Origin of the sequence: Caballeronia arvi (assembly GCF_001544695.2) — a bacterium.
GTDB classification, from domain to species: domain Bacteria; phylum Pseudomonadota; class Gammaproteobacteria; order Burkholderiales; family Burkholderiaceae; genus Caballeronia; species Caballeronia arvi.
In genome coordinates this window covers 1-41,424 of the sequence record NZ_FCOM02000060.1, presented here as the reverse complement: position 1 = coordinate 41,424, position 41,424 = coordinate 1, and the positions used below count along the sequence as shown (strand labels likewise).

The 41,424-nt window shown below is 58.3% G+C and carries 39 protein-coding genes and 3 pseudogenes; 20 read left to right on the top strand and 22 right to left on the bottom strand.

From position 1 onward, the window contains the following. The 3 genes from AWB74_RS36550 to AWB74_RS36540 form a co-directional block, all read right to left on the bottom strand. Positions 1–619 (bottom strand): DUF3223 domain-containing protein (locus AWB74_RS36550; RefSeq protein WP_061151479.1); only part of this gene is annotated, 619 nt, incomplete at its 3' end. 847 nt (positions 620–1,466) lie between these two features. Further along, positions 1,467–1,730, bottom strand: coding sequence for an RNA chaperone Hfq (gene hfq, locus AWB74_RS36545; protein WP_160110352.1), 264 nt, complete (start codon positions 1,728–1,730; stop codon positions 1,467–1,469). A 1,072-nt stretch (positions 1,731–2,802) separates the two neighbouring features. Next, entirely contained in the window at positions 2,803–3,279 is a 477-nt protein-coding gene (locus AWB74_RS36540; protein WP_061151478.1) for a low affinity iron permease family protein, read from the bottom strand. A 450-nt stretch (positions 3,280–3,729) separates the two neighbouring features. On the opposite strand from AWB74_RS36540, the gene AWB74_RS48750 reads away from it, so the two are divergent. Then, positions 3,730–4,104, top strand: a complete 375-nt coding sequence (locus tag AWB74_RS48750; protein WP_061151477.1) for a response regulator — start codon at positions 3,730–3,732, stop codon at positions 4,102–4,104. On the opposite strand, the gene AWB74_RS36530 is transcribed toward AWB74_RS48750, so the two are convergent. Beyond that, a complete protein-coding gene (locus AWB74_RS36530) occupies positions 4,101–4,439 on the bottom strand; it encodes a response regulator transcription factor (RefSeq protein ID WP_061151476.1) in 339 nt (112 codons plus the stop codon). The genes AWB74_RS48750 and AWB74_RS36530 overlap by 4 nt on opposite strands. A 272-nt stretch (positions 4,440–4,711) precedes the next feature. Here AWB74_RS36530 and AWB74_RS36525 point away from each other — a divergent pair, with 272 nt between their 5' ends. Beyond that, the gene (locus AWB74_RS36525) at positions 4,712–5,227 is read left to right on the top strand and encodes a GNAT family N-acetyltransferase (RefSeq protein ID WP_160110351.1); all 516 of its coding nucleotides are present in this window, start codon (positions 4,712–4,714) and stop codon (positions 5,225–5,227) included. A 12-nt stretch (positions 5,228–5,239) separates the two neighbouring features. On the opposite strand, the gene AWB74_RS36520 is transcribed toward AWB74_RS36525, so the two are convergent. The 10 genes and pseudogenes from AWB74_RS36520 to AWB74_RS36470 form a co-directional block, all read right to left on the bottom strand. Next, entirely contained in the window at positions 5,240–5,863 is a 624-nt protein-coding gene (locus AWB74_RS36520) for a glutathione S-transferase family protein (protein WP_061151487.1), read from the bottom strand. Positions 5,864–6,278: 415 nt separating this feature from the next. Continuing rightward, positions 6,279–6,550, bottom strand: a pseudogene (locus AWB74_RS36515) (hypothetical protein). 59 nt (positions 6,551–6,609) lie between these two features. Beyond that, the gene (locus AWB74_RS36510; protein ID WP_061151474.1) at positions 6,610–7,569 is read right to left on the bottom strand and encodes an SOS response-associated peptidase family protein; all 960 of its coding nucleotides are present in this window, start codon (positions 7,567–7,569) and stop codon (positions 6,610–6,612) included. Positions 7,570–7,606: 37 nt separating this feature from the next. Beyond that, positions 7,607–7,951, bottom strand: a complete 345-nt coding sequence (locus tag AWB74_RS36505; RefSeq protein WP_061151473.1) for a hypothetical protein — start codon at positions 7,949–7,951, stop codon at positions 7,607–7,609. 853 nt (positions 7,952–8,804) lie between these two features. Next, a complete protein-coding gene (gene arsN2, locus AWB74_RS48745) occupies positions 8,805–9,197 on the bottom strand; it encodes an arsenic resistance N-acetyltransferase ArsN2 (RefSeq protein ID WP_160110350.1) in 393 nt (130 codons plus the stop codon). Positions 9,198–9,370: 173 nt separating this feature from the next. Then, entirely contained in the window at positions 9,371–10,132 is a 762-nt protein-coding gene (gene arsH / locus AWB74_RS36490; RefSeq protein ID WP_061151471.1) for an arsenical resistance protein ArsH, read from the bottom strand. A gap of 15 nt (positions 10,133–10,147) precedes the next feature. After that, a complete protein-coding gene (arsB, locus tag AWB74_RS36485) occupies positions 10,148–11,209 on the bottom strand; it encodes an ACR3 family arsenite efflux transporter (RefSeq protein WP_061151470.1) in 1,062 nt (353 codons plus the stop codon). Further along, positions 11,199–11,717, bottom strand: a complete 519-nt coding sequence (locus AWB74_RS36480; RefSeq protein ID WP_061151469.1) for an arsenate reductase ArsC — start codon at positions 11,715–11,717, stop codon at positions 11,199–11,201. Before AWB74_RS36480 ends, arsB begins: the two co-directional genes overlap by 11 nt. After that, positions 11,714–12,172 (bottom strand): ArsI/CadI family heavy metal resistance metalloenzyme, encoded by a 459-nt coding sequence (locus AWB74_RS36475; RefSeq protein WP_061151468.1) that lies wholly within the window; start codon positions 12,170–12,172, stop codon positions 11,714–11,716. The genes AWB74_RS36480 and AWB74_RS36475 overlap by 4 nt, the downstream gene beginning before the upstream one ends. Further along, a complete protein-coding gene (locus AWB74_RS36470) occupies positions 12,169–12,501 on the bottom strand; it encodes an ArsR/SmtB family transcription factor (RefSeq protein ID WP_061151467.1) in 333 nt (110 codons plus the stop codon). The genes AWB74_RS36475 and AWB74_RS36470 overlap by 4 nt, the downstream gene beginning before the upstream one ends. A 251-nt stretch (positions 12,502–12,752) precedes the next feature. Here AWB74_RS36470 and imuA point away from each other — a divergent pair, with 251 nt between their 5' ends. From imuA to AWB74_RS36440, 6 genes and pseudogenes are all read left to right on the top strand, one after another. Next, on the top strand, positions 12,753–13,451 hold the full coding sequence (gene imuA / locus AWB74_RS36465) for a translesion DNA synthesis-associated protein ImuA (protein ID WP_061151486.1): 699 nt from the start codon (positions 12,753–12,755) through the stop codon (positions 13,449–13,451). Next, a pseudogene (locus AWB74_RS36460) lies at positions 13,375–14,837 on the top strand (Y-family DNA polymerase). The gene imuA and the pseudogene AWB74_RS36460 overlap by 77 nt, the downstream one beginning before the upstream one ends. A gap of 12 nt (positions 14,838–14,849) precedes the next feature. Then, positions 14,850–17,996: an error-prone DNA polymerase gene (locus AWB74_RS36455; RefSeq protein ID WP_061151466.1), complete on the top strand. Its 3,147-nt coding sequence runs from the start codon at positions 14,850–14,852 to the stop codon at positions 17,994–17,996. Between the two features lie 110 nt (positions 17,997–18,106). Continuing rightward, a complete protein-coding gene (locus tag AWB74_RS36450) occupies positions 18,107–18,328 on the top strand; it encodes a hypothetical protein (protein WP_061151465.1) in 222 nt (73 codons plus the stop codon). 134 nt (positions 18,329–18,462) lie between these two features. After that, positions 18,463–18,672: a dodecin gene (locus AWB74_RS36445; RefSeq protein ID WP_061151464.1), complete on the top strand. Its 210-nt coding sequence runs from the start codon at positions 18,463–18,465 to the stop codon at positions 18,670–18,672. A 26-nt stretch (positions 18,673–18,698) separates the two neighbouring features. Then, entirely contained in the window at positions 18,699–18,917 is a 219-nt protein-coding gene (locus tag AWB74_RS36440) for a hypothetical protein (protein ID WP_061151463.1), read from the top strand. 42 nt (positions 18,918–18,959) lie between these two features. Here the strand turns inward: AWB74_RS36440 and ligD are convergent, their stop codons facing one another. Together ligD and AWB74_RS36430 are read right to left on the bottom strand one after the other, a co-directional pair. After that, entirely contained in the window at positions 18,960–21,470 is a 2,511-nt protein-coding gene (gene ligD, locus AWB74_RS36435; RefSeq protein WP_061151462.1) for a DNA ligase D, read from the bottom strand. A gap of 82 nt (positions 21,471–21,552) precedes the next feature. Further along, the gene (locus AWB74_RS36430; protein WP_061132774.1) at positions 21,553–21,732 is read right to left on the bottom strand and encodes a hypothetical protein; all 180 of its coding nucleotides are present in this window, start codon (positions 21,730–21,732) and stop codon (positions 21,553–21,555) included. 197 nt (positions 21,733–21,929) lie between these two features. Here AWB74_RS36430 and ku point away from each other — a divergent pair, with 197 nt between their 5' ends. Then, the gene (ku, locus tag AWB74_RS36425; RefSeq protein ID WP_061151461.1) at positions 21,930–22,847 is read left to right on the top strand and encodes a non-homologous end joining protein Ku; all 918 of its coding nucleotides are present in this window, start codon (positions 21,930–21,932) and stop codon (positions 22,845–22,847) included. Next, a complete protein-coding gene (locus tag AWB74_RS36420; protein WP_061151460.1) occupies positions 22,844–23,686 on the top strand; it encodes a tetratricopeptide repeat protein in 843 nt (280 codons plus the stop codon). The genes ku and AWB74_RS36420 overlap by 4 nt, the downstream gene beginning before the upstream one ends. 145 nt (positions 23,687–23,831) lie before the next feature. Here AWB74_RS36420 and AWB74_RS36415 read toward each other — a convergent pair whose 3' ends face one another. Further along, positions 23,832–24,545: a FadR/GntR family transcriptional regulator gene (locus AWB74_RS36415; RefSeq protein ID WP_061151485.1), complete on the bottom strand. Its 714-nt coding sequence runs from the start codon at positions 24,543–24,545 to the stop codon at positions 23,832–23,834. Between the two features lie 147 nt (positions 24,546–24,692). On the opposite strand from AWB74_RS36415, the gene AWB74_RS36410 reads away from it, so the two are divergent. The 4 genes from AWB74_RS36410 (at position 24,693) to AWB74_RS36395 (ending at position 29,063) form a co-directional block, all read left to right on the top strand. Continuing rightward, positions 24,693–25,574: a fumarylacetoacetate hydrolase family protein gene (locus AWB74_RS36410; RefSeq protein ID WP_061151459.1), complete on the top strand. Its 882-nt coding sequence runs from the start codon at positions 24,693–24,695 to the stop codon at positions 25,572–25,574. Next, entirely contained in the window at positions 25,571–26,356 is a 786-nt protein-coding gene (locus tag AWB74_RS36405; RefSeq protein ID WP_061151458.1) for an alpha/beta fold hydrolase, read from the top strand. Before AWB74_RS36410 ends, AWB74_RS36405 begins: the two co-directional genes overlap by 4 nt. Before the next feature lie 23 nt (positions 26,357–26,379). Next, complete coding sequence (locus AWB74_RS36400; protein WP_061151457.1) at positions 26,380–27,723, top strand: metal-dependent hydrolase family protein; 1,344 nt, start codon at positions 26,380–26,382, stop codon at positions 27,721–27,723. Positions 27,724–27,872: 149 nt separating this feature from the next. Continuing rightward, positions 27,873–29,063 carry an MBL fold metallo-hydrolase gene (locus tag AWB74_RS36395; RefSeq protein WP_235024809.1) on the top strand — a complete coding sequence of 397 codons (1,191 nt, stop codon included), beginning with the start codon at positions 27,873–27,875 and terminating at the stop codon, positions 29,061–29,063. Between the two features lie 1,090 nt (positions 29,064–30,153). On the opposite strand, the gene AWB74_RS36385 is transcribed toward AWB74_RS36395, so the two are convergent. Both AWB74_RS36385 and AWB74_RS36380 read right to left on the bottom strand, forming a co-directional pair. After that, entirely contained in the window at positions 30,154–30,576 is a 423-nt protein-coding gene (locus AWB74_RS36385) for an HU family DNA-binding protein (RefSeq protein WP_061151483.1), read from the bottom strand. Between the two features lie 1,025 nt (positions 30,577–31,601). Then, positions 31,602–32,165: a hypothetical protein gene (locus AWB74_RS36380; RefSeq protein WP_235024808.1), complete on the bottom strand. Its 564-nt coding sequence runs from the start codon at positions 32,163–32,165 to the stop codon at positions 31,602–31,604. Positions 32,166–33,031: 866 nt separating this feature from the next. On the opposite strand from AWB74_RS36380, the gene AWB74_RS36370 reads away from it, so the two are divergent. After that, a complete protein-coding gene (locus AWB74_RS36370; protein WP_143749387.1) occupies positions 33,032–33,250 on the top strand; it encodes an H-NS histone family protein in 219 nt (72 codons plus the stop codon). Between the two features lie 48 nt (positions 33,251–33,298). Here the strand turns inward: AWB74_RS36370 and chrA are convergent, their stop codons facing one another. Further along, positions 33,299–34,660 carry a chromate efflux transporter gene (chrA, locus tag AWB74_RS36365; protein ID WP_061151481.1) on the bottom strand — a complete coding sequence of 454 codons (1,362 nt, stop codon included), beginning with the start codon at positions 34,658–34,660 and terminating at the stop codon, positions 33,299–33,301. Positions 34,661–36,278: 1,618 nt separating this feature from the next. On the opposite strand from chrA, the gene AWB74_RS36355 reads away from it, so the two are divergent. The 3 genes from AWB74_RS36355 (at position 36,279) to AWB74_RS36345 (ending at position 37,278) form a co-directional block, all read left to right on the top strand. Further along, a complete protein-coding gene (locus AWB74_RS36355; protein ID WP_087039392.1) occupies positions 36,279–36,602 on the top strand; it encodes a hypothetical protein in 324 nt (107 codons plus the stop codon). A gap of 180 nt (positions 36,603–36,782) precedes the next feature. Further along, entirely contained in the window at positions 36,783–37,019 is a 237-nt protein-coding gene (locus tag AWB74_RS47555; RefSeq protein WP_235024807.1) for a hypothetical protein, read from the top strand. Positions 37,020–37,023: 4 nt separating this feature from the next. Next, positions 37,024–37,278 carry a hypothetical protein gene (locus AWB74_RS36345; RefSeq protein ID WP_087039387.1) on the top strand — a complete coding sequence of 85 codons (255 nt, stop codon included), beginning with the start codon at positions 37,024–37,026 and terminating at the stop codon, positions 37,276–37,278. An 814-nt stretch (positions 37,279–38,092) separates the two neighbouring features. On the opposite strand, the pseudogene AWB74_RS48740 reads toward AWB74_RS36345, so the two are convergent. Then, positions 38,093–38,362: pseudogene (locus tag AWB74_RS48740) on the bottom strand (hypothetical protein); the annotation flags it as partial. Between the two features lie 70 nt (positions 38,363–38,432). After that, positions 38,433–39,335: a LysR family transcriptional regulator gene (locus AWB74_RS36340; RefSeq protein WP_061151480.1), complete on the bottom strand. Its 903-nt coding sequence runs from the start codon at positions 39,333–39,335 to the stop codon at positions 38,433–38,435. A 201-nt stretch (positions 39,336–39,536) separates the two neighbouring features. On the opposite strand from AWB74_RS36340, the gene AWB74_RS36335 reads away from it, so the two are divergent. Then, positions 39,537–40,853: a serine hydroxymethyltransferase gene (locus AWB74_RS36335; RefSeq protein WP_061151452.1), complete on the top strand. Its 1,317-nt coding sequence runs from the start codon at positions 39,537–39,539 to the stop codon at positions 40,851–40,853. Between the two features lie 143 nt (positions 40,854–40,996). Then, positions 40,997–41,419 carry an ABC transporter substrate-binding protein gene (locus tag AWB74_RS36330; protein WP_061151451.1) on the top strand — a complete coding sequence of 141 codons (423 nt, stop codon included), beginning with the start codon at positions 40,997–40,999 and terminating at the stop codon, positions 41,417–41,419. Positions 41,420–41,424: the final 5 nt, after the last annotated feature.

Here is a 41,424-nt window from a genome sequence, read left to right as displayed (position 1 = left end):
CCCAGCTTCTAGGATCACGATGAGTGTCCTGACTGGAAGCTTCATCCGCCTTGCACACAAAAATTTGGACAGTCCCCGACCAGCCGCGCAACGTCCGGAAACTGACGACCATCTGGGCGAACGACATACCGACATAGTCCATATCTGCTTCTTCGAATGTGAGCAGCTTGCCGGTCAATTCGCACCGCACGCGCTGTAAGTCGTCTCCGTACAGCTCAAAAGCCCTTCTTTTTGCGTCCAACAAGGTTGGCTGCACGGCAGCCCTGCATGCGCACGCGAACTGGTAAGCATCGCTCTTGGGTTGCGCCCGCACAGCAACGGCGTAGCTGAAGTCAGACGCGTCGCCGTGCGTATGTACGACCCAGAAACCCGCCGTCGAGCGGGTAAGGGACCCACAGCGGCGTCGCTCGAAGTGGTCGATGCCGCTTCCTGCCTTCGGCCGCCCAGCAGCAATAGCGAGGTCGTAGCGTTCAACCAACGCCGTCAGGTCATCGTGGTCCTGAGCGTCGTCAACGGCTTGGTCGTCGGAGTATCGCAGGAGCATCTGCTCAAAATGAGCGACCGCCGCTTTGTGCGAAGGCCAAGCACGGCCGTTCGACAATTGCACCGCTATCGTCATGCCAGCTCCGCTCGCGGGATGCGTACCGACTCATGGAAGGAATGTGCGCAAGTAGCCATTGACCGAAGTCAGCCTGAGCGTGGCTTCCCTAGGTGCTCAATGCATAAGCAGAATCTCGCAGGCTTCGGTAGTGTCGCCACAGACCGATGCCCACCGACTGCGGACCCCAAGATACGGTCTTTTCGGGCCGCGTCTCAATGGGCCGGCCCGACTGTTGCCGATTTTGTCCGTGTTGGGCCTGTCTCGGGGCTCGCGACGCGGAGCTGGAACGCGCGACAATCGTGTACCACGCCGCAAATTGCGCGCCCGCTCAGCTTTGTTTGCCGAAGCCTAGTCTGAAGACTCGTGCTATGGCATCCTATGCCCACAGTGTTACATCCATTGCAACCAGGCGTATGTGAGCGGATGAACTCGGCCATGAGTGCAGTTGTCAACTGTCGGTCCGGCCCGCGCTTCGCTTGATGACAATCCCATAGCTCAATCACTAATGACGGTGAACGTTCAGCTAGAAGACCCGACGTTGACGGACGGCCGAGATATGTTTGACAAGGCAAGCACATCTGTGTCGGTGTTCGCCGGAACTTCGAAGCAATGGCGGACGCTTGCCATGCGATTTCGCACCTTCGAACGCCGCTATTCGCCTGGGTTCCTGCCAGAGTCGCGGTGCGGAGCCTATCGGAATCCGCTCGAAGCACTGTGCCTCGATGACCTCTTGCGAACTCCGGGTGGCGGCCAGTCGATGACTGCCCGCGAAGGCCGTCGATAGCGGGCGGACCACCTAAAGATGAACGCTGTGGTCGGGTTGGACACAATCAAAAATCGAGTTGTGCCGCCGCTTTGCTGATGGTCAGTGCGCTGTTCGCCGCGGCCGGTCGGTCGGGACCCGTGCCGCCCTTACGGGGGAATCATTCTGTTCGATAACGGTAGAAACAGCGTTCTTGTAGACAATTTGATTCCCTGACGGTGATTGCAATGCGAGGACGTACTTGTCGAAAGAGGCGATGACGCCACTCAGTTTGATGCCGTTGACAAGGAAAATCCAAGCGGGGGTTCGCTTTGCGACCAGCGCAGCGAGAAAATCAGATTGGACGTCTATAGTGGCTTGCTTCACGATGCTCCCCGTCGCAGACGAATCGAGAATGTGTCCGTGAATCCGTTGAGAAAGTTCGAATCAAATTCGTAAATCACAGTATCGGAACAGTCCAACGCGCCTCATTGCTGTCATCGCCCGACGGTGGGCGCGGCAACCTCACTGTGCAACTCCTGTCCAATCCGAGCCCTCGTTCGTCGCTGTCAGCGAGTCGGACGGCGTCTTATTGTCAACGGGGCGCGACAACTCGACGTTCGCTAGGGCATGCTCCGAACGTCAGTGGGGCGATTCGGGTCATATGGATTTATAGCTCGTCCTGTCATGCGGCGACAATCGGCATGTGAGGTGGCAAGTGCAGTGCGGCCTTCGCCTGACGACTTGCCGCCGAAGCGACGCCGCGCAGTAGTACTCTCTATCATTTTTAGCGCGACAGCGCGAGGAACTGTGCGGGAGCACACTAAGGAGGGGCTCGCCTCTTGGACAAAATGTGAGCAACGTAAAAGGTTTGCTGCTTGCTTGACCGCCCTCCGGTCGGTTCGCACTGGGAGAGCGGCCACGTCCTGGGAGCCGCGCCAGGCAGCCAAGTCAGGGGGAGCCTTGAAAAGTCCATCCGGACGCAGCTCGCGTGCTGCTGTTCACAGTGTAGGGTGGGCTTTGGGTGACTAAAAAGCTCATCAAGCTCCGCTTTGAAGTGGCTGTTGGCACTCCGAAAAGATAGTCAACGTCTAAGCACGCTGGCACTGCGCTTCCGTTCGCTTTCAGCCTAAATACCCGCCCGCGCACAGCTTTCGAACGGTAGCGGACGGGCTGCGCTCGGCAGCGCCGCCCACTCCTCGGCGGAGCATCGATGCGGCCCGCTCATAAATTCGCACGCGCTCCGCCTCTGCATTATGCCTGCGGTCCTTCTTGTGCCCCGGGAGAGGCGAACCCATCAATGCGGCATATCGGCTGGACGCAAGCGCTTGAACCTGAGAAAAAAGTCGTCGCCTGGCAGCCCGTTCGCCAGAGCCATCAAACAGCCATGGTCGAGCAGGTCCGGGTCGCTGAGGTTCGTGCCGCCTCCTCCGTTCTCTCGCGATTGAGAGAGCCGCAATCACGGCTTGCTCGTGCCTACCATTTCCTCTGTCTGGGCGGTCGATAAACGGAGGTAGGCGGCCGCGAGTCGTCGGAGCTCGTCCTCCGAAGCGTCCTCTATTCCTATCAGTTGATTACTCGCGGCACGATGCGAAGCGAGCAATTCGTTTAATTTGAGGTGAAGCGCGACGCTGTCCTTGTTCTGGCTCTGCTGAATCAGGAAGACCATCAGAAACGTGACGATGGTGGTCCCAGTGTTGATGACAAGCTGCCAGCCATCCGAGTAGTGAAATATTGGACCGGTCACAATCCACGAGACGACTGTCAAAACGGCTAAACAGAACGCAGCCGGCGAGCCTGCCCATCGCGTGACCAGGCTAGCAAACTTGTCGAAAGCGCGTGTGAGCGGGTGCCTGCCCGCGTAAGCCGGACTCGACGTGTCAGGCACCGTGTTGAGCTCATCGGTCGAGGAAGGTGGCAACTCGGACATGTTCATCGTAGGCTCCGGATAGACGTTAACTGGACAGACGCAACTGCCATGCCAGCGGCTCGTCGTAAGCCGAGCGGTTGCGCGTACGAACTCAGCGTCACGTCGCAAGAATCGACGACGAATCGAGCATCGTCTGCTAACTACCCTTTCATCCTTCCCAACCCAGCGTTGCTTCTAGCGTGGCGCCCGGCAGGGTGTGCAATCCACATGTACGCGTTCAACCGCTTGGGTGCCATGCAATCGATTCTCCGCCAGCCAACGCCGCATCATCATCGTCGCGGACGATTAAGAAGTTTCCTGAACGGATGCATGTATCCGCCCTCATCGCGAGTAACCGGATAAGTGTCGTTGCGGTCATGCCGAAGCGCATTGTTTCGGAGGTGCAAACCCGCGGCGTTCCACCTTGGATGGAATGTCCGTTGCTCTCGTAGTGGTGGAATATCGCAGGTAAGTCGTATGGCAATCGTTCTAGTAGTCGATGATGAACCGGCAATCTCGTCGTCCCTAAGCTTCCTGTTGCACGATGTTGGGCACGAAGTCTTAACAGCGTCTAACGGCGCGGAAGCACTCGAGCTGGCGGAGCAACGCAACCCCGCAGTGGTTGTGTCGGACTGGCTCATGCCCGTAATGGGTGGGGCGGAGTTGCGTCGGGCCTTTGCTAGAAACTCAGTGCTGTGCTCTGTTCCTTTCATCTTCATGTCGGGCACCGCGCATTCCGGCGAAACCCAAGGAACTGCTTTCCTGCAAAAGCCTTTCGACGTAGCCGAGTTGCTCGAAGCACTCGCGGAGTGTCTAAGGAACCGCGCGCACGCTGACCCTTATCCACGCTAGGAAAGGAGTCGTTCGAGCTGGTCCATATACAGCGGCTTCAAGACCCATTCGTCAATGCATTGCTGAGACTTGTCTATAAGCTCATTACTTCCTGTGAGCGCGACGATGCGCGCAGACTTTGAGCGGCCTTTTCGAATCTCCAAGCAAACGGTAACGCCATCAGCGTCCGGCAACATCAAGTCCAAGAAGATGACGTCGAACGTTTCAGAGGCGGCAGCGTCGACAGCCGACGCGCCGTTGTAAGCCACTGCGCCGACATGCCCCAACTCGGAAGCGATATCCCTCAGCGCATCGGCCGTGTCGCGCGAGTCGTCTACGAATAAAATCTTCTTCATCGAGTGTCCCGTACGTTCACGGCGGACGCAGCGCATCAAGTTGCGGTCGAGCAGCTATCGAGTCAGTATAGGGTCTCGCTCCACCGGCTGGTCTCAGGGAAGACCTGCACTGGCGGTGTTGGAGCGCTGAGAAATTCCACCACCGTATGGAATTCAAGCCCCCGACAGAACGGGAATTCGGCGGCACAGGGCGACCTGACTCTCCCCGGACACCTTGCCGTCAATGTGGCCAAATCCTTGCTTGCACTGCAGCAATACAGGTGGAGGCAGCCATGGAAGACGTAGGAACACTCGTGGTCGTACGAAACGAAGACCCTTGCACCCTAGATGCCGAAGCGCTTCTAGACGAAATGGACGCTAGCTGGGCTCTGTTCTACGGCGAATCAGGACGAACTCGAGACTTTCACGAAGAAATTCGTTCTCCGCGAAGCACTTTTTTGGTGGTCCGGACATTGGCCGGCTTCGCGGTGGGGTGCGCCGCACTGCGCCGGTGCGATTACTGCGTAGGCGAGGTGAAATATCTTTATAGTCGCGCGGCGAGGGCCGGCATCGGGCATGCGCTCATGTCGCGGCTCCAGTCAGACGCATCGGCTCTTGGCTATCGCAGTCTCGCGTTAAGGTTGCATCTTTCGGACCGTCGCACCATCGCGTTCTGCCAGCGGAACGGGTTTGCTGCGACCAATCGGTTTGCAGGAGCGCGCGGTGCACCGGAGCGCAAATGGTTCGAAAAGGCGTTGATACCGCGCGAAGACCAACCTAAGGCACTCCAACTTGCCGCGCAAGCGTAGGCGAGGGAGAGATTACGGAAGTCCGTTGCGACAGTGCTCGTCGAAGCCGAGCCGGTCGCCCAGGCCGTCGAAGTATGTCGCCACGCCTGGAAACGGAGGGTGGTCAAACGGTGTCGAAAACCAACGATTCACGGATAGGCCGATGGGGATGTCTGCGAGAGAAAAGGTCGGACCTGCGACATAAGCCCCTGTGACGGACAACTGATTCTTCAAAATGGTCATTTGCTGCGTCCAAGAGGCAATCGACCGCGCAGTCTCCTCCGCCGATTGATGAGCTTCAGAGTGTCGAACGAGCGCGAGGAACGCATAGCTCCACGACCGGTTTAGCTCAGTCGCCTGCCAATCCATCCACTGGTCGACTCGCGCGCGAGCGACCGGTTCAACTGGGTATAGATGTTCGCCGCCGTAGCTGGACGCCAAGTAGCGAATGATGGAGTTCGATTCCCAGAGAATGAAATCCCCATCTCTCAGCACTGGAACCAAGCCGTTGGGATTGAGCGCCAAAAACTCCGGCGCATGGGTCGACTTGAATCCAGTTCCCCAATCTTCTCGAACGAAGTCTAGGCTGAGTACAGCGCAAGCCCAGAGCACTTTTCGGACATTGATTGAGGATGCCTTTCCTAAGATTGTCAGCATCGGAACTCGTCGTGTTAAGGATGTTGCTGAACGGTACATGGCGTCTCTGCCCAACTCCATATACAGCTCTGGCGCTCGGCGCCGTTCCAGTTGAGCCAGCGGTGCTCGGCCCGGCGAGGAGGCTATGTAGAGAAAACAATGATGCCGCATCATGATGATGCTCGTCGCCTTGTCGAGAGCTCGCTCCAGGTATTGCGCTAGGGTTTTAAGCGACTCCGGTTCGCTCTCGGGACCGTTCGCGTTCGATTCTTCTTTTCCCGCCACTGCGACCTCCTAACCCTGAAGAGCAAGATGAAACACACCGGCTGAGATAGGCTGTTAGCACCTGAAGGTCGACGCTCATTCTGCTGCCTCTGCGAAGCAGAATCGTAACTCCTGCCTGACTGTATGTTAGCAGCGCTCGGTTGTTTTTCCCTTAGTCACCGAATGGGTCGGTAGCGAATTTTGATTCGGTGCTAAGGTGTACTCAGCGCGTAAGGCCTTAAGTACAGCATCTATGTCGCGCTCGAAGCCGACCACATTTCCAAAGTGCGTCATGTTCCAGTTACATCCCGTTTTATCGGGCTCCTGTAATTGGGGCCGCGGCACTCGAATCTTTACGCCGTCTTCAACGATTTCCTGTAACCGATGGATTCGTCGGTCAACTTCTTGCTGCAGCCGAGAGGCGTTAATTGTCTTGCGTAGCATTCGACGCTCCTTCTGTCGCGATGCTCCGTTCCACCAAGCTGTGCTCAAGCAGCTGACCGTTACGCCGCAAGTCGATGCTCATAGTAGGGTCGGTCTCTGTCATCGAGGATGGCATACATAGTTTCCAAGTCTGACGGGCTCGGTTTGAGCCACGCTTCGATGTTTTCGAATTTGATGGGCACGATGCATCGGTCATGGCCGGCGGCCTCGACTTCCGGCGGTGGCTCGTCAGTGATTGCTGCGAAGGACAGCAAGTCGGGCTGCCCTGGGCCGGTCCATTTGGACCAGAGACATGCGACGTGCATCAACTGGCCGTTGTTTGGGCGAAATTCGAGGACGATGTTCTCGTCTCGGTCGTGCGTTTCAAGGAGCGTATTCTCGTACTTGGCCTTTTTGACGTTTTCGTAGAAGACGTCCACTAGCATCACGCCATGTGTGTGGCCGAAGCAGGGCATCAAGAAACCTTCAAGATTATCGCGCCGCGCGTTGTAAGTCCCCGGGTACTTCACGTCGTAGTTCGCCGGCTTACCTGCAATTCGGCATTGGTAGCGCATCGGCTTGACCACGTACATTCCGTTCTCCATCACAAGCACGGGCGCGTAAGTGCCGGGGAAGATGCGTGAGTCGCGCGGTTCTGGCTCCGTCCGGTGGATGTCCTCGAGTCGGCGTAGCGAGGCCCCGATTTTGGCGGTCGCAATGCGCATGCTCTCGGTGGCCGCCTTCGTAACCTTCGACTGCAATGTGCGCTCGGCATCCGCAAGGCGCGTTCGCTGCTTGAATAGCTCCTGTTCAAGCTTCGTCGTCTGGTCTTGGTTGTACCGGTCGATTAACGCTTTTATCTCGCTCTCGGCATTAGTCTGCGGTTCGCGAAACGCGTCGTCGACGGCTTTGGGAATCTTCGCCTTGCTGCCCTCGGCCCTCTCGAAGTACAGGCGCGCGAATTCCTCGATGTCCATGTGTGCACCGAATGTCTTCACATACTTGCGATAGTCCGCCTGAATATGGGCCGAGTAGCACATGCGTGGTCTTCCTTGGTCGATTGATTGGCCGGCCTGCTCAGAGCGATTGCTTGCACAACTTCATCATCTTCTGAACGACCGCGCTCGCGTGGTTGAGCCTCATTTCGCCGGTGAACAGCACCTGCACGTCGCTCTGCCGTACCGCGATGCCAGCGGCCTTCAACTCGCGCTTGGCAATCTTCATCGCAAGCTGGCCAAGCACCACTCGATTTAACCAATGCATCGATACGCCGCTTCTCGCGAGCCAAAGTCGACTGCTCTCAACGACATGGTCAATGCGCCATTCGCGCGTCAGCGTGTGCGAGGCAGTGACGGTTGCAACCAGGAAGCAAAGCAAATCGGCGCGCGTGCCCGGCACTTCGTCTATATCAAGTTTATCCATTCTCTGAGACCCGTCTGTTCTCCTTGCTCGAACTTCGGTGCAGTAGGTCAAGCTTCGGTCGAGAGGCGTCGTTCAACGGGTTCGGCGCCGTCAATCTTCTGCGCTGACTACAAACGCAGACTCGTTCCGAAGCAAGAACCGTCGCACCCCTCGCAGTGATGGCGCCCCCTGATGCTGCCATCGACCCTCCACCGGGTGTAGTCGTCAATCGACCTCGTACCAACGGTGCGCCCGTTCTCTTGCGCGAAGAATGTCGGCACCAGCCTTGCCGCGTGCCACAGTTTCGTCTAGGTCCCGTCGCCGAAGCCGTTGAGCAACCGTGGACGCGTTCGGCGACCTCGTGCACAGGGTACATCCGCACGAGCATATCCATTCGACTCCTCAGAAGCGACTAAAAAGGGGCAATTCACTGCTTCACTTTTTGCGTTACGATACTGTACATCCATACAGTATTTCGGCAAATTGGCCGCTCTTCCCAACACATCGAGTCGATTCACCCCCGCCTTTGAACCTGTACCGTGGGGATAGATAGTTCGAAGGCGATGACCGCGAGACGTTGACCGGTGAGGGTCTTGGGAAGGTCGTGATTCGATGTACGGCTACATCGTTTGACATACTTTTTGTCGCCGCCGACGGCGTCGAGGTTTTGGGGCCCCAGTTGAGGGTGACCGATTCTGAACGCAAGGCTCGCGAGAAGGCTGGCTCCGCTTCATGTTGCAAGGTGAAGGGTTGTCCGAAGGTTCTCATGGCGAGATTCGCAATGCTCACGGTCGCAATGTCTTCGCTATGGGGTTTCAACCGCCGTTCGGAAGATACTTTCCAGCTTGACAGGAAGCCGTTGACGCAGATTTCGTCAGGAAGGGCCAAGGCGTTTCATCAAGCATCGGGCGCTCGCCGGACAGATGGAGGCGAACTGCTCCGTGAATTGCAGGGCAGCGGGAGCCGCATCTTTGTCAGTAGGTGCGTATCCCGCTGCGGTGAAAAAGCCGGCTGCGTTCATTGTGAGGAGCCAAAGCTCACAGACGCCCTGCGCGAAACACGACTTCTCCAGAGTGAGCAGAAGCAGGCGTCCGAGCCCAAGTTTCTCGTTCGAGGGGCTTACGGCGAGAGAGCGTACGAGTGCCGATTTCCCAAAGCGTTGAACGCCCACGCAGCCGACGACCTCTTCGGCATCGTTGACGGCGACAAGAAATCCCTCCATCAGATTCGATTGCAAATCTGACGTTGGCAACCCTCGTTGCGCCACCAGGTCTCGGATGGCGTGTAGGTCACCGGGCTCCGCGGGCCTTAGATTCACGATGCATCTCCGATGAGCGCGTCTTCGACCGACTAGCCCTCGTTTGCCGAGGAGCGGACGGCATGCCTCAACCGTGAAAGGTAAGCGCTTATGACGTCACCGCCTGTGAAAGCGCCAAGAAACTACTCGACTTCACTTTCGTCGGTGTCAGCGTTTCCGTCTCGCTCATGACTCATTGCGGCTTGGGCGAGCTCAGCGACTGCCGCCGGCACCATCTCTTTCCGCTCGCTATAACGGTCGGTCAGGTAATCGGAGCGGTCGCGGATGAGAAGAGTGAACTTGTAAAGCTCCTCCATCACATCTACGACTCGGTCATAGTAGGCCGACGGCTTCATTCGCCCGTTCTCGTCGAACTCCTGAAACGCTTTAGCGACGGAGCTCTGGTTCGGGATAGTCACCATTCGCATCCATCGTCCGAGAACACGCAGCGCGTTGACGGCGTTGAATGATTGGCTACCGCCGCAGACTTGCATCACCGCGAGTGTGCGCCCTTGGGTCGGTCTAATGCTGCCCGTCTCGAGCGGAAGCCAGTCAATCTGGTTCTTGAACACGCCAGTAAGTGCGCCGTGCCGTTCTGGACTGCACCAGACCTGACCTTCCGACCAAAATGAGAGTTGCCGGAGTTCCTCGACCTTCGGATGGTCAGGCGGGACGCTGTCTGCCAGGGGGAGGCCGTGCGGGTCGAAGACCTTCGTGTCAGCGCCGAAACGCTGGAGGATGCGTTCCGCCTCGAGCGTGAGGAGCTTGCTGTACGAGGTGGGTCGAAGCGAGCCGTAGAGTAGAAGAATTCGCGGCGCATGCGTCGATACAGCGCGCGGCTCGAGCTTCGTCGTGTCTGGCGTATCGAGGACCGACGGGACAATATTTGGAAGAGTGGACATCATTCGTTCTTAATGCGTTTAAGCTTCGTACCAGTGTCGCGACCTGTTCACCACGCCGACGACAAGGAGCATCACCGGCACTTCAATGAGCACGCCCACGACCGTCGCAAGCGCGGCACCCGACTGGAATCCGAACAGACTAATGGCCGTGGCGACTGCCAACTCAAAAAAATTGCTTGCGCCGATGAGGCTGGACGGCCCGGCTACGCAGTGGGCGACGCCAAGTCGACGGTTCAGGACGTAGGCGAGACCGGAGTTCAGGAAGACTTGGATGAGAATGGGCACGGTTAACATTGCGATGACCAACGGCTCCTTGACGATGGCCTCCCCCTGGAAGGCGAACAGGAGCACGAGTGTCGCAAGCAGTGCGCTGATGGAATAGGGCCCCATTCGAGCGACCACGCGCTTAAAGTCAGATTCGCCGCGCGCCAGAAGTTGGCGGCGTAAGCCTTGAGCGAGTACGACGGGAATGACGATATAGAGACCGACTGACGTTATAAGCGTATCCCACGGCACCGTAATCGCAGACAAGCCGAGCAGCAGCGCCACTATGGGAGCGAAGGCGACAATCATAATGGCGTCGTTCAGGGCCACTTGGGAGAGCGTGAAGTAAGGGTCTCCCTTGCAGAGCTGGGACCACACGAAAACCATGGCCGTGCATGGCGCGGCAGCCAGCAGGATGAGCCCTGCGACGTAGCTGTCCAGTTGGCTCGACGGCAGGTACGGCGCGAACACGTGGCGGACGAATATCCACCCAAGCAAAGCCATGGAAAACGGCTTAACGAGCCAGTTCACGAAGAGCGTCACACCGATGCCGCGCCAGTGACCTCGAACCTGCGCCATGGCCGCGAAGTCGATTTTGACGAGCATAGGGATAATCATCACCCAGATAAGCACGCCAACCGGGATGTTGACGTGCGCAACCTCCATGCGACCGACGGCTTCGAACATCGCCGGCAGCCAGTGGCCTAGAGCGATACCCGCGACAATGCAAAGTGCTACCCACACCGTGAGATAGCGCTCAAAAAAGCCTATCCGGGCAGCGCCGTGCGCGGCGCCGGTTGCATTGCTACTGCTCATGAGATTCCTCTGCTGGACGAGAACCGATGGTTCGCATTTCCTGTTGACTTGCGGCTCTGTCCAACACTTCCAGCGGCAAGTTCACGAATTGAATCACGCGATTCATGATTTGCCGAAAGACCTTGTTGAAGTGCTCTCGCTTCTCCTGCTCGGACCCTTCGAATGCAGCCGGGTCCTCGAAGCCCCAATGGGCCGTCATCGGTGTGCCCGGCCAAAACGGGCAGGCTTCGCCAGCCGCTTGGTCACACACTGTGATGACCAAGTCCATCTGGGGTGCATTGGGTTGGGCGAATTCATCCCAGCTCTTACTGCGTAGTTGAGTGGTGTCGTAGCCCGCCGCAGCACAAAGCTCAACGGCCAGAAGATTTACTCGCCCAGTGGGATGGCTGCCTGCGCTGTATGCCTTGAAACGCCCCTTTCCCATCACGGTGAAGAGCGCTTCCGCCATGACGCTTCGAGCGCTATTGCCGGTGCACAGGATAAGAACGTTGTATGGTCTTTGACTCACGCTCGGCTCCTGAGCTGAGCAGTAGTTGAGCTTGGCGCGCAGCAGGCAGCGGATTGGGATTGTTCATCGTGCCGCGACTGTCCATATGTCGGAGCAGCCTCAAGCGTTAGGAACGTTTCCCACGCAACCCCTTGTGGGTCTATGGTCCACGACTTGTCTGATTTCGCATAACAGCAAGTCGTTGCCGTCTGGTCCATGGTCGGCAATTCGGCACTTGCGAAACGTTCCCGCATCTCGGCAAGCTCTTCGTCCGTTTCGACCTGAATACCCAAGTGGTCGACGCCGGGCTTCGCACCTCGTTTCGAAATGGCGAAGTTGACTCTAGGGTCGCTGAGTTCCCACTTGCGATAGTCGTCTTTCTCGACAGTCGGGGCGACGCCACCGAACATCGCAGAGTAGAACTGAGTGCTCGCGTCGAGGTCCTCGACGGCGATATGGATATGCATGCGCTTCATTTCTGGTCTCCACAGCATTGATTGGCCGGCGCGACGCCACATGCGTCGCCAGCGCAGCAGTTTTCTGTCAGAAAGCTAATCAGGCCATTCATTGATTCGAAGTTGGCTGAGTAGTAGATGAAGCGGCCCTCTTGGCGGCCGCTGACTAGCTCCGCATGGGTTAGGTCTTTAAGGTGAAACGAAAGGCTCGACGGCGAGATACCGAGTCGCTGAGCAATATCGCGAGCAGCCATTCCGCTCGGCCCTGCCACGACCAGAGCGCGGAATATGGCGAGTCGTGAATCGTGAGCGAGCGCGCCGAGCGCGCGTACAACAAGGTTCGTGTCCATGCAGAAATCTTAGCTGCAACATTTTTATATTTCAAGAAATATTGAATCATTAGCGATGACTATGGCATACCGCAATGCTGGAAATCGCTAGCACTGGCCGTTTGCGAGCGGTTATGGTACCTTGGTGGCACTGTATATTTATACAGTGCTTTTGCCGAGCGCCCTTGATGAACCGCACTGCCGCCCAACCCTTACCAATCCGGAACCCAGAGGAGCGCACGCGCTCCGTTGAGGCTCTGCTGGACGGAACTATGCATCCAAGCTCGGGGGGAATAAGCCTTTGGCGCGGGTCTCAGCTCGCCCGTGCGTATGGCAAGACGGTCGACACCGGATACGCCGCGCTGTCGGCCGAGTTGCCGGGCGGGGGCTGGCCGCTGGGCGCGTTGGTGGAGCTGCTTGTCCAGCAGCCAGGGAGTGGCGAGATGCGGCTACTGAAGCCGGCTCTCCTGGAACGTAGTACACGCCCCATCGTGCTTCTGCAGTCGCCGCACGTTCCGAACGCGTTAGCGTTCTCGTATCTCGGTTTGCCGTTGAACAAGGTGTTGAGATTGCAGGCACCGAAAACGGCGGACGCCCTCTGGTGCGCGGAACGTGTGCTGCAAGCCAAGAGCTGCGGTGCCCTGGTGTTCTGGCAGCAGCACATCCGGGCTGAAGCGCTTCGACGTCTTCACCTGGCTGCGCAGGCGACCGAAACCTTGCTCGTGCTCATCCGGCCGTTGGCGAGCGCACAAGACGCCTCGCCAGCAACGCTGCGGCTTGGAGTGAGACCCGCTGATGGCGGCCTCGTCGTTGATGTGGTGAAGCGACGAGGCCCAACTAAAACCGAACAGCTGTCCCTCTCACTGCAACCATCGCCGATTCTATTGAGCCCTTATGGCCGTGTTCGTCGCCATCTTCCTGCCCCGGCTTTCGCTGGAGGTGTTTCGTCCGAGGTGGTTACCTCCGACTGAACACGGGTGTGCGGTGCTTGAGCGCGACAAGGTAATTGTGATGGATGCGGCGGCACGAGAAGCAGGCGTGTTACCGGGGATGAAACGAGGCGGGGTGACGACGCTCGCCCCGGACGCCGCGGTGTACGACCGGAGCGTCCGGCTCGAGATGGAGATGCAGCGGGCAGTCGCCTTCGGCCTGCTGCGCTTCTCGCCACAGGTCGCGCTCTGCGACGAACAAACCATCGTCATGGACGTGACCGCCAGCCTGCGACTCTTCGGCGGCATTCGAAGCGTCTGCTCGCAAATACGAAGCGTCGTGAAATCGATAGGCGTAACGGTTCGCATGAGCGTCGCGCCGACGGGGCAAGGCGCCTGGCTACTTGCCAAGCGCGGCCGTTGCCGCGTACTGAAGATGCGCTCGCTCGAGCGGCATCTCGACTCGTTGCCGCTTATGGTCTTACAGGAAGTCCGCGCATTCGCTGACTGGTTTCACGGTCTCGGCTGCCGAGCGTTGAGTGACATCCGGCGCCTGCCGCGCGCTGGACTGAACAAGAGGTGTGGTGTGGATTTGTTGGATTCTCTCGACCGTCTTATGGTCTGTCACCAGAGCTATATGAATGGCTTAAAGTCCCGCCGAACTTCAGCGCACGTACCGAACTTCCGGACCGCGTAGAGCATGCCGAAGCGGTGCTGTTCTCGGCACGTCGCCTCACCGTGCAACTCTGCGGCTGGCTGAGCGCTCAACAGCTTGCGCTCACGCACGCGACGGTGTCGCTCGAACACGAGCGCGGTCGACAGGCGGTCGAGCCGACCGTCCTGGAAATTGCGCTCGCGGAGCCAACCTGGCACGAGGAGCATCTTGTTCGTTTGCTGAAAGAACGGCTTGGGCGCACGGAACTGCAGGCGGCGGTTATCGCCGTGCGCTTGACCGCGTCGAAGGTCCAACCTGCCGAGCCGCCGTCGGAGGACTTATTCCCCGACCCGGGCGGCTCGGCGGAAGACCATAACCGCCTCCTTGAACTGCTAGTCGCAAGACTGGGTGCGGAGAACGTGCTGCGCCCGGCGCCAACGTCCGACCACCGGCCCGAGCTTGCGAACCGCTGGGTGTCCGTTCAGGATGACGCGAAGTTGTCGGTGCCGCCGGGGGGCCTGCCGCGCCCGACCTGGCTGCTCCACGAGCCGCTACGCCTGATGATGAAGAATCATCGGCCGTTCTACGGTTCCCCGCTCAAGCTCGTCTCTACCGGCGAACGCATCGAAGCGGGTTGGCATGATGGTGAGTTGGTCACACGCGACTACTATGTCGCCGAGGCGAGCGACAAGAGCTGCTACTGGATATACCGCGAACGCCCGAGCGTGAAGTCGGAAGAAGTGCGCTGGTTTCTACACGGCCTGTTCGGATAAGCAGGTGTTGTCGTGGACTTTCCCTCGTCGGCGTTGCCGGACTACGCGGAGCTTTTCGCGTTCACCAACTTCTCATTTCTTCGCGGAGCTTCGCATGGCGAAGAGCTGGTGCTGCGGGCATCACAGCTCGGTTACTCTGGGCTCGCCATTACGGATGAGTGTTCGCTCGCGGGCGTAGTGCGCGCTCACGTCCAGGCGAAAGAAGAGAAGCTCACGCTCATCGTCGGCTCTTTTTTCAAGCTCGTGAGCGCGGACAAGAGCCCAGCATTCGGGCTCATTTTGCTGGCTCAGAATCGCAACGGCTACGGTAACCTCTCTGAGCTCATCACGCTCGGCCGAATGCGGGCAGCCAAGGGGGAGTACCTTCTCACCCCGAATGACATATCGAAGCCCGAGAAGGACCACGCGCACCTGAGAGGCATGCAAGACTGCCTCGCTATTCTGGTACCCGATTTTCCAGCGAAGGAAGACGCGCTTGCTGCTCAGCTTGAGTGGATGAACGATGTCTTCGCCGAGCGGGCGTGGGTCGGTCTCACGCTGCACCAGCGCGCGATGGACGACATCCACCGCGGTGTGGTCGAGTACATCGCCGACCAGTATCGCGTGCCGGTTGTCGCGACGGGCAACGTCGTCATGCACGTGCGGTCGAGAAAGCCGTTGCAGGACACCATGACGGCGATTCGAATTGGGAAGCCCGTTGCCGAGTGCGGCTACGACCTCGCGCCAAACGCTGAAGGGCATCTTCGCTCACGGTTGCGCCTGGCGAATCTCTATCCGCCGCATACGCTGTCTGAGACACTCAACATTCTGGAGCGATGCAATTTCTCGTTGGACGAGCTTCGATACGAATACCCCGACGAACTTGTGCCAGAAGGCTTCACACACGAGTCCTATCTGCGACAGGAGACCTATATCGGCGCACATCGTCGGTTCCCCTCCGGCATACCGCATGCGGTACAGGAGCAAATCGAGCATGAACTGCAACTCATACGCGAACTGCAATATGAGGCGTATTTCCTCACGGTTTACGACATCGTCCGGTTCGCTCGCAGTCAGCACATCCTCTGTCAAGGTCGCGGGTCGGCCGCCAATTCTGCAGTGTGCTACTGCCTCGGCGTGACAGAGGTCGACCCTTCGCGCGGCAATATGTTATTCGAACGCTTCATCTCTAAAGAGCGAGGTGAGCCACCCGATATTGACGTGGACTTCGAGCACCAGCGTCGCGAAGAAGTCATCCAGTACATCTATCGCAAATACGGTCGAGACCGCGCCGCGATTGCGGCTGCAGTATCCACGTATCGTCCGCGCGGCGCACTGCGGGAAACAGGAAAGGCGCTCGGCATCGACCCGCAAATCGTCGACAAGGTCGCCAAATCGCACCAATGGTTCGACCATTCACAGGACCTGCTCCGGCGGTTCGAGGAGTCCGGCCTCGACCCTTCCAATCCACTGATTGCGATGTGGGCGACGCTGGCCGCGCAGATACTGAACTTCCCACGCCACCTGTCGCAGCACTCTGGTGGCTTTGTCATCAGTCGCGGCAAACTTACGCGGCTCGTGCCTGTTGAGAATGCCGCCATGCAAGACCGCAGCGCGATTCAATGGGACAAGGACGACTTGGAGGCGCTTGGCCTGTTGAAGATTGACGTGCTCGCACTCGGCATGCTGTCTGCAATCCGTCGGACGCTCGATATTGTGTCCGAGCAACGCGGCGAGCGCTTCGAGATGCAGGACATCCCGGCCGAAGACGAAGCGACATACGACATGATTTCGCGCGCTGACACGGTTGGCGTCTTCCAGATTGAGTCGCGCGCTCAGATGAGCATGCTGCCTCGCATGAAGCCGCGCGAGTTCTATGACCTAGTCATTGAGGTGGCCATTGTGCGTCCAGGTCCTATCCAAGGCGGCGCCGTTCATCCTTATCTGCGACGTAGGCAAGGCCTCGAGCCAGTAAGCTATCCAAGCGAGGCTTTGAAGACGGCGCTTGGGCGGACGCTCGGCGTGCCCATCTTTCAAGAGCAGGTCATGCAAGTCGCCATCCTGGCAGCCGGCTTCACACCTGGCGAAGCAGACCAACTTCGCCGGGCGATGGCAGCGTGGAAGCGCAAGGGCGGCTTGGACAAATACTATGACCGTATCGTTGGCGGCATGCTCCAACGAGGCTATGACAACGAATTCGCTGAGTCCATCTTTCAGCAGATTCACGGCTTCGGCGAATACGGTTTCCCGGAGAGCCATGCCGCGAGTTTCGCGCTCTTGGTTTATGCAAGCAGCTGGTTGAAATGTCACGAACCCGCCGCTTTCCTCGCTGCCATGCTCAATAGTCAACCGATGGGCTTCTATTCTCCGTCGCAGCTATTGCAAGACGCCACTCGTCACGGCGTGAAGGTCGTTCCTGTCGACGTGACCATTAGCGGATGGGATTCTGTTCTCGAAAAGCAAGTCGACGGCTCTGTCGCAGTGCGCCTCGGACTCTCGCTACTCAAGGGCATGAAAGACGGTGCCGCAGAGCGTATAGAGGCAGCACGAGCCGTGAAGCAATTCTTCAGTGTCAGCGACCTCGCAAGACGTGCGCAGTTAGACCGTCGTGACTTGCAAGTGCTCGCCGCAGCGAATGCACTTTCGTCGCTTGCCGGAAACCGGCGCGAGGCACTTTGGCAATCTGTTGCCGCGGCCCCGGACCGCGACATTCTTGCAGAAGCGCGTATTGATGATGAGACCCCGGTGCTTGGTGCGCCGTCAGAGGCCGAGAACATCGTCGCTGATTACAACTCGACAGGACTCACGCTCGGGCGTCACCCGCTTTCGCTGCTTCGTTCAACTTTGCTTGAGCAGCGGTTAATGCCGGCCTCAACCTTGATGAGCTACCGGAACGGTCGGCTCGCCCGTGGCTGCGGCCTGGTTACTGTACGTCAGAGGCCCGGTACGGCGAAAGGCGTCATGTTCATAACGATTGAAGACGAGACGGGGAATGTGAACGTCATCATCTGGCCGTCGCTGCTAGAACGTCAGCGGCGAGAAGCACTTGGTGCTGCATTACTGGGTGTGTACGGCACTTGGCAGTGTGAAGGTGAAGTCCGACACCTTGTTGCGCAGCGGCTTGTCGACATGTCTCATTTGCTCGGCGGATTGAATACGGTGAGCCGTAACTTCTGCTGAATCGTGGCAGGACGCCAGGGAGGCGCGGCGTCGGTGCCCTCGGAGCTCAACGTCGAAGCCGCGGAACGTCGATTGCTTGTGGCTCGGTGAACCACAACCTGGAGGCAAATATGGCTGGCGACACCGCATACAAGCCGGGCGAAATCGTAAAGGTTTCGGGCATCTACTCGGTCGTTCATGATGATGGCAAGGACACCTTTGAGGTGACATGTGTAGAGGGCGAGCACTTTCCGCCGACGCGAAGTGGCAAAGGAGCGTATTTCGAATTGAAGTACGCTGCGACGCATTCGCACAAGCATGACGCGTTGAAGGGCACAGAGGGGCGCAACTGACGTCGTATTGCCCCGTGGCGCAGCGGGCGACCGAGGAAGGTCAGCTGCGCCTGTCTTCCAGGTGGCTCTTTGCCCTTGCCAGTGGGCGTTTGCCACCGTAAGTCCGAGCAGCTTGTATTTAGTCTGGAGCTTTCATGTCTGAACACGTTTACGAACTTCTTGAGGTCACTGGCTCTTCGCCGATTTCATCTGATAACGCGGTACAGATAGCACTTAAGAAAGCCTCCGACACCGTGCGGAATCTCGAATGGTTCGAGGTCAAGGAGATTCGAGGCCACGCCGAGGGCGCCAACATTCTCCATTGGCAGGTCACGCTCAAGGTCGGTTTCCGTGTCGAAGACTGAGCGACCGCGTGGGCGAGTAGAGCGAAATGAACGGGGAAAGCGACGAGGCACGAGCCATCGCGCGTATTGCAGACGCAGCTCGCGAAGTATTGTCAGCCTCCGAGTCGCTGGAGACGTTTGTCAAGACGTCGGGCGATGGAAGCGCGCGGGCCCTACATTTGGCTCGTCTGACCGCTGCTGTAAATGAGCTGCAAACGGCGCGTGGCGCGCTGGACGAACTGCTGACACGGAACTCCAAGGCCTGAGCGCATCGCCGATTCCCTCTCATTGTTGAACTTCAGCGTCGCTTAGGGCAGACGCTTGATGGCCGCTGATAGCGAGTGCCCGGAAGTCCAGAAATCGGACCAAGGGTCGCTCGATTGAAAGCTCAGATATTCGCGTGCGGTCTGCACGTTCCACTGGGCTCCGCTTCTTAGTTCGTGCAGCTGTTCCCATGCGACCGGCATCGATACCCCAATCCCAGGTCGAGCTCGAGCAGAGAACGCTGCAGCAGTGGTCTGTGCCTTCCCATTACGCAGATAGTCAACATAAACCTTCCCGACTCTATTCGACGGGCCGGATACTGCAGAGAAGCGTTCTGGAATTGTCTTTGCAAGGTGTCGGACGAATGACTGAGAGAAAGATTTGACTGTCGCATAGCCCAGCCGGGGAGCAAGTGGAACGACGACATGCAGACCCTTCCCGCCACTCGTCTTCAGCCAAGCCTCCAGGTCCAGTTCCGAAAGCAACGCTCGAACGAGTTGAGCAGCTTCTTGCACGTGTGGCCACTTCACGCCTTCACCGGGGTCGAGGTCGAAGATGACTCGGTCTGGTTTGTCCAAGCGAGAGACGACGGAGTTCCACGTGTGGAACTCGATGGTGTTCATCTGTGCAGCGGCTAGTAATGCGTCCGCCGTGTCGACGGTCAACAACGGCGGGTGACCCGGCCACAGTTCGCGGTCGTGAGCCGCTAAGCCTGGCATCGCGGTTCGCTCCGCATGCTTTTGAAAGAAGAGCTGGCCGGACACACCCTCCGGCGCACGGACCAGTGCAACCGGGCGGTCCTTCAAGTGAGGCAGCATCCACTCGGCGACGCTCGCGTAGTAGCGGACAAGGTCCGCCTTCGTGACTCCCGATGACGCGTCAATCACTCGCTCGGGATGCGTGATTTTGAGCTCGAGAGGTGGCGTAGGAAGTTCAGTTTTGCCGCCCTCGCGGACGACGCTGCTTGCGGGCTTATCGAGTCGTAATCCTCGAAACGAAGCCTGTCGAACAACACCTTCAGCGGTCCATTCTGCGAACTCAACTTCGGCGACCATGGTCGGCTTCACCCATAGCTCGCTTCCGGCCACACGTCTTGACCATCGTCCCGGCTTTCTCACGGGCGTGTCGAACGGCGCTGCATCCACTTGAAGCGGTGCTAGTTGTTGCCATAGTTCCTGTGCAGTCTTCGAATTCCAGCCCGTCCCGACGCTCCCGGCGTCATGCAGCTTCTTTCCGGCGTAATAGCCGAGCAGCAGGCTGCCAACTTCGCCAGCGTTGCCGCCGCGACCGGTCATGCCGCAAATGACGAACTCCTGGCGCAACCGCGCTTTCGCTTTCAGCCACGTCTCGGTGCGACCCGATTGGTACGGCGCATCTCTGCGCTTCAGCACAAGGCCCTCAAGACCGAGCCCGGCTGCGGCCTCGAAAACCTGGACGGGCGGAGCGTCGAAGTCTTGGCTGAAGATAAGGTGCTCGCCGCTGCCCTCGAGCAGAGACGCTAACCGGGCGCGCCTGGTCCACAGCGGCACCTTTCTCAAGTCTTGTCCTTCCAGGTACATCAGGTCAAAGAGAAAGTAGACGATGTCGGCATTGGTCGCTCCGTCGATTGCATCCTGGAGAGCCGAGAAACTGGGAATGCCGTCTTTCAGCACGACAATCTCGCCGTCGAGCCAGGCGCTCGCGACAGCGAGCCTCTGTATCTCCGCTTTGAGCGTCGGAAACTTCGCGGTCCAGTCGTGACCATTTCGAGTGAACAGCTTGACTCGCTTTCCGTCTATACGAGCCAGCAGCCGATAGCCGTCCAGCTTTGTCTCAGTCACCCAATCGCCGGTCGTGGGAAGAGTGTTGGCAAGCGTTGCGAGCTGCGGCTCAAGCTTCGCAGGTGACGGTGCGTCTTCCGCAGCGGAGAAGTCAGCGTCTTCCTCTGTCGCCCGTGAACGTCTCGCTGCTCTCGGCTCGCGTTCTTCGACGAGCCCGAGCGGATTGGTGATGACGCTGTCAGGCAGTGCTTTGATGACGTCGTATTCATCGAGCGGGCGCGCCCATTCGTCCCGCTTCTTGAAGAGCATCCACTGGTCTTGTTTGTCGTCCGGCTTTGAGATGCGCACTAACTCCCATAAGCCGGCAAGCTTCTCGCCATGCAGGCGGAACACGAGTTTGCCGGCCCGCATACCCTTGACCGCGTCGCCTACCGGTTCCCACGTTCCGCGGTCCCACACAATCACCGTACCGGCGCCGTACTGCTTTGGCGGAATCGTGCCTTCGAATCCGGCATAGTCGATAGGATGGTCTTCGACGTGCACAGCCATCTGCTTTCTGCTGGGGTCGTAGCAAGGACCTTTGGGAACGGCCCACGATAGCAGTACGCCGCCCAGTTCGAGTCGGAAGTCGTAGTGCAGACGGCTCGCCCAGTGCTTCTGGATGACAAAGTTCAGGCTGCCTGCATCGCCAGCCGCCTGAGCGCTAGATGCGGACGGCTCGGGAGTGATACTGAAGTCGCGCTTTTTTCGATAGCGTGAAAGCGGCGGTGACTTAGCGTCATGAGGCGAAACCATGTTCGGTGGTCAGGAAGGCGACGTGCGAGCCGGTCGCACGCCTTTCGCGATAGCGTCGGAACTTACGCTCGGGAGCCATCGCTCACGCAGCATCGTTACGCTCGGAGCCGTCGCCGGCCTCCTTGTCGTCGTCTGTCTCGATGCGGGTAATGCCGCCGGTGGCGGGCGGGTCGCTTGCCGGAAAAGTCTCCTCGACCGATTCATCAATCAGGTCCTCGGACTTCTCGTTGTTCGGGTTCTGCTCTCTCGTCTTCGTAGCCATGTTCCCTCCGTATCTTGCACGACTAGGAAAGCAAGCGATATGCCGACATTTGTGTCGGGGCGCTAGCGGTGCGGCTGTGGGCGCAGCGGATGTCTCGGCACGGGCGGTGCTATTCTGTCCACGGCGCCCCGGCGGCCGGGGGCGACGATTGCGTCCTTTTCATCCGGCAAATCCCAACTGCCGGCTAGGAGAAGCCCATGGCAGCTCGCTCAATTGCGTCGCTTTCTCTATCTTTCGGATTGGTTTCCATTCCCGTCCGACTCTACTCAGCGACCGAAAGCTCGTCGGAGGTGCGGTTCAACATGCTGGCGCCGGATGGCTCGCGCGTGAAGCAGCAGTATGTCTCCGAGTCAACGGGAAAGGTCGTCGAACGAGCTTCGATGCAAAAGGGCTACCAGTTTGAGAAGGACCGATATGTCGTCTTCACCGGCGAGGAGCTGAAGGCACTGGAAGAAGGCGCCAGTCACGTTGTCGAAATTGTCTCCTTCGTGCCGGAGAAGGCGGTGGACCCTTTGTTCTACGACAAAGCTTACTTTATTGCGCCGGACAAGCGAGGCGGAAAGCCATACAGCCTGTTACAGCGGGCGCTTGCTGAGACTGGCCGATGCGCGCTGGCGAAATGGTCCTACAAAGGGAAGACCCGAATTGTCCAGATACGCCCGACTGACGATGGCATGGTGTTTCAGCAGCTACTCTTCGCAGACGAAGTCAGGTCGTTGAAGGACCTGGACATCGAGTACGTGGCGGTCTCTGACGCCGAGTTGAAGCTTGCCGTACAAATAATCGAACAGGGCGCCGAAGACAATTACGACGCATCCGCATACGAGGACGAAGAGAAGAAGCGCATTCTCGCAGCAATAGACCAAAAAATTGAAGGCAAACAGATTGTTGCGCCTGCGGACGGCGAAGCTGCGCCGACTGGCGAGGTCATCGACCTGATGGAGGCGTTGCGTGCAAGTCTGGCAAAGAGCGGCGAGAAAGCCAAACCGTCTGAAAAGCGCAAACCCGCATTGAAGGCGGTTGAAGAGCCAGTGGTTCCGAAGACGCGTAAGCCTGCCGCCCGAGCGCCGAAGGTCGCCACCGAGGCTCCAGCGAAGGTGCGTGCCCGCAAGTGAGCGAGCGCGACGTATCGCATCACGTCTCGCTCGCCAAGCTTCAATCGATGCTTGGCGTTTCGCGGCGCGTTGTTGACGGGCTCATTGACCTCGGGCTGGTCACGCCCACCCGCGGACCGCGTAACGCGCTGCGGTTCACGTTCCAGGACGTCGTCTTGTTGCGCACAGCGCTGCAACTACGGACGGCGAAGACAACTCCACGGAAACTGCGAGAAGCGCTTGCGCGATTGAAGCGCGAGCTCCCGGATGAACTCCCGTTGTCTGGGATTCGCGTCGCCGCCGAGGGCGACGCGATTGTCGTCAAGACCGGTCCCTCACGCTGGGATGCAATCACGGGACAGATGTTGCTGGACTTTGAAGTGGCGGAGGTTAAAGGCGATGTCGTCCTGCTAGATGCATCACCCGAGCGCAAGAGCGTTGCGGCAGCTCAAGCCCAGGAGCGCTACGAACTGGCCGAACAATTGGTAAAGACCGACGCGGATGCCGCCGAGCGCCACTATCGGCGCGCCATCGAACTGGCGCCAGAACCGTTCTACGCGGCGTACGTCGATTTGGGCGCTCTGCTATGCGAGCAAGAGCATCAATGCGGCAAGGCGCTCGAGGTATTTGACGAAGCACTACGGCACTTTCCGGACGACGCAATTCTGCACTTCAATCGAGCGGTGGCGCTCGACACGATGGGGCGCCTCGAAGAGGCTCGGGCGAGCTACGAGCGGTGCCTCACCCTGAACCCCGACTACGCCGATGCCCATCACAATCTCGCGATGTTGCTGGAAAAGCGCGGTGACCGACGGGGGCTAATCAGGCACCTCAACGCCTACCGAAGACTGAGCAACTGATGGACTGGCACCGCCGAAACCAATGAACAGGGAGCTTCCCTGCATTGACAGGGCCGTCGAGCAGGTCTGTCAGTTGTGACATGGCTCCGCTGGCGCAATTGGTCGGTCGAGAGCTTGCTCACGGCGTGGTCTTTCACGCTAGAACTCAAAGCCCAAACAGGTTGTGCTGAATCTGCCGTAAATGCCCCGTCAGAACTTCGCCCGCTTTTTCAGCATCGCGGTCGCGTAATGCTTCAACAATCGCCCGATGCTGCGCTTCATATTCCTTACGCCGCTCCGGAGTGAGCGAGTGGCGCTTTAGTCGACCCCATTCGCCTTGCTCGCGAACGCGATTGGTGAGTTCCAGTATTTTCAGGAAGAAAGAATTGTGGGTGGCCAGAGCGAAGGTCCGATGCAGTTCGCCGTCCCAATGCTCGAATTCTTCCACTGTCTGTGCCGCCTCCGACCGCTCGACGCACTCCGTCATGCGCGCGAAGTCGGATGACGTGGCGTTACGTGCAATCAGTCTCGGCATCAGCGGCTCGATGAGCAGCCGCGCTTCCATCAACTCAGCAGGGCTCGTCTGCGTCGCAGAAAGTTCGTCGATGACGATTTCCGGCGCAGGCAATGTTTTCGCCGCGCCGGGACGGACAAAGGTTCCGCTGCCGACAGCCTGCGTAATCAAGCCACGGTCCTTCAAGTCCTGCAATACACGCCTAACCGCACCACGCGACGCACCGAACTGCTCGCTCAACTGGCGTTCAGCCGGAAGCTTCACCCCGTCCGGCATGCGACCCGACGCAATCTCTTCCTGAAGATACGCCGCCAGCGCCTTCGCACCGACTGCCCGTATTGGGCTCTTTGTTTCCATGTCGCCCATCTTCATGCTCCCGTTTCCGTTAACGTGAATCATACCATGAGAAGTACCAATTGGTAGCGTTATTGGTTAACCCGCACTTGCTACCCATCCATTTTGGTTCTACAGTACGTCCTACGCAAACCAATTGGACTTATTCGGGAGCCATTTATGAAACTTGCAAATCTTCGGGTAGACGGCACCGCGCTCGTGGCCGTCGTCGACACTGACAAAGCGGTGTTCTGGCCAGTATCCGCATTGGTCTCAGAATTCGACGGAGACATGGTCCAATTGGTCCAGTTTTTCGTAAAATTCAAGGGTGACCTGCGCCCACGGGGCGAAGGACGACCGCTGAGCGAAGCAACGGTGTTGGCCCCAATCGACCAGCCGCGACGCAATATCTTCTGCGTGGGCAAGAACTATCACGAGCACGCGGCTGAATTCCAGAACTCGGGTTTCGACAGCAGCGCGAAAGACGGCGAACACGCTCCGGAAGCACCGGTGGTCTTCACGAAACCGGCTAGCACGGTGATTGGTCCGGGAGTGAAAATTCCGCGCCATGTCGATGTGACCAGCCAGCTCGACTACGAAGCAGAACTCGGTGTGGTTATCGGCAAAGCGGGTCGCGGCATTAAAAAGGCCGATGCGATGGACTACGTCTTCGGCTACACGGTCATCAATGATTTCACCGCACGCGACCTGCAGAAGCTCCATCGTCAATGGTTCATCGGCAAATCGCTCGACGGCTTCTGCCCGATGGGTCCGTATCTGGTTACCGCTGACGAAGTCGACGGCCAGAACATCGACGTGAAATGCTGGGTCAACGGCGAGCTGCGTCAAAACTCGAACACCAAGCAACTGATTTTCGACATCCCCACGCTCATTGAAACGCTGTCGGCCGGCATTGAACTGCAGCCCGGCGACGTGATTGCGACCGGCACGCCAGCTGGGGTTGGTATTGGCTTCAATCCGCCGAAATTCCTCCAGAAGGGCGATGTCATTCGCATCGAAATCGAGAACGTCGGCGTCCTGGAAAACGAGGTGGGCGAATGACCACTCAAGTCATCAGGAATGTTGCGGTTGAAGTCGAAGGCGACGGACAAGCTGTCGTTTGCATCCACGGTCTTGGCGGTTCGTCGAACAACTGGACGCCCGTACTATCGGCCTTCGAGGGCTTCAAAGTTGTCCGTCCCGATTTGCCTGGCAGCGCCCGCTCGGCGCTCCCAACCGAACGGTTGTCTATCGACCTCTACGTAGACACGCTCGCCGGAGTGCTGAGCGAACTGGGCGTCACAAAGGCGCACGTTGTCGCGCACTCGATGGGCACCATCGTCGCACAACACCTGGCCATCAAGCATCGGGAACTCGTGAAGAGTCTTGCACTTTTCGGACCTTTGCTAGCACCCCCGGAGCAGGGCCGTCCTGGCATTCAGGCGCGAGCAGCGCTTTCGCGTGAGAAGGGCATTGCGGGTGTCCAGGAAATCGCAGAAGCCATCCTGAAGGGCGCGACGAGCGCTGAAACCAAGGCACAACGTCCGGTCACTATTGCGCTCGTTCGCGAAAGCGTGATGCGTCAGTCGCCGGAAGGCTATGCGCAGAGCTGCGAAGCGTTGGCTGGCGCGCAAGCGGCCGAAGTCGAAAAGATTTCGGTGCCGACGCTGCTGGTCACTGGCGATGAAGACGGTGTCGGTCAACCGGCTGCTGTCGAGGCAATCGGCGAGCGCATCGCGGGGAGCAAAGTCACCGTCCTTTCTGGTTGCGGCCACTGGACGACCTTTGAAAAGCCCGCTGAATGCGCCGACGAGCTCAAGGCATTCTATAAGTCAATGCAGTAAGTTTTCCACCTATTGGAGGAGACATGAACAGAATCGCTTTTACCAACGTCAATATTTTTGACGGCACTGGCGCAGACCCGTACATCGGTGAAATTCTGGTCGAAGATAACCGGATTACAAAGGTAGCGAAGAACGGCGAAAGCGTGAATACCGGTGGCGCGCATACCATCGACGGTCGCGGACGTTTCATCATGCCGGGCATGACCGAAGCGCATACACACTTCTCATGGAATGACCAACCTTCGCTGTCGGCAATTCAGTTCATGCCACCGGAAGAGCACATCCTGTGGTGCGTCAGGGTGGCCAAGCGCTATCTGGAAATGGGCTTCACGTCTGCGCTCGGTGCGGCAGCAGCAAAGGCTCGTCTCGATGTCGTGTTGCGCAACGCCATCAATGCGGGCGAATTCCCCGGGCCGCGTTACCTCGCTGGCAGCCAGGAAATTACGACCCTCGGTGGCCTCGGTGACAACACGCTGCCCCATCTGCCGTTCCGTGAGCTGAACTTCGGCGAGGTGGTGAGCGGCCCGGAAGAAGTCCGCCGCGCAGCTCGCATGTTCATTAAATACGGTGTCGACCATCTGAAAATCAACCTTTCTGGCGAATACATCGCAGGCATCCCCGCAGAAGCCTCTCCGTTCTCCGAGGAAGAAATCGCGATGCTGGCGTCGGAGGCAAAACGTGCCGGCAATCGCGTGGCAGCGCATGCCCGTTCGAGTGAGTCGGTCAAGCAGTGCGTGCGTCATGGCCTCGAGCTGGTATTCCACGCAAGCTTCGCGGACGAAGAAGCGCTGGATATGCTGGAAGCGAACAAGGATAAGCACTTCGTCGCTCCGGGTATCGGCTGGCTTGTCAGCACGCTATACCACGCTGAGAAGTGGGGCATCTCGCAGGAAGTCGCGACGAAGATGGGCTATGCGCGTGAGCTGGAGGTTGCCTCCGAAACGCTTACCAAGATGCATAAGCGAGGCATCAGGATTCTGCCTGGCGGCGATTATGGCTTCGCGTGGATGCCGCATGGTACGAATGCCCGCGACCTCGAGTATTTCGTCAAGTACATCGGCATGACGCCGAAGGAAGCGCTCCTCTCAGCGACGCAGCTCGGCGGCGAACTGATGATGCAGCCGGAGAGCATCGGGAAACTGGCCGAAGGCTACTATGCAGACATCGTGCTCGTTGACGGCAACCCGCTGGAAGACCTCAAGGTGCTGCAGGACCCGACGAAGATTTCCCTCGTCATGAAGGACGGCGAGCTCATCAAGAGTTGCTATGACATGAAGGCCCCGGAAGGTGCTATCCACGTCACCGGCGGCAACGAGCCGATGAGGGATGAGGGCGTCAAGAAGGCCATGCACGCCGAAGCTCATTGAAGTGCAGCCGGGACATCCACCTCAGTCCCGGCTGTTTGTTCCCAAAATTGAAGCCAGCTCACCGCGCTTTCGCGGTTTGACTGCGCCCGTTCGAACATCTGAGGCAGACAGAGATGTGTGATTGCATTGGCAAGGCCCTTGAGCTAGGAATGTCGCGGCGCGGGTTTCTGGGCGCGGGATGGAAAATGGCCGGCGCCGGGCTGCCGCTGCTAATGGGAGTGCCGGCAAGCGCAACTGAAGCAGAGCAGCGTAATCAGGCGATGGCCGCATCTCGTGCTAAGGCGCAAAGTCACGATACCCGCCTGGTCCTTCTAGGCACAGCAGGAGGTCCGGTCTGGTGGCCAAACTGTGACCGTGAGGGCATCTCCTCTGCGCTGGTTGTGGGCGACGCAGTCTATGTCGTCGACTGTGGCGACGGTGTCGGCAAGCGCTACAAGCAAGCCGAACTCGGTCCCATCAATACCGTATCTGGCATGACGGGAATGGAAAACCTTCGTGGCATCTTCCTCACTCACCTTCACTCAGACCACACAATCGATTACTTCAACCTCTTCCTGTACGGTTGGTATGACGGTCTGACAGGTGTAAAGCAGCCAGTCCAGATTTATGGTCCCGGGCGACGCGGTCAGATGGAACCCATTTTCAACTTCCCAGGCCAGCCCACTTCCGCCCCTCCTCCGATTGTCAACCCGGAGAACCCGACGCCAGGCACGGTCGATATGACCAACTACCTGTACCAGGCATATGCGCTCGACATCAACGACCGCCTGCGCGATGCTCACCGCCCCGATTTGCGCACCTTGATGCAGGTCCACGACATCGCCATCCCCCCACTCAATGGCTTCAGAAACCCCAACGAGACGCCGGTTCCCAAGATGGAGCCATTCCTGGTCCACGAGGACGAACGTGTCCGTGTCACAGCTACGCTGGTTAATCACTTTCCAATCTGGCCTGCGTTCGCGTTCCGCTTTGATACAGACGATGGCTCTGTGACGTTCTCCGGCGATACGTCGCCATGCGAGAACCTGGTCAGGCTCGCGCGTAATACCGATGTTCTCGTGCACGAAGTCATCGACACCACGTGGGTCGACGCGTTATTTCCACCACCAGTGGGAGACAAAGAGGCCGCGTTCAAGCAGCACCTGCTCAACTCACATACATCCATCGACGATGTGGGCAAGGTTGCCGAAGCCGCTGGTGCGAAGACGTTGGTGCTTTCTCACATCGCGCCGGGCCACGCCCCACGCGCGAACCTGATGCGGGCGCAGCGCAACTTTTCCGGCCAACTCATTATCGGCGAAGACCTCATGCAAATCGGCGTCGGCCGCAAACGCGGCTGATTGCCTTATCCAGGCGCCTGTTTTCATTTTTGTACCGGCCAGCGACCGTTGTGAGCTCGCTGGCACGCCTCTTTTTTACACACAAAATAGGACCGGTTCGCACTGACGGGAGCACCGATACCTCGCCCTCTGATGAAGTCAGGTTCTATATTCATCTCTCGTCCGCACGTGTTAAAGCTGGTGGGTTGCGAGAACTGAAGCTCCGTCAGCAAGCGAAGTACGACCGGTTTGTGACGAAGGAATCTGTGATGGATATTACGTCGCCTTGTCGCTTTACCGACAGAGACCGGTCCCGTCCAGCAGCAGTTGCCGCGTGCGCGCCATGACCCAGGTCACCTCACGTTGCGAGAGGTCCCACTCGCCAGCGTCGACCTTCAATCTCACTCCTTCCTCGGCCCGGGTCAACGCCACCTCTGGCGACGGGCTCGAGCTAGCCATTTTTCTCGATGCATACGCGGATAGCTGACAAGCAAGGTCCTCACACGCGTCATAGCATACCCACAGCTGCTCCGAGACACTGCTTTGATAGCGCCCGTTGACTTCGCGAACCAGATGTGTTGGTTGAACCCCGGTTACAGAACCTGGGTCCGGTACTTTCGGAAAATCGGCGGGCACTTGTCGGTTCGTCATTCCTTGAAACATGTCTGAAGGCCTCGCTCAGGATAAGGCGGGGCTCTACTTCACCAAGCGGCATGAAAAAACGAAATATGTAAGCAGCAAAGTTAGCTAGGTAAGCGTGTTTCCTTGGCGGTGCTGTTTGGCATGTACCCAACCTTTCGGGCTGCCTCTTGGATACGCTGGATAACATCTTCGCGTACGATGGCTGGCCGGCGAAGGGGCGGGAAGCTTTAGCATCCGAGATGATGCTGCTGGGATAGCGGAGATGGTCGCCGTTGTCGCTGATGAAGCCGTTGAACATCCGCTTAACAGCTCGGCCTCTCCACGTATGTGCGCAGGTTCCGACATTAGTTCTTCATGCTCGCGCCGAGGTCCGCGCAGAACGAGTTTCGTGGCGGAACCACTCGATGTCGCAACCAATGCGAAGAAGCCCGCACGAAGCGGGCTTCCGGACAACTCGAAAAGTGGGCGTTTAGGCAGCTGCGTCCTTCAGCTTTTTGAGAGCACGAACCTTCAGGCGCACCGTCGCCGGCTTGGCATCAAACCACCTGTCCTGCCCCGTGAACGGGTCCTTACCGAAGCGCCGCTTCTTTGCTTCCACCTTTTGAACGTTGATTTTCAGCAGGCCGGACAGCGTAAATTCGCCCAGTCCTTTTTTGTGGACAGAACCCAGAATCGTGTCTTCAAGAGCGGCAAGCACTGCTTTCACCTGCTTTGGTTCAAGACCCGCCTGTGTCGCAACGTGAGTGACGAGCGACGCTTTGGTGAACTGGTCCTTCACCGGCTTGAACGTTGTGCCGGTGGCGGCTACCTTCCTCGCCGGAGCTGCTGCTTTCTTCGCTGGCACTTTGGTCACAGCCTTCTTGGCTGCAGGTCTTGCGGTCTTCGTTGCCATTTGCATCCTCTTCATCGTAGATTGAGAGATGCTTAAGACGAAGCACCCCAGAGCACGGTCGCCTGGCACATGCGTCGTCGTAAGCTGTGGGCCAGCCTAGCAACGGTTCAGGGGTTTAGCAATAAGAAGACCCCTTGAAATAAGGCATTTTCGCGAGCTATGGCGAACTTACAACGGAAGCGTGCTCAGCTTTCGAAGATAAGCCAACCGACGGCCTCGTCGGGGTAGTTCTGCGGCCAACGATTCGTGAGCAATTCGCGAGCGCTTCGGACGCGCGCTTTTGTCCGCTCTTGACGGCGCCCAGCGACATTCGAATCGTGGCAACCGAGCGGATGCCCCGCTCCTGCGAGGCCTCCAGGTTTCTCGCTCCCGGGCACGTCTTCGACTATTGCCGCCAATCTCCTGAGCGCAAGTGACTCGGTCGAGTGCACAGCGTAGCCGTGCGACCATCTCGTCGCGAAGTCCGAGTTCTCGCGCGACGACCGCAACGTCCGTTGCAGCGTCCGACGAGAGGAAGTCGAGCAACTGCAACAGCCGGGGCGACGAGGGGAAGGCAGGCGGACTGCTTGAGCTCGCGGAGTGGAGTGTGTTGTGCATCCGCAGTAAAGCGGATGCACTTATACCTGGAGCGACGCGGGGCGTTACAAGTTGCGCCATGCCTTAGCGCTCGCAGCCCGTGCCTCCGGGGAGCCTTCAGGTGCCAGATATTCATCGCAAACGGCGATAGCACGCGATACATCGGGCGTTGTTGCGTCTCCTCGCGCTAACAGCTCTTGCCGCCATGCTAAGACGTCTGCCCGCCCGCCGTGATTCAGATTCCAGACGACGTAATCAAGAAGTTCGACCAATTCGCCGGCCGGGATGTCGGTTAGCTCTGCTCTTGCCATCATCTACTCCCTTCCGCTGCGCTACTGCATGAGCACCGCGAAGTGCGAGGTGTTTCGTGTGTGCTCATCCGACGCTTGCGTTCATATCGTCTCGTTGTTCGGGCCCAAGCCTTTATGTTCCGTCAGCATACATAGTGCTCAGCGTGAACGCGCAAAAGGATTGATTGGCTGCACCTTATTCCGGTCTTTTACTCGCTCGAGCAACTGCACCTTGTCCCAATCGGCGGACATTGCTTCCAGTTCCCGCACGACATTTGATTCCAGCGCCTGCAATCCCACGTCGCCTTGAAAGTTCGATTTGAATGCGTGGAGGAGGCGGTGCTGAAGAAGGCGGGTCACGCCCTCAACTTGTCCGGGCGCATTCACGTCAGCGAACAGAACCGACTCAGGTGAGAACGGGTCGTAGTAAATCAGGTTCGGATACTCGGTGTTCACCGCAACCTTCGGCTCGTCGGTGATTAGCAATGAGCCGAGCAGCTGGACAGAGCCCTTCATGCCCTTCGGCGTTTTGAACACCCACAGGCGCTTCGGCAACCGCTCCTTGAGTTCAGAAATCTTCGCGGTATTCGAGCCGAAGTAGCCGACCTGGCCGTTCTTCAAGTCCTGCTCGAACTTCTGCCAATAGTAAAAGATATCCATTTCCAGCCTGTCCACCTTCGTTGATTGCAATACGGGGCGATAATCCAATGATATCAATTTCATTGCAAAATCCCGGGTGGCGCACGTCCACCACATCCAAGTTAACTGCTGCTATGGCCGACAGTAGCTGGGTTCGGCTCGGAAGCTTCGTGCGTGGTCGGTCCGAGGCGGCCGATACAACGAATTGGTTCGGGGCGCTCGGCGAGGCAAGTCAGCCGAAATCATCACGCAATTTGGATGTGTAGGTGTGGCAAGAGACCGAGAAGCAAACCCGAACGGTGCAAAAAAAAGTTGGGAGCCGCATTCGAGAACCCCTCTTAGTACGACAGCGTTCCGCATCCTACATTGAAGCTCATCGTGACAACGCCAGGCAATTTTGAGATGACACTATCCGCTCGGGCCGATTTGCGGGCGCAGGCCGAAATGCTGACCTTCATTGTCATCTCCCATCTCGCGACGAAGTTCGCCACCGGGGGTTGGATGTCCGTCGCGAGCACGGTCTAGTCGTCGGTCTACTGGGCGAAGTCCATGCAACGCGATGGAGATGTCCTGACCAGAGTTATGTTGGCGAGTCGTGCGCTTTCGATTGCGGAGGCTATTGAGGCCGAGACAGGTCTTACGCTCAACGGCAGCGCTCTGGCGTCCATCTTTGACAGCAATCTGCGGCTGGACTTTTCGTCTGCGATGACTCGCGAGATTTACGAACGATGTCAGACGCATCTTCTCGCGGCCAAGTAGGGCGGCGAGGACACTCGATACGACGCGAGTCGTCAGTATGGGACCATCCTCTGGAGTCGCTCGACGCGAAATCGGCGATACTTTTCCCAGTGTCTGGCATATCAAAGCATCGAAATTGTTCAACTGCGCGCGCAGACGGAAGCTTTAGATAGACGGCTGCTAAAGCTAAAGAGAGCGAAACCAGCCCAGAGATGATTGAAATCGTGCAAAAGATGCGCGAGTACGGCATTACACTCGACGAACTGATGCGTCGGAAAGCCGGCACTCAGCCAGATGAGCCTCCTGCGAAATACGTGACCCGGCTACCGGCTCGATGTGAAGCGGACGCGGGCGCGCGCGCTTGGATTGTCGGCGAGGACCGCAGCGAGTTCATTGACGTGCCGAACACAGGAACTGACGGTGCCGTCTGACGTGTCGCCGCGTAGGCGGCATTGGTGGCTGACGCAGATGCGAGTACCTCAGGAGACAAACAGTTTAAGTGCGAGTCCGACTACACCGGAAGCAAGCACGACCGGTATCACCCTCACCTTGAACCGGAACAGCGCAATACCGGCGACCACACCGATTAGCAACGAGAGCCATTCGAAGCCGCCTTGCATACCATGTGGCCACAACACGTGAAGCGCAAAAAATACGGCGAGGTTCAAGATGACGCCGACGACCGCGGAAGTGATGGCTGTCAACGGCGCAGTAAAGTTGAGATTGCCGTGGGTCGCTTCGATGAAGGGACCGCCGAGCAGTATGAACAGGAAAGACGGCAGGAACGTAAAGAACGTCACGACGACGGATGCGGCGACAGCCGAGGCGAGAATTGCGTCCGCTCCGAACACAGCCTTGGTCCAGCCACCTACGAACCCGACGAAGGAAACGACCATGATGAGTGGTCCAGGCGTCGTCTCACCGAGCGCCAGGCCATCTATCATTTGCAACCCGGTAAGCCAGTGGTAGTTATCGACAGCGCCTTGGTACACATACGGCAACACTGCATACGCGCCCCCGAAAGTGAGTAAAGCGGCTTTCGTAAAGAACCAAGCCATTTGCGTAAGCGTTCCGGTCCAGCCGTACATAAGCGAAAGCACCGCGATGGCCGCGAGCCAAATCAGCATGAAGACCGCAAGCACGACCGTGAACCGCTTCCATGTGAAGAGCGCATGCCGCGGGGTGGGCGTGTCGTCGTCAAGGAGTGCGGGACCAAACCCCTTGTCGCCCGACCTGTGTTCGCCTCCGACCACGAATCTGGCCGGAGCATATTTACCTCCAAAGTGCCCGATGATGCCGGCTAGCAGGACGATGACAGGGAACGGGATATTGGCTACGAAGATGGCCAGGAATGCCGCCGCTGCAATCGACCACAGCCAAACGTTCTTCAACGCGCGAGAGCCAATTCTGTACGCCGCGAAGACGACAATGGCCGTGACCGCCGGCTTAATGCCGTAAAGGACGCCTGCGACGGCGGGAACACTGCCGAACGCCATGTAGACCCACGACAGCCCTATCAGTATGAAAAGCGACGGCAGTACAAAGAAGCCGCCTGCGATTACACCACCCCACGTCCGATGCATTAGCCAACCGATGTAGGTAGCGAGCTGCTGCGCTTCGGGTCCAGGAAGCACCATGCAATAGTTCAATGCGTGCAGGAATCGCTTCTCGGAAATCCAGCGTTTTCGCTCAACCAGGTCCTGATGCATGATGGCAATCTGACCCGCCGGCCCTCCGAAGCTCATAAAGCCGAGCTTGAGCCAATACCACAGTGCCTGAGCGAAGCTCACGGCCTCGACAGCATGGTTTCGCTCGTGGCTGATTTCGTTGTCTTGCGCCATCTGAGTTTGTTCCACTTGTGCCCCCGCGCGAGCTTGTTGCCGCAATTTATGGCCGATGACATCGAATTGAACCGCGTTTCCAAATTCCTCGTGCGGCTTGACGGCCTTTCTGATTCACAGGCTCATCCGGACGTCCGCTAACGAAGTTTTCACCGGCGCCTTTTCTCAAAAAGCTTAATCGGTCGGGGCCGTATCTTCGGTAAGAGGACTTTCTCTCTTTTTCAGCGGATGCTCTCTTATAAGAAGCTGGTTAAGCCGGTTTGCATCGCAAGACGACGCTATGTGCCAATTCCTTAATGAATCGGGCCGACTTTCTAGCGTTGTTGTCCGCGAACGTCCTCTTCCGGCTGATGCTTGGGCGATGCGTTCCGAAACTCATGACTTGTGTTCGGCTATCGTGATGCTGTCCGTGGCATAACGAACCGACATTGACGTGACACTCCGATAGTCTACTCGCGCGTCGTGGTTTTGAAACGAGCGAGAAAAACTGAGCCACGTCCTCTCGACCCGCTATCGCGCGTGCGATGGTCGCCGGTATCGAGGCCGCTATCGCGGCCGCCGACTCCCTATTGTTGTTCGAGCTTCATGTGGTAGTTGAGATTCAATCCCATTGGCCCTCCGCGGAGTCGCTGGATTTGCTGGCCGTCGTGGCGGGGCCCGGTTCATGCTACACCGGAGCATGGTCAGGGGGTGTTCGATGGTAACGCTAGAAAGACGACGGAAGGAGACCGCACAGCGCGAAGAGCGTCGGTTGCCACGAAATCATCTGGCGGGATTCGCTGAAAAGTTCAGATTCGACACGGGAATAGGCCGTGTGGCTGCGCTGTTCTTGTTGTGCGTCGGTGGGGGAGCGAGTCTTGCTGCCTGGCTGAAATCCGAACTCACTACGCGCCCGCATCCGCATCCGCACTCGATAATAGTCGGTCGTGTGTCGGCGACGCCGGACGTTGACGTATCCCGCGTCTTTCGTGCCACGGGCGTCGTGGAGATAGCCAACGCTTCAGATGTGCCCGCACAGCGTTCACGAGCGTTCGCCTTTCAAGCCGCGGCCGATGAAAAGTCGGCGGCTGAAGGTATTGCACAACGTACCGGCCTCGGACGTGTGCCATTGGCACGTCAGCCGATGACGTCCGGGCCTCGAGTAGCGCAAGCATCATCGCGGCACGGGTTGCCGCAACGTTCGCTACCGGCACCTACGACTAAGACGCAGGCGCGAGAACAGACTTTCATGAGCACGTTCGCGCATCATTGAATATACCGGCGACCGCCGGAGCATCCAAAATCCGCCGGCACGTAACGGGACACTGGAGCGGGCCTACGAACCTACTGAAACACGCTGCCCAGGCGGTCCTTCGCTGGGAGTGCCCGGTACGGCGAAGCGTAGCAACGATGCGTATAGCGCCAGCGGGTGCGCCCGTTTCGTGGGTCGAGGCTATCGCGCAATGCACTGACAAGTCATGTTTCCGTCGCTCGACAGCGCGGAGACGCCGACGCAATCCGAGGGCTCGGCACGCGATTAGCGAGATGCGGTACAGAAACTTACAAAGAATCGCTCCATCGAGGTGCACCAAATCGGTTGCAGCAGCGTTAATGCGGACACACCCAGTTGGAGTTCGCAATGAGCACGAACATCGTCAAACGCGGCACGGTTCTAACAGCCGTTATTGTCGGCAGCGCGTGCGCTTCGAGCGCAGCTTTTGCGCATGTGGATGTCGGACTGTACCTCGGCACACCGGCACCTTTGTATGTCGAGCAGCCCACAGCGGTCTATCAAGCGCCTCCGCCAATGGTCTATCAGGCGCCTCCACCAGCGGTCTACGCACCAGCGCCGGTATATTACGGATACGGGGACGGCGACGGATACGGACAAGGGCGCTGGCGACACGATAATGGTAGACATCGCGGCTGGGAACGTCGCCATCACGGCGATGACGAAGATTGACTGTCGTTGGTCGGCATGGTCAGTGTCAACTGCCTTCGTTCGAACCGCAGGAGCTGCAAGTAGCTGGGATGTATCGCATCCTCGGCGCGCCGAGGTCAATCATCGGCTGTCTGGTCAAGACGGCCGAATCCATCAGGAAGTCTGCGAAAGGGCTGTCGCGCAGCGAGGCGATGCGGTTGCATGGTGATGCCCGACAAGCGTCGTGAGGAGCGTCTAATGGCCAGCGAGAATGGCGGACATATCAGCCAAGAAGCGGACCGGGCGCTCAACAAGTGTGAAAATCCAAGCAAGCAGACAAATCGGGCAGCGAAGCCAGCACTCGCATCCATCGTCGGGCGGCCCCTTGATTCCCGGCGTTGCGACGGCACATACACGGACACAGCGGCAGAGTTCGCCGCCTTCAAAGAAAACGAGTGAAGCAATGAAGAAAATGATAATTCTGGTCGCGCTAGGAAGCGCCTTGCTTGCATCCGCCGCCACCGCGAGTGCTGAAGGTTGTTTGAAAGGCGCTCTAGTAGGCGATGTCGCTGGTCACTATGCTGGGCATCACGCCGTGGTCGGCGCTGTCGGCGGCTGCGTTGTCGGACGGCATCTCGCAAAAGAGAAGCGCAAGCAAGCTGACGCTCAGGCGCTAGCACAACAGCAGGCGCAGTTGCCGCCGACAGATGCGCGTTGAACGACGGCTTCGGAGAAGCGGACTGCAGGCAGCAATTGATTTGGATTGAAACGTGAGCATCGAATGGCGCGCCGGCGAAGACTGACAGCAGAGAACGCAACCGGCGAGCGCTTCTTAGTGCGTTCCTCAGGAGGTGCTCTTCTCGGTTTCCGTGCACGGTGGGTTGTCGGCTCGATTGCCGACGCGACGGGGTCGAAGTTGATGCAGACCCGGACGGAGCGTTATTGCTTCCGCGGCAACATGAAGCGCTCGGTCTGCTTCTCCGCAATTCGTCGAATTGGTAAGTCCGATGTTCAACAGCGAACAGCAGCTTCGCGGTCAGGGAAAGTGGTGCTTCCAGCCGCTGAACTCGGAGACATCGCAGCGCGTCGACGCTGTAACCGTAGGTGCCAATCAAGATTGTCATCGTATAAAGGCGTCTCGCTATATTTTCAAAAAGAGTTTCTCAAAGTTCGAGAGACTTCCTTAAAAAACAAGAAAGGAGCCTTTTTACGGGTGGCTGCGCTTTGTTGCCTGACCTTCACGAATACCCGTGACCAAGTCTTGTGAATTGCGAGATATGGGTTGAGCGGACAAATCTTCCGCAATAGAGCGAGCCTAGGCAGAGGAAGGTTGCGGTCGGTTCGCGCTAGATTAGCCCGGGGCATCAAATGAGCAGACACAAAGACCTGCAATCGCAAAATGCAGCGCGGCCGGGGTGACCGTGTGCCGCTTCATGCAAGGTACTTGCGCGACCCGCGACAGCCGGCGCATCGCCAACAACGCTTTGTGGAATGGCTTGCTTCCTGACGCGAGCGTGATTGCTCTGAAAGGCTCAACGGAAACAGCAGCTGCATCGGCTAGGCATCCTACGCGCGCGACCATCACAGCTCGACCATCTGGCGCCCGTTCGAATCGTGTGTTCTGAACTTGTTCGGGAAGTGGAAGCCGTTCTTCGCTTAGAACGCGGTCCGCGGCGGATATGGCAAGAGAGTTGAATGACTGCGGACGGGCCACCCTTTGCCCAGTCGACGACTTGCTGGACCAGAAGCCGGCCGTACCCCTTGGTTCCTAGAGCCGGGGCGACCCAGAGCCCACCTGCGTGGTGCTCGTGCTTGCCTTTCCTTAACGAACACTATGCCGATAGTGGTGCGGTCCGCTTGGCCGCAAGTTCCCTATGTCACGAGGCGTCCCGCTGTGCGAACGACTTCCTCGAGGAACACGTTGATGGCCGGATGGTTTCGCTCACCTCGACGAAACGCTACATAGATTTTTCTACGAACTTCTGGTCGAAGCTTTACCCACGCGACGCCTGCTTGTGGGCGTACAAGCCATAGTCCTGGGACAACGGAAACCGAACACCCCGACGCGACCATGGCACCCACCATTTCGAATCCCCGGCACTGTGCATTCACGCGTGGTTCGAAACCGCTTCTGCGGCACAAGTTTGTGATGAACTCGCTGAACACGCTCGACTTCGAGTCTATCGCCCACGTCTCGTGCTTCAAATGTGCGACGCTCAACGAAGACTTCCTACTGAGGGGATGGTCGCTGGCGAGGGCGACAGACAGAACGTCCTCGGCTAACGGCACCGTCTCGATGCTCTCCTGTTTGGCGCTCACCATTGTCGAGAGGTTATCTATTAGAGCGATGTCTGCTCGCCAAGACCGAAGAGCAGCGAGTCCGTCGACCGGCTCGAGTTCCTCGAGGATGATGTGCAATCGAGGAAAGACCTGCTGAAGAGCCTTGACGGTGTTTGGTAGAACAGCGGACGCGACCGACGGAAACGCGGCGACGCGCAATTCGCCGGCGATTTCACGTTTCAGGACAGCAAGCGCCGAGCGAGCCTCATCAAGTACAACCATAACGCGTTCTGCGTATCCGACTAGGGCTTGACCGGCCGGTGTCAGCCGTACGCCCCGTCCGACCCGCTCGGTCAATTTCACATCCGTTTCCTCCTCCAATTGCGCAATCTGCTGTGAGACGGCGGAAGGGGTCACTGCGAGCGCGTCTGCGGCCGCCGCAATCGTGCCGCACCGTGAGAGTTCAAGCAGCGCTTTCAGACGGCCGATATCCATGTTTTCCCCGAATAAGGCGTCGGGCGATTCGACAGAGTGGCTAATGTATCCATTAAAAAAAGATAAGTATACGTGTGGAAATTGATTGCCTAGCATCGGTTCATGGCGTTCGGGCCGTCGCTCCGAAATTGGAAGCGGGCATCACGCCTGCCACGGCAATCGTGTTGCCGCCGACGCCGCTTATTAGACAAGGAAAACACTATGCTGCAAGCTCGTTCCTGGGTTCCGCGTGGCCCAGAAAACTATATTCAATCCCTCGTGCAGCGATTTGCGTCCCAGAGTCCAGAGCAAAATGAGCGCGACCTTCACGCCTTCGTCGAGGAAAATCGCGTCATCCACGAGCGTGATTGTTTCAATCTCAACCCGGCTACGAATGCTATCAATCCGAAGGCCGAGGCCTTGTTGGCTTGCGGCGTGGGTTCGCGGCCTTCGCTCGGATATCCGGGCGACAAATACGAAATGGGCCTGGAAGGCGTTGAAAAGATTGAAGTGCTCGCAGCGGAGCTGGTCGCCCAAGTTTTCGGCGCCCGATACGCCGAGATTCGGGTCGCCTCGGGTGCTCTGGCGAACTTGTATGCCTACATGGTTGCGGCAAAGGCCGGCGATGTGGTGTTCGTGCCGCCCGCGACGGTTGGGGGCCATTTTAGCCATCACACGAACGGCGCTGCCGGCATGTACGGCGTAGTGCCTCACTTGATGAAGCTTGACGCAAACGGCTACACAGTGGACCTCGATGCACTTCGAGCGGACGCTTTGCGTTTGCGGCCGAAGGTTATCACGCTGGGACAGAGCCTCAACCTATTCCCGCATCCGATTAGAGAGGCCCGTGCGATTGCTGATGAAGTCGGCGCGTTGCTCCTGTTCGACGCGGCACATCTGTGCGGACTTATTGCCGGGCTCGCCTGGCAGCAGCCGCTCCAAGAAGGAGCTCATCTGATGACTATGAGCACCTACAAGAGCTTGGCCGGCGCGGCTGGAGGTTTGATTGTTACGAACGACGCCGATATCGCCAAGAAGCTCGATGCAGTCGCTTACCCCGGATTGACCGCAAACTTCGACGCGGGCAAGTCAGCCTCTATCGCAATGACGATGCTCGATTGGCAGGCGCACGGACGGCCGTATGCGGCCGAAATGGTCAAGACGGCAAAGGCGTTCGCTGTAGCGCTCGCGAAAGAAGGTTTGCCCGTATACGCTCGCGACCGCGGAATGACGACGTCGCACCAGTTTGCCGTCGAGGCGCACGATTTCGGCGGCGGGCAAGCAATGGCCAAGCTTCTCCGACGCGCCAACGTCCTCGCTTGCGGCATTGGATTGCCGTTGCCCGAGATTGAGGGTGACGTGAACGGTCTTCGAATTGGTACACCCGAACTCGTTCGCTGGGGCATGGAGAGCCGGCATATACAGCGCCTTGCATCGTTCATCGCGGATGTGCTTCTCCGTCGCAAGTCACCTGAAGAGATAGGCCCCGCGGTCACCGAGTATCGCCGCCAGTTTTCGACTCTCCATTACGTGCGCTGAGGGACGTAGTCAAATACGGGGTCGCATGGGAGACCGCTCGGCCGCTGTAGGCATGTCCTGCATGAAATCTGTATTGAATGTACTTCGTATGCCGAATTAAGAACTCTGAACAAATCTATATACCACCTCGATGGAGTGCCGTCATGAAACTCTCGAAGCCAACTCCTGCAGTCTTCGGTGCAATCCTCTCGTTCGCTTTCACGGTCGCGCATGCGGAAGACGTGGTTAAGCTGGGATTCGCCGGTCCGTTGACGGGCCAGAATGCAAACCTTGGGAAAGACGTCGAGCGCGGCGCACGAATGGCGATTGACGATTTGAACGCCAATCCACCGGTCATCGGCGGCAAGAAGGTGAAGATTGAGCTCCAAGTCGAAGACGATGCCGGCGACCCACGTCAAGCCACTCAGGTGGCACAACGGCTCGTTGACGCTGGAGTAAAGGGCGTGGTAGGGCACTATAACTCTGGTGCAACGATTCCCGCATCGAAGATTTACGCCTCTTTTGAATTCCGAGTGGGTGGTTTCGCGGTCAAGGGCGGGCGTGAGCCCAGCGCAGAGGCGCCTTGAATCGA

Bases quoted from the DNA above. Each gene is read 5' to 3' on its own strand.
- AWB74_RS36540 (WP_061151478.1), bottom strand. From the start codon at position 3,279: ATGAACATGTCCGAGTTGCCACCTTCCTCGACCGATGAGCTCAACACG.
- AWB74_RS48750 (WP_061151477.1), top strand. From the start codon at position 3,730: ATGGCAATCGTTCTAGTAGTCGATGATGAACCGGCAATCTCGTCGTCC.
- AWB74_RS36530 (WP_061151476.1), bottom strand. From the start codon at position 4,439: ATGAAGAAGATTTTATTCGTAGACGACTCGCGCGACACGGCCGATGCG.
- AWB74_RS36525 (WP_160110351.1), top strand. From the start codon at position 4,712: ATGGAAGACGTAGGAACACTCGTGGTCGTACGAAACGAAGACCCTTGC.
- AWB74_RS36520 (WP_061151487.1), bottom strand. From the start codon at position 5,863: ATGCTGACAATCTTAGGAAAGGCATCCTCAATCAATGTCCGAAAAGTG.
- AWB74_RS36510 (WP_061151474.1), bottom strand. From the start codon at position 7,569: ATGTGCTACTCGGCCCATATTCAGGCGGACTATCGCAAGTATGTGAAG.
- AWB74_RS36505 (WP_061151473.1), bottom strand. From the start codon at position 7,951: ATGGATAAACTTGATATAGACGAAGTGCCGGGCACGCGCGCCGATTTG.
- arsH (WP_061151471.1), bottom strand. From the start codon at position 10,132: ATGATGTCCACTCTTCCAAATATTGTCCCGTCGGTCCTCGATACGCCA.
- arsB (WP_061151470.1), bottom strand. From the start codon at position 11,209: ATGAGCAGTAGCAATGCAACCGGCGCCGCGCACGGCGCTGCCCGGATA.
- AWB74_RS36475 (WP_061151468.1), bottom strand. From the start codon at position 12,172: ATGAAGCGCATGCATATCCATATCGCCGTCGAGGACCTCGACGCGAGC.
- AWB74_RS36470 (WP_061151467.1), bottom strand. From the start codon at position 12,501: ATGGACACGAACCTTGTTGTACGCGCGCTCGGCGCGCTCGCTCACGAT.
- imuA (WP_061151486.1), top strand. From the start codon at position 12,753: ATGCATCCAAGCTCGGGGGGAATAAGCCTTTGGCGCGGGTCTCAGCTC.
- AWB74_RS36450 (WP_061151465.1), top strand. From the start codon at position 18,107: ATGGCTGGCGACACCGCATACAAGCCGGGCGAAATCGTAAAGGTTTCG.
- AWB74_RS36445 (WP_061151464.1), top strand. From the start codon at position 18,463: ATGTCTGAACACGTTTACGAACTTCTTGAGGTCACTGGCTCTTCGCCG.
- AWB74_RS36440 (WP_061151463.1), top strand. From the start codon at position 18,699: ATGAACGGGGAAAGCGACGAGGCACGAGCCATCGCGCGTATTGCAGAC.
- ligD (WP_061151462.1), bottom strand. From the start codon at position 21,470: ATGGTTTCGCCTCATGACGCTAAGTCACCGCCGCTTTCACGCTATCGA.
- AWB74_RS36430 (WP_061132774.1), bottom strand. From the start codon at position 21,732: ATGGCTACGAAGACGAGAGAGCAGAACCCGAACAACGAGAAGTCCGAG.
- ku (WP_061151461.1), top strand. From the start codon at position 21,930: ATGGCAGCTCGCTCAATTGCGTCGCTTTCTCTATCTTTCGGATTGGTT.
- AWB74_RS36415 (WP_061151485.1), bottom strand. From the start codon at position 24,545: ATGGGCGACATGGAAACAAAGAGCCCAATACGGGCAGTCGGTGCGAAG.
- AWB74_RS36410 (WP_061151459.1), top strand. From the start codon at position 24,693: ATGAAACTTGCAAATCTTCGGGTAGACGGCACCGCGCTCGTGGCCGTC.
- AWB74_RS36405 (WP_061151458.1), top strand. From the start codon at position 25,571: ATGACCACTCAAGTCATCAGGAATGTTGCGGTTGAAGTCGAAGGCGAC.
- AWB74_RS36400 (WP_061151457.1), top strand. From the start codon at position 26,380: ATGAACAGAATCGCTTTTACCAACGTCAATATTTTTGACGGCACTGGC.
- AWB74_RS36395 (WP_235024809.1), top strand. From the start codon at position 27,873: ATGTCGCGGCGCGGGTTTCTGGGCGCGGGATGGAAAATGGCCGGCGCC.
- AWB74_RS36385 (WP_061151483.1), bottom strand. From the start codon at position 30,576: ATGGCAACGAAGACCGCAAGACCTGCAGCCAAGAAGGCTGTGACCAAA.
- AWB74_RS36380 (WP_235024808.1), bottom strand. From the start codon at position 32,165: ATGAAATTGATATCATTGGATTATCGCCCCGTATTGCAATCAACGAAG.
- AWB74_RS36370 (WP_143749387.1), top strand. From the start codon at position 33,032: ATGATTGAAATCGTGCAAAAGATGCGCGAGTACGGCATTACACTCGAC.
- chrA (WP_061151481.1), bottom strand. From the start codon at position 34,660: ATGGCGCAAGACAACGAAATCAGCCACGAGCGAAACCATGCTGTCGAG.
- AWB74_RS36355 (WP_087039392.1), top strand. From the start codon at position 36,279: ATGAGCACGAACATCGTCAAACGCGGCACGGTTCTAACAGCCGTTATT.
- AWB74_RS47555 (WP_235024807.1), top strand. From the start codon at position 36,783: ATGGTGATGCCCGACAAGCGTCGTGAGGAGCGTCTAATGGCCAGCGAG.
- AWB74_RS36345 (WP_087039387.1), top strand. From the start codon at position 37,024: ATGAAGAAAATGATAATTCTGGTCGCGCTAGGAAGCGCCTTGCTTGCA.
- AWB74_RS36340 (WP_061151480.1), bottom strand. From the start codon at position 39,335: ATGGATATCGGCCGTCTGAAAGCGCTGCTTGAACTCTCACGGTGCGGC.
- AWB74_RS36335 (WP_061151452.1), top strand. From the start codon at position 39,537: ATGCTGCAAGCTCGTTCCTGGGTTCCGCGTGGCCCAGAAAACTATATT.
- AWB74_RS36330 (WP_061151451.1), top strand. From the start codon at position 40,997: ATGAAACTCTCGAAGCCAACTCCTGCAGTCTTCGGTGCAATCCTCTCG.